Origin of the sequence: Marinobacterium litorale DSM 23545, from assembly GCF_000428985.1 — a bacterium.
GTDB classification, from domain to species: domain Bacteria; phylum Pseudomonadota; class Gammaproteobacteria; order Pseudomonadales; family Balneatricaceae; genus Marinobacterium_D; species Marinobacterium_D litorale.
Genome location: NZ_AUAZ01000003.1, coordinates 1 through 53,313, shown reverse-complemented (window position 1 = coordinate 53,313; position 53,313 = coordinate 1). Strand labels below are relative to the sequence as shown.

The window sequence follows — 53,313 nt, the reverse complement described above, 5'->3', positions numbered from 1 at the left end:
CTGGCTCTGGCTCTGGCTCTGGCTCTGGCTCTGGCTCTGGCTCTGGCTCTGGCTCTGGCTCTGGCTCTGGCTCTGGCTCTACAGAAGTTTCGTGAGCCGCCGTTTGATCGTCAACCCCCTCTTGATCCTTAAGAGGGCCCACGTTTGCTTCCGCTGGCGGTTCTGCCGGAGAGGCCTTTTTCTCATCATTGGCCTGAGTCTCTTCCTGTTCCCCAGCGCCATCATTCAGGTCAGAATCCGTTAGCAGCGATTCGATATACTCGAATACTACTTTCTTTTGATCAGCCATCAGCTTTCACCTGTCTACGCCGCTCCAGAAGACTACGCAAGAGCTTGGCATACGCATGCACGCCACGGCTGCCGGCATCCATCGACGAGGGAACCAACCCCTTCAGACTTGCGTTGCGGAATTTGGTGTCGACGGGAACTACGGCATTAGAAATTCGCTCCTCGTAACGATTATGCAGTTCACGAAGACTACTCACGGAGGCTTGCGTCCGGCGATCATAAAAGGTCGGAATGATCGTGTATTCCAGTTTATTCCTGCGCGCCCTGTTCACCATCTCGATGGTGCGCACCATGCGCTGCAAGCCTTTGAGTGCGAGAAATTCAGTTTGCACCGGAACCAGCAAATGGCTACAGGCGGCTAAAGCATTGACCATCAAAACGCCCAGAACCGGCGGGCTATCAATTAATACAAAATCATAGTCGCGCTTTTGCGTTGCCAGAGCTTTAGCCACCTGCAGCCCCATCCCCTCCTTACCCACTGCCCGCCGCTCAAGCGTTGCCAAGGCGGTGGATGCCGGAATAAGGTCTATCCCTTCCTGGGTCGTGTTGACGATCAGACTGCGCGTCAGCGATTCATCAATCTGTAACTGTTCAAAGAGGTCGTAAACGCTATGCTCCAGCTCATCCGGATCATATCGGAAATAACTGGTCAGCGATCCATGGGGGTCAAGATCGACCAATAAAACCTTGTAACCGATTTCGGCCAACAGACCGGCCAAAGTGACGACGGTTGTTGTTTTACCGACGCCCCCTTTTTGGTTAGCAACTGCCCACACCTGCATAGATAGCTATTCCTGTTCTTGTTCCGGTCTGGCTTGGCGAAACAGTATGCCGCCTTCGGTCTCGATCTGCTCAAGCACCGGAGGCCCGCTTTGACCCGACTCCGGCTCGGTCAGCATGGTATTAACCGCGTCTTCACTGACCCGGTCACTGCCGTAGGACGACACTGCCCGACGTACTTTTTCATCTCGGGACACCACGATCACAATACGACGATTCAAGCGCCGCCCTTCCGCTGTACGGTTGCTGTAGGCGGGCTGGTACTCGCCGTAACCAACGGCTGCCATCCGCCTGGGATCTACGCCATTCAATTCCAGCAGCCTCACTACAGCCGCCGCTCTGGCAGCCGAAAGCTCCCAGTTCGACGGGAACTGATCAGTCGCTATCGGTTCGTTATCGGTAAACCCCTCTACATGAATCGGGTTTTCCTTGTTCTGGAGCCGATGTGCAATCGCCGCGAGAATCCGGTCTGCAGCGATCGCAGGTATTGCGCCGCCACTCTCGAACAACAAACTCGAGCGCAACTCGATGGCAAACCAAAGGTCGTTACCCGATATTTCAATCTGCCCATCGTCTATCTGATCGATGAAATCGCTTTCCATCAACGCTCGCAAGGAAATCAGCTGCGAGGTTGCCTGCTCACTGGCAGGTTCAACCTTGACCGCTTCCGATTCCTTTAGGGATTCTCCTCCCTCCAGGACACCGCCGCCACCCTCCAACGCCGGCAGCCTGCCCTGCCCTCGCCCAGGCCCTGAAAACACTTCTGAAAGTGACTCTGCCATCGACTTATACTTCTCTTCATTAACCGAAGAGATGGCATACATCACCACAAACAGCGCGAACAGCAGCGTGAGAAAATCGGCCCAGGACAACACCCAACGATCAAGAGGGGGGCCTGACTCAGGAGGTCGACGCCTGGGCATAGCCAGCCTCCAGGTAACCATGCAGCCGTTGCCGAATCACTTCAGGGTTTTGTCCTTCGGCCACATAGACCAACCCATCCATCATCATCTCGTGATACTGCGAACGTTCTTCCACCAGCCGCTTGATCTTGTTGGCTGTCGGTATCAACAGAAGGTTCGCTACCCCGACGCCATAGATTGTGGAGACAAAAGCCGTCGCGATACCTTGGCCCAGCGTATCCGGAGAGCTTAAGTTTGCCATGACTTGGATCAGACCCAGCACGGTACCGATAATGCCCAATGTGGGCGCGTACCCGCCCAGACTCTCGATCACCTTTACCGCCCGCAGGTCTCGCTGTTCGCGCGCAATCAACTCGACTTCCAGCACAGACCGAATCATTTCCGGTGGTCTTCCGTCGGCCAACAACTGCAGCCCGCTGGCGACGAACAGATCATCCTGACGAGACGACTCCGCTTCGAGTGCAATCAACCCCTTTCGGCGAGCGAGCAAGCACCAGCTTCGGAGCTTTTCCATCCCATCCCGAAAATCCGGCTGTTCACTGCGGTAAGCCCAGCCAAACAGCCGCCAGGCACGGTTAAAGTCCTCTCGCGGTGCCTGAATAACAGAGGCCGCAAGCGTCCCTCCGACCACGATCAATGCCGCAGTCGGGTTGTAGAGCTCCTCCAGCTGGCCACCACCAATGTAGTTGCCGCCAATGATAGCCGCCAGGGCGAGCAAGATACCCAGAAAACCGAACATCAGCCCTGCCTTCGCTGCTGCGCCAAGAGGGGACCAATATCGTCCAGATCAAGCACTGCATCGGCGAGTCCGGCGTTTACTACCGCTTGGGGCATGCCATAAATCGTACAACTTTCACGATTCTGGGCCCAAATCGTTGCGCCTTCGCGCTTGAGCAAGCGAGCGCCATCACACCCATCGGCCCCCATGCCCGTGAGTATCAACGCGAGTACCTTTGAACCATAAGCCCGGGCCGCCGACGCATAGGTCACATCCACACTGGGCTTATAGGTGAGTTTCATATCCCCTTCAAGAATCCTGACACGGTCTGACTGACGTGGATCGATCATCATCTGAAGCCCGCCAGGTGCAAGCAATGCAAGGCCCGGCTTGAGCCGGTCACCATCTTCCGCCTCTTTCACCGATATCTTGCACTGCTGATTCAGCCGCTCCGCAAACACCTGGGTAAAGGTCTTGGGCATGTGCTGCACAAGAAGGATCGGGTATCGGAAATCCGCCGGTATCTGCGTCAATATGCGCTGCAACGCAGCCGGTCCTCCGGTAGACGTACCGATGACAACAATTCGACAATCTGGAAAACTGACTCGGGAGGGACTATCGGTTTTTACGTCTCGTTCTGCAGTAGCTCCCCGGGGACGCAATGCCGGCGAAGCCGGCGCCTCGGTCCTCGCACGAGCCGGTGTAACGGATTCAGAACGCCCCCGCGACACAGGCCGTCGCGTACTGTCCGACGCGGATGGGGCTCCGGTTGTACTCCTTGGCTGCGTCCGTTCGGGCCTTGAGGGCTCGTCAGGCCGAAACACCATCGTAGAGCCGGTCGCTGCCCGAGATTTCGGATATCGATGCTCAAAAACCGAACCTGAACGGAACCGACGTGAACTACCAAGCGCCAGAATCCGGTCGATGAGCTGACGCCGAATAGTCTGACTTTTGTCCATCCACGCTCGAATATCCTTGGACAGATAGTCAGCTGCACCCGCCTCAAGGGCTTCCAGCGTCACCCGAGCGCCTTCATGGGTCAGGGATGAAAGCATCAGGACATTAGTGGGGCACTCCCGCATGATTATCCGGACCGCATCGATGCCATTAAGCTGTGGCATTTCAACGTCCATAGTGATCACATCAGGTTTTAAAGCCCTAGCCTTTTCGACGGCTTCCTTGCCATTGACGGCACTTCCGACCACCTCGATACGCTTTTCGTCTCGTAATATCTCTTCGATACGATGGCGAAAAAAACCGGAATCATCAACGATCAATACCCGAATCGTCATTTACCGCTCCCGAACACCGGCAAACGCAGCCGCTCAGTTCTGCCCATAATGTTTAAGCAGGTTCGGAATATCGATAATAAGTGCGATACGACCATCACCGGTAATGGTGGCGCCAGAAAGACCCGGCGTACCGTGCAAAATAGTACCCAGCGGTTTGATAACCACCTCTTCCTGACCCACCAGTTGATCAACGACAAAGCCAACACGCGTTGTACCCACGGTAACTATGACCACATGCCCCTGCTCGGGAAGCGGAGCCGCCTCGTGACCATTGACCAGCCAGCGCTTTAGGTGGAATAGCGGCAACGCTTGCTCACGCACAATAATCGCCTGCTGCCCGTCCACAATATTCGTTTTGGTCAGATCCAGGTTAAATATCTCGTTCACGTTAACCAGCGGCAACGCAAACGCCTGTCCCTCGAGGATTACCATCAGTGTGGGCATAATAGCCAGCGTCAGCGGAACCTGAATCGCTATTCGTGTACCCTGGCCGATCACCGAGTCGATACTGAGTGTGCCGTTAAGCTGGGTAATTTTGGTCTTAACCACATCCATGCCCACACCGCGGCCAGAAACATCGGAGACCTCGGTTTTGGTGGAAAAGCCCGCCTGGAAAATCAGATTAAAGCACTCTTGATCCGTCAAACGGCGCGCCGATTCTGAATCCAGCATGCCGCGTTTGACGGCCAGGTTACGCAGCTTTTCGGGATCCATGCCCGCGCCGTCATCCTGAATGATCAGGAGAATATGATCCCCTTCCTGCTCGGCTGACAGCAGCACATGACCTTCGCGAGGCTTGCCGGCTTTTACACGTTCTTCAGGCGACTCGATACCATGATCAACCGAGTTTCTGACCAAGTGAATAAGCGGATCAGCCAAGGCCTCGACCAGGTTCTTATCAAGATCGGTTTCTTCGCCTCGCAGCTCGAGTTTCACCTCTTTTTTGAGGTTGCGCGACAGGTCACGGATCAGGCGTGGGAAACGACCAAACACCTTTTTAACCGGCTGCATCCGGGTTTTCATCACCGAAGACTGCAAGTCTGCGGTGACCATATCCAACGTCCCCAGCGCCTTGCCCATCTCTTCATCTTCATGGGTTACACCGAGCCGGACCAGGCGGTTACGGACCAAAACCAGCTCGCCAACCATGTTCATGATCTTGTCGAGCAGTCGGGTATCCACACGGACGTTGGTTTCCGGCGCAGCCTTTTGCCCACCCCCTGCACGGCCGCCGGGGGCGGCGGCAGCTGCTTTGGCTGGTTCTGGTGTTTGCTCAGCCACGGGAGCCGGCGCAGGCACAGGATCAGGCGCCTTTTTCACCGCGGTTGCCGGTTTGGGTGCTGCGGCTGGTTCAGCCGGCGAGGACGCAAACGCCCCCTTGCCTTCCGACTGAAGCTGATCGAGCAGATCCTCGAATTCGTCATCGGTAATGAGGTCACTACCACCCGTGCTTTCGCCGCCCTCGGGCGCGCTTGCGTGACTGGCTACAGCATCGTCTTTTTCATTGCCGGGCGCGCCCCCTGGACCATGCAGATCATCAAGCAACGCTTCAAACTCATCCTCGGTAATGAGGTCGTCATCAATCTTACCACCACCGTCACTTGCGGCCTCACTGGAGGCGCCCGCCAGATCGCCCATCAAGGATTCGAAATCATCATTGGGAGTATTTGGATTAGCTGGCAGCTCTTGCGCAGCAGGGGCCGGTTTGGGTGCCGCTTTGGGCGGCTCTGCCGGCTTCGGCGTTGGCGCAGGGCCCGCAGTCACGGCACCACCACGCCCTTCAGCAAAATCAGCCAGTCGCTGGAGCAATGCCGGGTCGGCGTGCTCGGGCTCAATTCCGTTACGAACGGAGTCAAACATGGAGTTGACTGCATCCAACGCCTGCAGCACGACATCCATCAAGTCAGAGGTGACTACCAACTCGCCGTTACGGAGCTGATCAAACAGGTTCTCAGCCTTGTGACAGCACTCGACCATCGCTTCAAGCTGAAGAAAGCCAGCCCCGCCTTTTACGGTATGGAAACCGCGAAAGATTGCATTGAGCAAATCTTTATCGTCAGGACGCTGTTCAAGATCGACGAGCTGCTCCGACAGCTGCTCAAGGATCTCTCCCGCTTCAACGAGAAAGTCTTCGAGAATTTCCTGATCGACATCGAAACTCATAGGGTGCTCCTAATCAAAACCCAAGGCTCGAAAGCAACTCATCCACATCATCCTGATCGCAGGCAACGTTCTTATCACCTTTAGGAATCTGGGGCCCTTCAGCCTGTACGTCTTCTTTTTTCTTAGTCTCTTTTTCACTGCCGCCGTCATCAAGCACGCTGGTCTCGATACCGCTGAGCCGCTCAACCTTGGACGCCATATCCATCAGCTTGACGAGCTGCCCTTCCACCTGCGTCAACAGGGTGATAACACGTCGAATCAGCTGACCGGTAATATCCTGAAACCCCTGCGAGACGAGAATATCTGTCAGCGCAGTACGCAGCTCTTCGATGGTTTTCTCGGATTCGTCCTTCAGCGTACACGTACGGTCATAGACACCGTTCAGAGCTTCGAACTCGCCTTCGAGCTGCCCCACCAACATCAGCAGATCGCGAAAGCGCTCACTCTGAGTATCCAGCCGATCCACCAATGTCAGCGAGTGATCGACACGATCCATTGTTTTATGGGCTGTTTCTTCGGTCAGATCGATCACATAGGAAAGCCTGTCCGATGCGTCGCTCATGGCCGCGCCTGAAGAGGCATCGCTGTCCGCTTTACCGCCATCAAGGTGGCCGCCCACATCAGTGGAAAAGGACTTAATTGCTTCATGCAAGCCACGCGTCAGATGACCGACTTCGTTGTAAAACACTTCGTGACGTGCCGTTTGCAACTGATTGATCAACTCGATCGCCCGAGGCAACTGCCCGGCTTCCAACGCGGCAACCAGCTCTTGGGCTTTCTGTTTCAGCAGCTCCTCCAATCCATCGAGGTCAACTGCGATATCCTGCTCTGCCATCAAGCGCTCCTCAGCTTTTTGCTTAGTCCTGCAGGCGCTCGAAGATCTTGTCGATCTTCTCTTTGAGAACCGCCGCCGTGAACGGTTTGACTACGTAGCCGTTCACGCCGGCCTGGGCGGCGGCAATGATCTGTTCGCGCTTGGCTTCGGCTGTCACCATCAATACGGGGATGTGAGCCAGGTTTGGATCAGCACGGACCTCTTTGATCAGATCAATACCGGTCATGCCTGGCATATTCCAGTCAGTGATCAGGAAATCGATGCGCCCCTGTTTGAGTATGGGCAGCGCCGTTTTGCCGTCATCTGCTTCATCCACGTTGGTGAACCCCAGATCACGCAGCAGGTTTTTGATGATGCGTCTCATCGTAGAAAAATCATCGACGACAAGAATCTTGATGTCTTTCTTCAAGACAGGTTCCCCCGGTTATTAACACTACTCATCAGCGCCCGAGAAGTCATAGACCTCTCATCGCCAATCCCGCAACCTGGATCGAAGCCGGGCTGCGGCCTGACTATGAATCTGGCTTACTCGCGACTCGGTCACTCCGAGCACTTGCCCAATCTCTTTGAGATTGAGCTCTTCATCGTAGTACAACGCCAGTACCAACTTTTCACGCTCAGGCAATCCTTCAATCGCCCCAGCCAACGCAACCCTGAAAGCGCTGCCCTGCAACGCCTCCCCGGGCTCCGGCTCCTCTCCAGCGAACTGCTCCCCCGGAGCATCATCGCCGGACTCCGTCAACTCATCAAGACTGAACAAGCGACTCTCTGCAGAATCCTGCAATAAGCCGTGATAAGTGTCCATGCTCACGCCCAGCTCGGCGGCCACTTCCGTATCAGTGGCATCCCGACCCGTACGTCCCTCAACCTGCGCAATCGCTTCACTGATACGTCGGCCGTTTCGGTGAACCGATCTGGGGGTCCAATCTCCTCGACGCACTTCATCGATGATGGCACCCCGAATCCTAATCCCGGCATAAGTTTCAAAGCTTGCGCCCTTGCCCGGGTCATATTTACCCAGAGCCTCCAGCAATCCAACCATGCCCGCCTGCACCAGGTCTTCCAGCACCACATTGGACGGTAAACGGGCCATGAGATGACGCGCAATCCGCTTTACCAATGGCGCATACTGCTCCACCAGTTCCTGACCTGACCTGAATTCCAGCTGGTTATACATGAAGGCTTCTGCGCGCCGTTTGCTTAAACCCCTTGAACCAGTCGCTCAACAAAAAACTCCAAGTGACCCCGCGACGTTGTCGAGACGGGCCACTCGTCAACCTTGTTGGCGAGCTGCCGGTATGCGAGTGCTGATTTACTTGTCGAAAACGCTTTTAAAACAGGCGTTTGCTTCTGTACAGCTTTGCGCACTGACTCATCATAAGGTATTGAGCCGAGGTATTGAAGCGTGACATCAAGGAACCGATCCGTCACCGTCAATAGTTTGCTGAACATATTGCGTCCTTCCGCTTCGGTGGCAACCATATTCGCCAACACTCGAAATCGACTCATACGATAATCGCGACTGAGCAATTTGATCAACGCGTACGCATCGGTAATGGAGGTCGGCTCATCACAAACGACCACCAGCACTTCCTGCGCCGCCCGAATAAAGCTGACCACGGAGTCCGAAATACCGGCCGCCGTATCCACGATAAGAACATCCAGATCATCAGCGATATCATTGAACGCATGAATCAGCTCAGCATGCTGATGAGCACTGAGAGCTGTCATTTCCTGGGTACCCGAGGACGCGGGCACAATCCAGAAGTTTTCACCCGCCTCTACTAAAACATCGCTGAGCGAGCAGCTCCCTTCCAGAACATCCGCAATATTCTTCTTCGGACGTAAGCCCAGCATCACATCGACGTTGGCCAACCCCAGATCCGCATCCATCAACACGGTGCGTCGCCCCATCTCGCCCAATGCCGCAGACAGATTTACCGACACGTTGGTTTTACCAACCCCGCCTTTACCACCTGTAACCGCAACGACCTTGACCGGGTGTGACTGCTTCATATTCATACTCTGCATCAGCCTGCCCGGAACAGGCGACCTTTATTTCCCTTACCGCCGGCCCGGTTGCGCTCGGTCTCTTTTTGCGCGGTAACCACCGCGCGGCTGACCAGGTCGTGGCGCCGGGCCAGACCAATATCATCTGGGATTTTCTGACCATCTGCCACATAGGCGACGGGTAACTGCTTTTCCACCGCCAGCGTCAATGCCTCACCCAAACTACCCGACTCATCCAGCTTGCTTAGCACACACCCATGAAGACCCAACCCCGAGTATGCCTGCCAGGCATTTTCAAGCAACTGACGCTGACTGGAGCAGGAAAGCACCAGCAATTTTTTGATCCGAACCGAGACACTTTCAAGCATCTCCAGCTGCAGCTGTCCGGCTGGGTCCTGCGCATTCATTCCGGCCGTATCGATCAATACCAAACGTTTACCGCGCAGCGACTGCAACACCTCTTCCAGGCTGTGGTTTTCATCGACAACACGGACCGGCACATCAAGAATTCGCCCAAAGGTCTTGAGCTGCTCGTGCGCTGCAATTCTAAAGCTATCAGTGGTCACCAACGCCAAACTTGAACTGCCGTGCTGCAACACATATCGCGCTGCCAACTTTCCGATCGTCGTTGTTTTGCCAACCCCGGTCGGACCTAGAAACGCCAGCATCCCACCCCGCTCGATCAGCTCCTCGCCAACCACTGGAATCGACTCGGCCAGCCGTGCCAGTGAGTTACGCCATGCCTTATCGATACTTAAGTCCGGCTCAATGGAAGCCAGCAGAGAGCGGGACAGCCTGCCACCTAAGCCAAGCCGTTCAAAGCGACGCTCGAGCTGCTCTTTGTTTCCCCCTGATACCTGATGATCAGACACGCCAAGATCACTCTCGACCTCTGCAGGAGCACGCCGTGCCACTGGCGCGCTTACCGACGCCGGTGGCGCGGCTGGCGCAGAAAGCTGCTGCTCGAGCATCGCCCTGAGCTGATGTATTTCATCCTGCATATTTCGGATCAAGAGATGATCGCCAGACGTTTCCAAAGCCTGGCTGCGAGACGGCTCAAGCTGTGGAGCCCGCACGGATTCTGATCGCCGACGTGGCGGCGGCGAAGGTATGTCGTCATCGAGCCCGGCGGCTGCACGCTCCCGCTGGCGCGCACGCAAAGATTCGAGAATTGACTCAAGCTCGTTATCGTCCTCGGCTTCCAGCTGACGATTCGCGCTACGTGTCACTTCGGACGATGCAACTCCCTCCTGCGCCTTCGCTATATCGAGGCGTGCGCGCTCCAGTTCAGCCGCAAGCATCTCATTCTGACGCTCTTTCTGGCCAGTCAGAATGCGCACCTGCTCGTCCCGACGCCGATCACGTTCGCGCTTCATCTCGCTTTGCGCGGCCTCATACTCCTCCTCCCGGGCAACAACGATCTCCACGCCGCCGGCAACACGGTGGTTGGAAACGATAACAGCGTCAGGCCCGATCTCTTCGCGAACCCGGCGCATCGCTTGACGCATGTCCGGTGCAAATATGCGCTTTACCTTCATAACAGTCCCTTATCGGCCGCCAGGTGGAAAACCGTTAGCCATTTTGCCCCCCAACCGTCGCTACTATGGTGACATTCTTGTTCTCAGGTATCTCCTGATAAGAGAGCACATGTATCTGCTGCTCCCCATATCGGACAAACTTCGCCAACAACGGACGAATGGGCGCCGACACCAGAAGTATAGAGGGTTGCCCTTTCATTTCCTGGTTTTGAGCCGCCTGCGACAGCGACTTCTGCAGCCGTTCCGCCATCCCCGGTTCAAGCACAAGCCCATCCTCACCCTGCTGACGCTGCTGCATGGAACTGAGTAACATCTGCTCCAGCTGCGGGTCGAGCGTAATCACCGGCATATCATCCCCGGAACCATTGACTGTCTGGACGATCAATCGAGCCAGCGACATGCGGACCGCCGCTGTCAGCGCCAGCGGATCCTGAGTCCGGTTGATCGCCTCAGCAAGCGATTCCATGATCGTGCGAAAATCTTTGAGCGGCACTTGCTCCATCAGCAGATTCTGCAGCACTTTTAACAGCACACTGATCGAAAGCTTCTTGGGCACCAGCTCTTCAACCAGCTTCGGCGATTTCTCGGTCAGCATATCAAGCAGTTGCTGGACCTCCTCGTGTCCCAACAACTCGTGAGCATGACTTTGCAGTACCTTGTTGATATGCGTAGCCACTACGGTGCTGGCATCAACCACGGTATACCCCAGCGTCTGCGCACGTTCCTTCTGCGACTTTTCAATCCAGATAGCATCGAGCCCGAATGCCGGATCTTTGACGGCAATACCCTCGACTTTACCGAAAACCTGCCCAGGATCAATCGCCAGCTCTCTGTCCGGATACACCTCCGCCTCACCAACGATAACGCCCATCATCGTAATCCGGTAGGCACCGGGCAATAGATCCAGATTATCCCTGATATGCACTGAGGGCACCAAAAAACCCAGTTCCTGGGACATTTTTTTACGCACACCTTTGATACGACTGAGCAATTGCCCGCCCTGCATCTTGTCGACCATCGGAATCAGGCGATAACCGACCTCCAGCCCCAGCATATCGACCGGCATCACATCATCCCAGCCAAGCTCTTTGGCCTCCTCCTGCGTGTCCTCCTGCGCCTGCTCAGGCAAAGCCTCAGATTCCTGCTGTTCCAGCGCTGACTGGCGGTCGCGATAATTGATATACCAGCCGATGCCAACAGCCACTGCAGCAAGGGAAAGGAACGCAAAATGCGGCATCCCCGGCACGACACCCATAATGGTGAGGATCGCCGCTGAAACATAAAGCGCCCTGGGAGACGCAAACATCTGACGAAACACCTGCTGCCCCATCGCCTCGGACGAGTTCGCCCGGGTGACCATGACCGCAGCAGCGGTAGAGAGCAACAGGGAGGGTATCTGCGCAACCAGACCATCACCGATGGTCAGCAGTGCATAGAACTGCACCGCCTGATCAAAGCTCAGTGAGTGCTGCAACATGCCGATGCCAAAGCCGCCAAACAGATTGATCACCAGAATCAGGATCCCGGCAACCGCATCCCCGCGCACAAACTTTGACGCACCGTCCATGGCACCGTAAAAGTCAGCTTCCTGCGTTACGTCGGCGCGCCGCTCCCTGGCCTCATCTTGGCTGATCAGACCGGCATTAAGGTCCGCATCAATCGCCATCTGCTTGCCGGGCATCGCGTCCAAGGTAAAGCGGGCACTCACCTCCGAAATTCGCCCCGCACCCTTGGTCACCACCACAAAGTTAATGATCAGCAAAATCATGAACACGATGACACCGACGATATAGTTGCCGCCGACCACCACATCGCCGAAGGCCTGGATAACCTTACCGGCCGCTCCCGTACCCTCATGACCATAGAGAAGCACCACACGTGTCGAAGCGACATTGAGCGCTAATCGCAGCAGTGTCGCTGCCAGCAATACCGTGGGAAACACCGCAAAGTCCAGCGGGCGCAGCGCGTAGATCGCAACCAGGAGTACGACGATGGAGAGTGCGATATTGAACGTAAAGAAAACGTCCAACAGGAAAGGCGGCATCGGCAGCGTCACCATCGCCAACACGACAAGCAGCAACAGAGGGATACCGAGATTCCCCTGCGTCAAACTGCGCGCATTATTGATTAAGACAGTGCGGTCCAAAGCGCCCCCAAAAAGTCAAAAAAATGACGAAACACCAAAAAAAATCAAACCGACCACGCGTATAGACGGTTCAGGTGCTTAAAATCATCATTTTTTTGACACTTATAGATCGATCAACGGTAGGTTATGCAAAATTGACACCAGTTATTCCGGATCCACTCTGAGTGAGTCCGGGATCTCGATCTCATCATCGCCAGGCGGCGCTGGCTCGTCGTCCTCCAGACGATCTTTGTAGCGGCGCAATTGATACACGTAGGCCAGAACCTGAGCGACTGATTTATAAAGCCCTACGGGCACCTCATCCCCCACCTCGGAGGCGTGATAGAGGGCCCGGGCCAATGCCGGCGACACAAGTATCGGCACATCATGCTCCTGCGCCAATTCGCGAATTTTCAGGGCGACAAAATCCACTCCCTTGGCGACGATATAGGGCGCATTCCCTCTCGCCTGGTCGTAGCGCACCGCCACGGAGTAATGCGTCGGGTTGGTAATCACCACATCAGCCTCCGGCACGTCCTGCATCATGCGCCGCTGAGACATCTCCCGCTGCAGCTGACGAATGCGCCCTTTAACCTCAGGCTTACCTTCGGTGTTTTTCATTTCATCCTTGACTTCCTGCAGCGTCATTTTCAGCTTCTTGGTATAGCTGTAGACCTGAAAAGGCACATCCACGACCGAGATCAGAATCATTGCCGCACTCATCAGCAAGAAAGACCAGGCCAGGATATCCACTGCATGGACCATCGCCAGTTCGATATTTTGTTTGGCCAATGAGGTCAGTTCCGGCCGATCCATCAACAGAACAACCACCGCGACGGTGCCAACCACCAAAAACTTGGCCAGCCCCTTGAAAAGCTCGGCCAGCGCATTCAGCGAAAACATCCGCTTGAGGCCGGACAGTGGGTTGATGCGACTCCCCTTAGGCTGCAGCGCCTGACCGCTGAAGTTCCAGCCACCAAGCGCTATCGGGCCGACCAAAGCCGCGATAACCAATAACAGGAACAATCCCCACAGACTGAGAAAGCTCTCAAAAAGCGACTGCACCAGATAGGCGACCATCTGAGAAGGATCGCTGATTGTCTGCTTATCGAGGTCAAAGTTGAAGATCATCATGGCGGCCATCTGCCGTGCCACCTGCTCGCCAAAGATATAGGCCGAAGCCGCAGCAGCCATCAAAAGAACGGTTGTAGTCAGCTCTTTTGATCGGGGAACGTCACCCTTTTCCCTGGCCTCACGGAGCCGCTTGGCCGTCGGCTCTTCCGACTTTTCCTGACCCGTTTCTTCAGCCACCGCGACCGGCCTCCCGAATCACGTTACCAATCAGCTCCAGCACCGCTTCGGCAAACCCGGCATACTGGCTGCCAAAGCCGGTCAGAGACGCCCAGACAATGAAGATACCCAGCACCATCGTGAACGGGAAACCAATGGCAAAAATATTCAGTTGGGGAGCCGCCTTGGTCATGATTCCAAATGCAAAGTTAACCACCAGAAGCGACGTGATCGCCGGCAAAGCCATCAGCATCCCCGCAGAAAAAAGCCAGCCACCGGCCAGCGCTATGCGGTAAAGGTTCGATAGCGGCAACGCATCACCGATCGGTAACACCTCAAAACTCATGGCAAGGATTTCAAAAATCACCAAATGACCGTCCATCGCCAAGAACAGCAACATCACCATCATCAGGTAAAACTGCCCCAGCACCACCACCGATGTACCGTTGGCCGGATCGGTCATCGATGCAAAGCCCAGACCCATCTGGTTGGCGATCAACTGCCCCCCTACCGCAAAAGTTTCCATCAGAATATGCAGGGTAAAGCCAATGACCGTACCGATGACAATTTGCTCCGCAATCAGCACCCATACCTGCCCTGACAGACCATCATACTCGGGAACCACGGGTAATACCGGGAATAGCACAGCAGTCATCGCCAAAGCGAGTCCCAGGCGGATACGCACCGGCACCAGCTGGGTGCCGATCATCGGCATTGTCATGAGTACCGACGCAATTCGAAACAGCGGCAGGAGCGCTTGCGCCACAAGCTGCTCCAGATCGGCCAGGCCAAACTCCACGGCCTAGCCTATTAGCCTGGGAATATTCATGAAGAGAAATTCAAACTGGTCCATCAACTTGATCACAATCCAAGGACCAAACGCCATCAAGGCAAGCAGAGTCACAATCAAACGGGGAAGAAAACTGAGGGTTTGCTCGTTAATCTGAGTCGCGGCCTGAAAAACAGAAACGATCAGACCAACAATCAAACCGGGAACAACGATAGCGGAAACGATCAGCACCACCGTCCAAATCGCACTTCCAAAAAGATCCAGAACCGCACCGGTGGTCATATTCCCCCCCTATACGCCGAAACTTGCGGCCAACGTCCCCATCACCATAGCCCATCCATCGACCAAGACGAATAACATGATTTTGAACGGCAGAGAAATAATAACCGGGGACAACATCATCATCCCCATCGCCATCAAAACACTGGCCACCACAAGATCGATAACCAGGAAAGGTATGAACAACATGAAGCCGATCTGAAAGGCAGTCTTCAACTCGCTGGTCACAAATGCCGGCACCAGGACAGTTAGCGGGATATCATCAGTCGATTCCACAGCCGGCGTATCAGAGATACGCATAAAAAGATCCAGGTCGTTTTCCCGGGTGTTGCCGATCATGAATTGGTGAAAAGGCGCACGCGCCGCCCGGAGCGCATCCATGGTGCTTAACTCTTCATTCAAGTAAGGCTGAACCGCCTGCTCATTCACTCGATCCAGAACAGGAGTCATGATGAATAGCGACAGAAACAGTGCAAGACCAATCAAAACTTGATTAGAGGGCGTCTGCTGAAGGCCCAGCGCCTGCCGGAGAATCGATAATACAATGATGATGCGCGTGAACGAACTCATCATCAAAACCACCGCCGGCAGAAATGTCAGCAGCGTCATCAGCGCAAGGATCTGAATGGTCACGCTGTAGTTGGTCGTGCCATCCTCGCCGGTCACCATCGTAACCGCCGGTACTCCTTGCTCAGCGCCCAGGACACTCGTGCTGAGCATTAAAAACAAGACAGCCAGCGACGCTCTCATGGCTTACCGCTCCGCTGCTTTACGACCTCGGCCAGACGTTTGGAGAACGCACCCTCCGGCGCTTTGCGGGGTTCGATAACCGGGGAATCAAAACGCTGCAAAAGCGTCACCTGCTGATGACTGACACCCAGCAAAAGCTGCTCTTCGCCCACCTGTATAAGCACGGCGCGTTCCCGCTGCCCCAGGGGTAAAACAGCCACTACCTGCATGCCCGACCGCTGGCCCGGTACGAGGTTGATACGACGGGCCAGCCAAGCCAGCACCAGAATCAGTGCAACGACAGCACCCAACCCCAGTACCATCTCCAGCACGGCCAACGAACTGACTGGCTCGGGCATACCGGTCGGTGCTCCCTGCTCTTTTTCCGCCGCGCGGGCAAGCGGTATGAATAAAGCGATCAGAAACGCTCCATACCGCATCACTTGAGCCGCCGAATCCGTTCCTGGGGGCTGATCACATCGGTCAGACGAATGCCATAGCGATCATTCACCACCACGACCTCGCCATGGGCGATGAGGGTACCATTAATTTTCACATCCAGCGGCTCACCCGCCACACGATCAAGCTCGATCACGGACCCTTGATTAAGCTGGAGCAGATTTCGAATCGGTATCTCCGTTCCACCAACCTCCATGGTCATCCGGACCGGGATATCCAGAATGACGTCAAGCTTCGGGTCGTTGACCGGGATCGACTCATCTTTCAGTTCATCCAGGTCGACAGGCTGGGCACCCTCATCACTGATCGCCTCGCCCTCACTGGCATCTCCGGTTTGCTCTTCCAGAGCTGCGGCCCACTCGTCAGCCAACGCCTGTTGATCTTGATCGTTATTTTCGTCACTCACGCTATAAATCTCCGCAGACGACGCTTACTCGGGCTGCTGTTGATGCTTATCCAGAATTTTGAGTGCCAGATTACCACGAGAGGTACCCAGCTGGCAGTTATAGATAGGCACACCGTGGGCATACATCACCAGCTTTTCCTGCATTTCCACCGGAATAATGTCGCCCGCCTCAAACTCCATAACATCTCGCAACGTCATTTCGCGCTCTGCAACCACGACATTGACATCCAGGGGGGCCAGCATCACATCCCGGTTCAACGCAGTACGCCAACGCTCATCCTGGTGGTCCTCGGTATTCTGATACCCTGACACCAATACCTCGCGCAACGGCTCCAGCATGGCATAGGGCAGGGTAACATGGAGCTCCCCGGTGCCCCCCTCCAGATCGACCTGAAAGGTACTGACCACAACCACCTCTGTGGGGTTGACGATATTTGCCATCGCCGGGTTAACCTCGGAACCAACGTGCTCGAACTTAATATCAAGGACCGGTTTCCAGGCTTCTTCCAAGTCCACAAACAGCTGCATCAGCGTCTTGTAAACCAAACGCGTCTCTGTAGGCGTGAACTCACGCCCTTCGATTTTGGCATGCCGACCATCACCACCGAAAAACTGGTCAACCAGTTTGAAAACCAGTTTGGCATCCATGATGAACAGGCCGGTCCCGCGCAATGGGTTCACTTTTACCAGCGTCATACTGGTCGGCACGTAAAGCGTATGGATATAGTCCCCATACTTCATAACCTGTATACCACTAACGGTCACGTCAGCCGTTCTGCGCAACAGGTTAAACAGGCTGATACGGGTATGACGGGCAAAACGCTCATTGATCATTTCGAGCGTTGGCATCCGGCCACGGACAATACGCTCATGGCTCGCTAAATCATAACTGCGGACCCCGTCTTCATCTTCCGGGGCCTCCTCGTCAGCCGTTTCTACGTCACCATCATCGACGCCATGCAAAAGGGCATCAATCTCGTCCTGTGACAGCAGATCTTTGACTGACATCGCTTCCGCTCCGCCTACTGCATTACTAAGTTGGTAAAGAGAATCGTTTCAATGCCTGGACGACCAATCTTGTCCTGCATGATCGACTGAACCGTTTGGGTGGCCTGCTCACGCATAGCCCGCTTGCCCTCAATTGTCATCAGCGTTTCAAACTTCTGAGTCGAGAACAGTGTGTTAAGTCGCGCCACGACCAGCGGCATATGCAATTCAAGCGCATCAACCACTTCCTGATCCCGGCTCTTGGCCTCGACATAGGCCTGCATGTAATGGCGAGCCTCATCATCAGACTGCAGCGTAACGACAAACATCGGCTTGCCTTCCAGTGTCCGAATCTTGGTATAGATTGCATCCTTACGCGCAGGCTCAGCCGATGCCGTCTCCTCTGGCGACGGATCTCCACCCAACAGGAAAAATGCCGCAGCTCCACCACCCCCGAGCACAATCAAGAGCGCCAGCACGATAATAATGATCAGCTTTTTCTTCGACTTCCCGCCGCCCTGCTCGGCCGAGTCCTTTTCAGCTTCTTCAGCCATAATCCCCTCGTAGAACCTTCTTAGCACACGGCACAATTGACCGCCCGCTCAAATCAGGGGACTAATATAACACACTGTTTTTAGTGCTGAAGCCTCAGGCGTAATAGTCTACCAAGCCGACCGGTACAGACTGCGCAGTGGCCGGGACGTCTGCAGCGCCTTCATCGCCCGCGTACTGCCCACCTCGACCACCGCCCCGCCGATCAGGAGAGTCGTCATTGCGTTCCCGGGTAGACTGGTCGGATACCGTCGACTGGTTCAAATCCAACCCTTGCTCCGAAAACATTTCCCGCAGCCGGGGCATCTGCTGCTCGAGTGCATCCCGCACAGCCGCATTCGGCGAGGTAAAGGTCACACTAACCTGATCACCGTGACCAATATGAACCCGGATCTGCATTGCACCCAACTCCGGAGGATCAAGCTGTATCTCGGCCGAACGCGGGCCGTACTGGGCCATCATGACCGCACGCTGCCCCATTGCCCGCCCCCAGGCCGGGTCTTGGAGACGCTGGGCCATCGCTAAAGTACCAGCCGCCACCTCAGCCCTTTGGCTAAGGGCAGGAGCCGAATTGGACGCCTGTTGCTGAGCTGTGAGGCTGGCAGTGCTTTCATTTATCTGCCGAGCCTCGCCACCAAGACTAGGTACCGTGCGGCCAGGCTGAGCAGCGGAAGTAGACGGTTCGCCATCATTCGCCACTGATGCGGGCACTCCCGGCGTCGAGGGACCTTGAGGATCAACTGAGGGGCGCGTCCCGACTTGCTGAGAGGCACCAACATTTGCCTGACGATGACTACCGCCCGAATCAGACTGGTTTGTATTCACCGGCGCTCTAGCAAGCTGATCTAAATTGTTTACAACCGTATCCCTAGCGGTCAAAGAACGCTCTGACGATATGCCCATAGCAGCGCCATCTTTAGATACCTGCACGGCAGACACGCTAGTTGGCCGCTCATCCTTTTGGGTAGAAGAGGAGGATTGATGATTCACATCAGGCCTTCCCTGTAGCACCACAGATTCCTGCTGCTCATTTTGCGCTGACTCCACCTCCGCTACCGGGTTTGCTGTCGATCTCTCCTCAGGCTTCAGTGCTGCAGTATCTGGCTCACGCCTCTCGACCCTGGTAGATTGCTCATCTCCACCTCCCGCTCGAACAACACGAGATGCGTCTTCAAAACTGACACTACCGACCTCGGAGGATCGCCTAGCCAAATCAGGCGTCTCAGACTTAGCCTCAACAGATGAAGATGCCGCCGACCTAGCCTCCGGTTCTGCCTTAGCTCCTCTCGGAGACTCGCCAAGAAGAACCTCGGACTGTGCCCGATCAGCAGACACCCTACTGTCGTTATTGTCCTTACTCTGACCTCGCGACTGAGTCGCCAGCTCCTCAGTAACATGTTTCGCCGAATTGCCCGAAACGTCAGGACGAGCATATTTAGCCTCAGATTCTGTCATTGGTGCCAATACGCCCTCATTCCGAGAAGCATCGACGAACCGCTCGGCTTGCGCAGCCGCAGCTGGACGGGATACGGTTTCAACCGCATTACTCTGACCCTGAATCTTTTGGGCTAATTTATCCTCACGAGCGCTTACCGAAGAAGCAGATACGACTTCTGCGGGTTGCACACCCATCCGACCTTCAACTCTCAGCGAGACCGGCACCGAGCCACTTTCTTGAGTCTGCACTGCTCTGTCCGCAGAACCTAACCCGTTACCAGTTTGACGGGCATTATTTGGCGTACGCTCAGCGTTTCCCGTCGGCTGCTCTGTAAATCTACCTGATGAAGTTTGACGTGTATTGTTTGTAGTACGTTCAGCATTTGCCGACAGCGGATCAGTAGACATACCTGATGAAGTTTGACGCGTGTAGATTGTAGTACGTCCAGCGTTCACCGACGGCTGATCATTATATCTACCGGATGGGGTTTGAGGCGTATTGCTTGGCGTAATCTTAGCGTTGCCCGTCGGCTGCTCAGCAGATTTACCGGATGAAGCTTGACGCGTATTGTTTGGCGCATGTACAGCGTTTACCGCCGGCCGCTCAGGAGACATACCTGATGAAGTTTGGCGGCCGTTGTTTAGCCTATGTTCAGCACCTGCCAACGACTGATCAGTAGATACACCGGTTGAAGTTTGACGGGTATCACTTGGCGTAAGCTCAGCGTTTCCCGTCGGCTGCTCAGCAGATTTACCTGATGCCCCCCCTAAAGAAGCTTGCTTTTGCGCGGAAGCAGACATATGTTCGGACTCAATTACCTGAACCTTACCACTACTCAGGACAGTCCTCTCCGGGGCACGGTTTGACTGGCGACGACTCTCTGTGACATCACTAGCGACAGAACCGCTTGCAACAGGCTTCTGCTGAGTGAACCGATTACTAGCCTGAGGCACAGCATCAGTGCGCTGTGCGCTCGCTTGCCCACCTACCGCAGAGACTGTTGCCCTGAACTGACTTTGCCCGAAGGCACCACCGTCACCAACACGCGCTGAAAGGTTAGCATCCGCCGCTTTAGAAGAAGCTGAAGCCTCAGACTTCCGGCCCACTCGATTGGGAACCGGCCTTGTAACCTGGATATCGGCTTTTTCCCCGCGCTGATCGGCCTTTCCCGCTCCATCACTGCCCATGAGCGGGCGCTCCAACCCACCATTGGAAGCAGGGCCCGCCCCAGCAGAACCACTGTCCCCCCCCCCTCTTTGACTTCGAGCAAGAGGTTCATCCACCTCAGCTGAGCTCAAACCTTTCGGAGCCCGCACCTGAGCCTGAGCTATATCAGCCTGCTGCTCCGAGCTACCACGCGAATGCTCAGCGGTCCTGCTAGGCTGACTGGCAATTAGCGCCGCAACCTGCCGACCATCTATCTCCGCGGCAGTTGCACGCCCCTCTCGAGGCACTTCTCGCTCGTGCTCATCCTCTATCGAATCACCCGAGGAAGCGACTGCTCTATCCTCAGCTAGCACCAATTTTTCAGGAGACTTACTCTCGATTGCGCCATTATCTGCACCGCCCTCTTTGCCCGTATGCGTTGTGCCTGCCCTATCAATAACACCCGCCCCCTCTGCACTGGCACCAGCTACAGAGCCCACTCCCTTAGACGAAACATCGTTCGATCCACGGGTCTGATTACCTGTAGCGGGCGACACTTTAGACACAGCCAGACTATCAACATGCTGCACAGTAGGCTGAGTGTTGTATTCGGAGTTATTGACAATATAGGGATGGGGTTCACTAACAGCTACTGGTCGCTGCCCTTGCGCCGTTGACTGCTGTTCGGGTGATGGATTGGTGGTTGGTACCCGATCTCTCGCCTGCGCGGTTTCAGCTTCCGCCGGGCTCTGACCTTGAACTCGATGCGCGTTGCCATTTCCCCACTCTTCCCGAGTTTCGCGCACGCGGGCATCCGCTGATCCCACAGCATCTTCCCCCTCTGCACCAGCGCCGGACGACCTACCTGTTTCAATTCCGCTTCCTGCCCGCGGCGAAGCTTCTGCCTCAGAGGCCGTCGAGCTCTGCCCCGCCGTTCCCGGCAAAACTTTTCCTTCTCGTCCCTCAGGCGGCAAGTTCTGTCCTCTAGACCCACTGGACTGCCCAGCAGAATCGGACATCTGCTGCATCCACTGCCCAAAGCTTATCCCCTGCCCACCGGAAGGCGCATTCAAAGCTACTGCGGCACCTCCAGAGGCTTTTGGTGCGGGCCCGGAAATGGCTGCGAGCGATAGATTTACAGTTGGAGCCGGCATATGGCTGTCCTCGAAACAACACAGGTTCTGCATCAAGGAAGCAAGAAAAAGGCCAGATTAAACCATGAGATTAGATAAAAGTCGGACGGGTATGTTGGGCACGCTCATCGAGCAGCTGTTGGTCACGCTTATCCTCAAAACGAGCAAGCTCTTCAATGGCTTTATCGAGTAGCTTCTGCATCGCTTTCTGATGAGCCAAAGCCTGACGCCAGTACTGTTCTACCTGCTCAAGCTGAGCGCGGCTTTGCACCAGAGCCTCCTGTTGCTGTTGCTGAGCCCCATTCAGGCGGCCGATAAATGCCTGATGCGTTTGGACCTGTCCGGCACTCAGCCCGCCTTGGCCGGCCTGCGTAAACTGCTGCTGATATTCAAGTTGGTAAGTTTTAAGCTGCTGCAGACCCGTCTCGGCCTGACGAACACGCTGCTGCGTTTCGGCCAGCAGCCGCTCAGCCTCTTTTCGCTTGCGTTCCGCGAGCTTAACCAACAGCTCAAAGCGCTGAATTTTCTTTCTCGCCGACACTTAGGGCTGTCTCCTGAGCTGCCCGGCGGGCTGCCCCTGCCCCGCTTGCTGTTTATTGTCCGGCGGCGCTTGCATAATCATCGCCAGCTCCTGAATTGAGCGTTTCATAGGCATCGGTTCATTCATACCCTGTTGCAGATAGGCACGCAGTGCAGGCATCAAATCGATCGCGCGGTCAGTTTCCGGGTCAGAACCGCGCGCGTAAGCGCCAACCGCTATCAAGTCTTCGTTTTGCCGGTATCGAGCCCAGCTACGCTTCAACTGCAGGGCAAATTGAAGATGCGTTTGATCAACAATCTGTGGCATCGCTCGACTGATAGACGCTTCAATATCAATGGCCGGATAGTGCCCCTGCTCCGCGAGATCTCGGGAAAGCACTACGTGCCCATCCAGGATCGCACGCGCAGAGTCAGCAACGGGATCCTGCTGATCATCACCTTCAGTTAAAACAGTATAGAAGGCTGTTATCGACCCTCCACCCGTTTCGCCATTACCCGCACGCTCAACCAACTTGGGCAGCTTGGCAAAAACCGAAGGTGGATAGCCTTTGGTGGCAGGTGGCTCACCGACAGCCAGTGCGATTTCACGCTGAGCCTGCGCATATCGCGTCAGCGAGTCCATCAGAAGCAGCACATTTTTCCCCTGAGCCCTAAAATATTCGGCGATGCGAGTGGATAGCTGGGCGGCGCGCAAGCGCATTAATGGGGAATCATCCGCAGGTGAGGCGACAACAACGGAACGCGCCATCCCCTCCGGACCGAGGCTGTGCTCGATAAACTCTCTGACCTCCCGGCCACGCTCACCGATCAAGCCAACAACGGTAATCTCCGCCTCGGTAAAACGCGTCATCATACCCAGCAGCACCGACTTACCCACGCCACTCCCTGCAAAGAGCCCTAATCGCTGCCCTCGACCAACAGCGAGCAGGCCATTGATAGCACGCACCCCCACATCCAGCGTCTGCTCAATCGGATGACGGTTTAAGGGATTGATTACCTCGCCAGCGAGAGAAACCATCTGCTCCGCTTGCAACGGCCCCTTGCCATCGAGCGGGCGGCCAATACCATCGATCACACGGCCTAGCAGGTTCATACCAACAGGTACCAAACTTGCCCCTACTCGAGGTGTAACGCGTGCCCCCGGACTGAGTCCTTCGACGCTGTGCAATGGCATCAGATAGATGCGGCCACCAGCAAACCCGACCACCTCAGCCTCAGCCTGCTGCCCCGGCGCCACCTCCACCAGGCAGTAGTCGCCCAAGGCAACCCTGAGACCGACAGCTTCCAGTGTCAGACCGATCAAACGGGTCACCTGCCCCTCAGTGACCGGCCTGGGCGCAGCATAGGGAACATGCGCGTAACGACCAAGCCGTTTAGTCAGCGCGCTCATCGCCCTCGATCTCCTGATCATCACTGCCAGGCTGCAGCAAAGACAACAACTGGTCCGCGACTTGAGCGAAGCGTGTTTTAACACTTGCATCAACTCGACAGCTGCCCGCCTGAACAATGCAGCCGCCGGCCGCCAAACTGTGATCTGGAACAAGGTCCCAGCCCTGCTCTTCAGCGGCTTCCTCTAGAAGCTCACAATCATCCGGATTGAGCTTCAATACCGGGGTTTCGCTGGAAGGAGGTACACAGGCCAGCGCATCGGCCACTGCACGATGCAGTAGCTCAGGACGCGTTGACAGCTCCGCCTGAACCACGGACCTGGACAATTCTATGACCATAGAGACAACCAGGCGCTCCAGCTCTTCACTCTGATGGTCGAGAGGTGCCTTTAGCTCTTCGAGGATCGCTACCAGCCGTTCAATATGACCATTAACCACATCAGCACCCGAAGCGAGCCCATCCTCCTGTCCTTTGGCAACACCCTCTTTATAACCGGCCTCGTAGCCCTCCTTTTTCCCCAGCTCAATACCCTCTTGACGGGCCTCTTCGTAAATCGCCTCCCATTGAGCCAGCGTCAATTTTTCGGCGTATACTTCTTCCTCGACAACCTGCACCTCTTCAACAGGTTCGGGCTCCCGTTTTTTCTGGGCCAGCGCAACCAGTTGCTCGCGCTCCTCATCGCTCATATCGGGCAGTCGCCAGGGATTCACCTCACGCACATCCCGCGCCCGAATACGTACCGGAGTCTTGGATTCAGGCTTCATAGACTTAAATCATATCCTCGCCGCCGCCGCCAAGGACAATCTCGCCTTCATCAGCCAGACGTCTGGCAACCGACAGAATCTCTTTCTGAGCACCCTCAACTTCGCTAACCCGAACCGGCCCTTTAGCCTCCAGATCATCGCGCAGCAACTCAGCGGCCCGCTTGGACATATTCTTGAAGATTTTTTCCTGCAACGCCGTATCTGCGCCCTTAAGCGCAACCACCAGAACATCGGTGGAGATCTCACGCAGAATAACCTGGATACTGCGGTCATCCACATCCAGCAGGTTATCGAAGACAAACATCAGATCCTGGATCTCTTGCGCCAGATTTTCGTCGGTATCCTTGATGGCATCCATCAACTCTGCCTCGATGGTGCTCTCCAGATAGTTCATGATATCGGCGGTCTGGCGCACGCCTCCAAGGGTGGTCGTCTGACTGGTACGCGTGCCGGTAAACTGGGTCTCAAGCATATCATTGAGCTCTTGCAGCGCCTGGGGCTGGATACGATCCAATGCCGCGATTCGCATCACCAATTCGATACGCACTTTGTCATCGAAGAAGCTCAGCACGCTGGCCGCCTGATCCGGATCGAGATAGGCGACAACCACCGCTTGAATCTGGGGGTGCTCATAACGGAGGATTTCCGCCACCTGACGCGGCTCCATCCAGCGCAACGTATCCAGCCCTGACGTATTGGTCGTCATCAGGATACGATCGATCAGGGTTTTTGCCTTCTCTTCGCCCAATGCTTGATTAAGCATCGCCTTGATATAGCGGTCGTTGTTGATACCGATGCCGGTTTGATCGCCCACGACACCCAAAAAATCGGTCACCACCGACTCGACACGGGACTGAGGCACATTATCGAGTTTGGTCATCGCCTCCCCGATACGCTGGACCTCTTTGGGCCCCAGGTGCTTGAGCACCTCAGCGGCATCGGACTCCCCCAGGCTGATTAGCAGGATTGCAGCTTTTTCAATATCGGAGAGCTCACTCACGGTCCACTACCCACTGCCGAACCGCCTGCGCGACTTTAGCGGGGTCTTCCGCGACCATACTGCGAATGGCGTTGAGCTGGTATTCGAAGCTCTCATTGGGTGTCGCCATCATGCTACTATCAATACTCCCGAAAGTGACTTTATCGTCTGCGACATCACCACCCTCCAGCCCTTCAAGCTCTGCAGAGACATCACCGGCCGGCCCCAGCTCACTCTCATCCCTTCCAGACCCGGCATTGGCCAAGTTTTTCATTATAGGACGCAGCACACCCAACACCAGGACCAAAACAAAGAGGCCAGCCATCAACTGTTTACCCAGGTCCCACAACCACTCCTGCTGCCAGAAGGGCACCTCTTCCTCCTGAACCTGCTCCGGCGGCACGAAGGGGGAGTTCACCACTGTAACACTGTCACCGCGTACCGCCGAATAACCCACCGCGTTCTGCACCAGTATCTGCAAGCGCTCCAGTTCACTTTGCGACCACTCTGCTCGCGCCTGGCTACCATCCTGAGGATTGATGCTGACCAAGTCATCCACCACCACGGCAACGCTCAGACGCTTAACACGGCCCTGCTGGTGCTTGGTATAGCTGATTGATCGATCCAGCTCATAGTTACGCACCGCCTGCTCGCGACTGGAGCCACTTACACCGGTTCCCGCACCGGCACCGTTTGCACCTCCCGCCTGCACCTGTTCCGGCACCGCGGTCGGGCCCGGCGGCTGATTGGACAAAGCACCCGGGACACCTCCGACCCCTTCAGCCCCTGCTGCACGAGTCTCCTCCATGGTTTTCTCGCTTCGCAGAGCTGGCAGATCCGGGTTGTACATCTCATCAGCCTGTTCAATCTGGGTAAAGTCGATCTCGGCTGAAACCTCAGCGCGGAAATTACCCAATCCAACCACCGGCTGCAGAATACTGTTAACGCGATTGAGCAGCGTATCCTCCACACTACGCGTGTACTCCAACTGCTTGGCGGCCAGAACCACATCGGTATCCGAATCACGCGTATTCAACAAACGCCCTTTCTGGTCAACAACCGTCACGTCTTTGACATCGAGCTCAGGAATGCTGGAAGCGACCAGATTGGCGATCGCAGCCACCTGATTGCGCTCCAGCGTGCGGCCTGAGAACAGCTCAACAAAGACGGAGGCTCGCGGCTTGCGAGGATCACGGATAAATACTGACTCCTTGGGAATTGCCAAGTGAACACGCGCGGTGCGCACGGCGACCATACTCGCCACCGTGCGAGCCAGCTCACCTTCCAGCCCCCGGCGATACAGCGCGGTTTCCATGAACTGACTGGTTCCAAGCCCCTGATCCTGCTGTAACAGTTCAAAACCCACGGTTTTATCGTTCGTAAAACCCTCGGCTGCCAGTCTCAAGCGCGCTTGATGCACCTGCTCCTGCGGCACGAGAATCGCGCGCCCGGCGGTATCGAACTCGTACGGAATCTGAAGCTGATCGAGCTGCTCAATCACCTCATTGGCATCGGCAAAGCTCAGATTAGAAAACAGCACCCGGTAATCCGGCTCCTGTGACCACAGCACGACCGCGAAGCCGATGGCGATACTGGCGGCTAAGCCCACCATCAGACCGAGTTGCCTCAGAATTCCCAGGCTGTTGAAGCCTGACATCCAACCGCCCCGGGTGCCGATTTGTCCTGCCGAATTTTCCATGCAGCCTCAAGCCAATAGATAAACGGACGATTAAATCGCCATATTCATTATATCTTCGTAGGATTTCACAAGCCGATTACGCACTTCGGTCATCGCCTGGAAAGACACTGACGCTTTCTGCGCTTGGATCATGACCTGTGGCAGATCCACGCTGGGATCTCCCAACTCGTAGGCAGTCGCCAATTTTTTGGCTTCCGCCTGATGACCATTAACCGTGTCGATGGCGCGCTTGAACAGATCCCCGAAGTCGTTCTCCTCAACACGCCGGGTCTTTTGGACGTCCTGAGCGATCGGCTCTGGCATTTCGATCTGGCGCGCACCCTGCTGGGCCTGAGCCTTCAGTTCACGCATCTGCGCCAAAACGCCATTAATATCCGCTCTATCGATCATGACATCCCCCAACCAGCACGGCAATATTTTGACATTATAAACGTCGACAAATTGCCATCAACCATCCACCGGCTAAAAATGCCAATTTACCGTCGTTTTACCGGCGTAAAACACCAGCCTTTGATAAACAAGCAAAAAGCGGGCCATTGGCCCGCTGGATATTTGACACGGAAAGAGATGCTTCAGTGTGTGTTATTGGGTGTCAGTCCGTGCTTCAGTCGGATATACATCAGCGCTACCGTAATCGCGTCCCCTAGCGCTGTATGACGCTGGATAATCGGAATATCCAGCCGACTGGCAATCGTATCAAACCGGAGATCCACTTCGCCGCCCACATGCTTCCACTTGATAATACTGTGATAGACGTGAGAAAGCTCAATCGCCTTGTTGGGCAGTCCGAACCCAAGCATGGGGCGCAAGAATTTATCGATGACACGGATATCGTAATTGACGTAGTAACCCAAAATAGGCCGATTCCCGATGAACTGCAGCAACTGCTCGAAAGCATCCTCCAGCTCAAGCCCGTTACTCAGATCCTGAACGCGCAGTTTATGGACTTTAATGGATTCCTCAGACAAGCTCGCAGGCGGCTTGAGATGCAGCTCAAGGCGATCACTGGTCATCACCTTTTTACCCTTGATGCGCACAGCACCGATCGACAGGATTTCCGCTTTGCTGACATCCAGACTGGTGGTTTCACAGTCCAGCGAGATAACCTCATCTCCTTTATAGGGTTCGAAAAGCTCAGCCCAGGGACCTTCCTTGTGGTGCCGCCGATCCTGCATACGGCGGATCGTTCTTGGAATTATCATTATCGGTTAGCCTCCGAGATGAAAGCGACTCGCCAAATGCTTTTTAAACCACTTGACGATCTGCAGCGCATCCCTCAACAGGTCTCGCTCCATTTTGTTGAGCAGTGCGAGTTCAATCACATTCGGTGTAGGATCGAATCCATCTTCACTGGATTCCACTCGGCGCATCTGCTGACGTAGCCGGAGCTGAATAAATAGCGAAAGCGCTTCCGCCAGGTCCTGCCCCTCCTTATCACGGAGCTGACCCGCTTCGACCAGCGCCTGGATACGCTGAAAGGTATTTGTCGCCAGGACCCTATGCTCCAGCGCCATGGTGCGAATACCGTGAACAACGGGAAAAATCCCGCCTTTCTTGATGTCGAGCTCGCCTTTGTCTTTGATATTGCCGAAAAATGTCAACGGCGTATCAAACTCAACCGACGCACGTGCGAAATGAGAGAAAAAGACATCGTTGTTCCGAAGATGACGTAGAAACCAATTACGCGCGACCTTAAACAGCGCCTGATTCCCCGCTACCGGTTTAGCGTCTACCGCAATAGCCAGATTCATCTGCGCATTGCCTTCGCAGGTTTCTGCCCAGTCACTCAGGCGCTGGGTCCAGTCTCCCACAGAGTTCACCCACTCGGGATTCGACACCATGATATTGCCCGGACAGGGTGGAAAACCGAACGAGATCAACTGTTCGGTGAATTGATTCATGGTTTCCTGCATCCCAGGCCATGACAAACCATCCCGAAAAATCAGCGCATTATCCTGGTCGGTCTTCATTATCTGCTCACCGCGCCCTTCAGAGCCCATTACGATCAGACAAACATGGGGCTGCATATCAGGCGGAATCACCAGATCAAACAGCTTGGCGATAATCCGCCCATTCATAGCTGCCAGAAGATCCATGGTGAATCGAATTTTGACGCCGGTCGATATCAGCGCCTTAATCAGAGAATTCAGCCCTTGAGCCGCTTCCCTCAAATCATCGATGGAAGAAGCGCGCTCAATGCGCAAACCGATGACATGGGAGTGACTGGAGAAGTAACTAAGCACATCGGTCAGCTCAACAACACCTACCAGTTCCTGCTTCTGCATCACAACAACGCGCTCGATCTGCTGCTGCGTCATCGTTACCAGTGCGTTGAACAGGTAATCCTCTGGGTCGGCCGTCACCAATCGATAGGAGGCAATTTCGGAGACATCGGTCTCTAAATCCAACCCCTTGAGCACAACGGCATCAAGCAGGTCAGTGCCGGTCACCATACCGTAGCGTCCGCCCTTGCGGGCAAGCACACAATCCGCTTTAAGTTCTCGCATTTTGCGCGTCGCATCACGGATACTGGTACCAGCCTCTACAATCAGAGGATCCCGTACCGTCGCACTGGTGATCTTGGCCAACATGAACTCAGCCATGTCCTGGCCTTTGCCGTGCTGCGCGACAATTTCACTTTTGGCCGCCAGGTTCTGCTGAAAATAGTCCGCAAATAGAGCGTTACTCTGTATCAACTCGACCAGAATTCGAGTCGGCATGATGTGACAGATGGTTTCTTCTTCTGCCACAAAGTCGTGAATAGCTGTTCCCCGCAGGGCTGACCAACCACCAAAGTAATCTTCGTTTTCGTAATGAACGAAGACCTGTTGCTGTTTGTCCTCGCCCACATCAATTTCACTGACCCGCCCCTTAAGGATAATGTAAACCCCTTCAGGCGCTTCGCCGGCGGTGATGATTTTTTCACCCGCCTGGTAATACCCCAGATCCAGGTTTGACGCCACCAGAGCCTGTTCCTGCTGGTCCAGCAAACTAAACGGGATATTGTCCATCTTGAACGAATCAGTCATCGCCTCTCCTCGCGGGCGTACTTCCCCGCCTTCCCTGCCCGAAAAAGGCGCGCCTCTTGCGGGTTATTATTGTTATATATAAATCAGCACTGAAAAATCTAACAAACCGCTCCCTGCTTGAATGCCCCGACTTTAGTCGAGCGCCCGGCCTCATGCGCCTTTACAAGCCTCGGTAAGCAACCGGTCATTAGCCGGGAGCTGCTTCAAACTACCCGCCATGGGTTGCCCCTCTTCATTCAGACGCACCATCTCCCGCTTTGCGCAATTAAGCAGATAGGGATCATGACGCACCTGATCAACATGAGCTTTCTCAAATCGATAAAGTGTAAACTGCGCCACCGGATCACCGGCGATCTCCTTCACCGCGACACTGTTGGTATCGAGTACAGTAAACCCGGAAGTCATCGGAAAGAGATAGGTCCACGGCCGCCACAGCATCGCAGGCGCGTTTTCAGCGACCACAACAGCCCCCTGCGGCAGTTTAGAGGATTTAAATTCAAACCAGGTGTATTCAATGTAGATTGAGTAGGCGAGCATCCCAGCCCCGGCAAAGACGGGAATTATCCACTTGGGGAGTTTTTTTCGACTTAGGGAGCGCAGAATCAGCGCAATACCAGCGGCGCCAAGGCCGGCAAAAAGGGTGGCTACCAGGTTCCAGATCATAGTTACTTCCCAAAAAAGTCGGGCTTCCATATGGAAGCCCGATTTGGATCATCCGTGACAGGAGTTACCCCCTGCCTGTGCGGATATTATCACTTAGTGGTCTACAGCACCGCCAGCACCTTTCGGGTAGCGAACGCTTTCCACCAGCTCCTGGATCTCAACCGGCGGCTCTTCAGTCGCATTGGAGACAACGAATGCAGTCACGAAGTTGATGATCGCACCGATGGCACCGAAGGACAGCGGAGAGATACCCAGAATCCAGTTATCAACGTTGTCCGGCAGGTTGGCCGTACCCGGGATGAAGAACCAACCCTTGTACATGAAGATGTACACCAGGGTGACAACCAGACCCGCGAGCATACCGGCAACGGCGCCCTTGTTGTTGATACGCTTGGAGAAGATACCCATCATCAGAACCGGGAAGATGGAAGCCGCAGCGATACCGAAGGCAAGCGCCACAACCTGGGCCGCAAAGCCCGGCGGGTTCATCCCCAGATAGGTCGCAATGACGATGGCCACGGTCATGGAGGCACGCGCCGCCATCAACTCGCCTTTCTCACTGATTTCCGGATTGATCGCATTCTTGATCAAGTCATGACTGACCGCTGACGAGATCGCCAACAACAGACCTGCTGCGGTCGACAGTGCTGCCGCCAGACCACCCGCTGCGATCAGACCGATAACCCAACCCGGCAGCTGTGCGATTTCAGGGTTCGCCAGTACGAGGATGTCGCGGTTATAGGTCAGCTCGTTACCCTGCCAGCCCCGATCAGACATATCCGCCTTATCGTTGTAGAACTGGATACGACCGTCGTTGTTCTTGTCTTCAATGGTGATCAGCTGAGTCTCTTCCCAGGTCTTCATCCACTCAGGACGCTCATCGATCTGGATAGAGGGAGCATCAGTTCCGTTCGGGTACACGGTATCGATCAGGTTCATACGCGCCATGGAAGCAACAGCCGGAGCTGTCAGATACAGCAGCGCGATGAAGATCAGAGCCCAACCGGCAGACCAGCGCGCATCAGCCACCTTCGGTACGGTGAAGAAGCGGATGATAACGTGCGGCAGACCCGCAGTACCGATCATCAGAGTCAGCGTGAACAGAACCATGTTCAGTTTATTCGGCACGTCAGCCGTGTAGGCCGCGAAGCCCAACTCCTGAACAACCTGATCCAGCTTAGCCAGCAGCGGCATACCGGATGCAGTGTGATCGCTAAACAGACCCAGCGGCGGAATCGGGTTACCGGTCAGCTCCAGAGAGATGAAGATAGCCGGAATGGTGTAAGCCACGATCAGTACGCAGTACTGAGCCACCTGAGTGTAGGTGATACCTTTCATACCGCCGAGTACGGCGTAGAAGAATACAACCACAGACGCGATGATCAGACCGGTATCCTTGTCCACTTCCAGGAAGCGGGAGAAGGCGATACCAGCACCGGCCATCTGACCGATAACATAGGTAACAGATGCAACGATCAGACAGGCAACCGCCACCAGACGCGCTGTTCTGCTGTAGAAACGATCACCGATAAAGTCAGGCACCGTGAACTTACCGAACTTACGCAGATAAGGCGCAAGCAGCATCGCCAGCAGTACATAACCGCCGGTCCAGCCCATCAGGAAGGTCGAGTTAGCATAACCACCGGCAGCGATCAGACCTGCCATGGAGATGAACGACGCCGCCGACATCCAGTCAGCTGCCGTCGCCATACCGTTGGCAACCGGATGAACACCACCGCCTGCCACGTAGAACTCTTTAGTGGACCCGGCGCGAGCCCAGATCGCGATGCCGAAGTAGAGTGCGAAGGACGCACCTACGAACAGCAGGTTAATATAAAACTGATCCATCGTTTATTACTCCTCCAGACCCATCTCTTTATCGAGCTTGTTCATGCGCCACGCGTAGTGGAAGATGATGCCGATAAACGTGAGGATTGAGCCCTGCTGTGCAAACCAGAAGCTGATATCGGTACCGCCGACACTGATACCAGAGAGGAGAGGACGGAACAGGATTCCACAGCCGTAGGACACGAATGCCCAGACAGCCAGACTTCCTAGGATCAGACGAAGGTTCGTCGTCCAGTATTGAGCAGCTTTAGATTTATCGTCTGCCATGGTGATCTCCGTTTTCTTGTTATTGGAGCCGAGAGTTGTTCCACAGTGATATTGCAGAAATAAAGCGAGAAATAGCATCCCGACTTTAGTCTGATTCATACTGTGTTCGGGCAAGACAGCAACGCGCAAGCGCCCGTATCCCGCCGAGTCAGCTCCACAATAGTGGTGCAGACCCTGGAAATACAACCTAGACCAAGGTCTTACAGGATTTTCATTCAGGCAGGACAGCCTGACGAACGCCTGCCACCTGCCGATGAACGCCAAGTCAGGTTACACTCACCAGATGAAGTTTCTTTGAATACGGGAAGGCGACTCTATGCTCTCCGGCTGGACGATAATCACCATCTCTCTGGGCTATCTTTGCCTGCTGTTCGCTCTCGCTTACTACGGCGATAAAAGCAGTGCAGGTAAGAAGTGGGCCAGCAACCCGGTTGTCTATTCGCTGTCGCTGGCGGTTTACTGCTCATCGTGGACCTTTTACGGTTCGGTGGGGCGTGCTGCTTCAACAGGCTGGGAGTTTATGGCCACCTATCTCGGGCCGGTACTTGTCTTTCTCTTTGCCTGGCGGGTGATTGAAAAGATTATCCTGATCAGCAAGCAGCAGAATATCACCTCGATATCGGACTTTATCTCGTCACGCTACGGCAAAAGCCAGAGCCTGGCCGTACTGGTCACGGTCATTGCTGTACTCGGCACCATCCCCTACATCGCGCTCCAGCTAAAAGCCGTTGCAATCAGCTACAACGCATTAGCCCCCGGGGCCACCGAGGCGCTGAGCAAGGGCAGCGACACGGCGTTATTTGTGGCGCTTGCCATGGCTGTCTTTGGCATCCTTTTTGGCACACGCCACATCGATGCCACCGAGCATCATGAGGGGTTGGTACTGGCAGTCGCTTTTGAATCGATCGTCAAGCTGACTGCCTTTTTCGCCGTCGGCTTGTTCGTTACGTTCGAACTGTTTGGTGGCGTGGAGGGACTGATCGCAAACGTCCACTCCCAGCTTCGCTTCAATACCAATTTTGCCAGCCCGCTGAGCGGCAGTTTTTTGACAGAGGTCGTTCTGGCTTGCGGTGCCGCTATCTGTCTGCCTCGTCAATTTCATGTCACCATCGTGGAGAACTCGCGACCGGACAACATGAAAACGGCGCGCTGGTTGTTCCCTCTCTATCTGATCCTACTGTCAATTTTCGTTCTGCCAATCGCAACCGGCGGCCTGCTCTTCCTCGATCAGACCCGTGTTGACGCAGACACCTATGTCTTGATGCTCCCTCTGGAGGCCGGCCGTGAATACCTCACCACGTTCGCCTTTATTGGCGGCCTGTCCGCGGCCACCAGCATGGTTATTGTCGCCAGCATCACCCTGGCGACAATGGTCTGTAACGACATCGTTATACCGGTACTGCTCAGAATCCCCCGGTTACGCCTGTCGGAGTCGGGCGACCTGGGCTCGTTACTGCTGCGCGTACGCCGGATAACCATCTTCACACTCCTGCTTCTTGGGTATTTCTATTATCGAATTCTGGGCGAGCAGGGTTCACTGGCATCATTCGGCCTGCTTGCTTTTGTCGCAGCCATACAATTCCTGCCAGCCATAATCGGCGGGATCTACTGGAAGCGCGGTAACCGGCACGGTGTACTGGCCGGGTTAGTGGCGGGTTTTACGATCTGGGTATTCACGCTGGTTGTACCCTCCATGCAAACCGCCCACCTGATACCAACCTACCTGCTTCCAGGCTGGACGACGCCAAGCTGGCTCAACCCGACCGCGCTGTTTGGCTTTGAGTTACTGGACCCGTTGACTCACGGCGTAGTTTGGAGTCTGACCCTTAATATCGGCCTATATATCCTGATTTCCAGCCTCACCAATCAACGCCTGGTTGACCGCATCCAGGCCAGTGCTTTCACCACGGTGCATGCCAAAGGATTCTCCGAGCCCGGCCGCCTGATCAGCCAGGTCACGGTGGGCGACCTGCAGATACTTGCGGAACGTTTTCTCGGCATCAGCCGCACACAACATGCCTTTACCGATTACGCGTTTCAACGGGGCGAAGAGCCCGCTCTACCTGCGGCGAAAGCCACGCCGGACCTGATTCAGCATACCGAACGACTGCTGGCCGGCGCGATTGGTGCGTCCTCGGCACGCATCGTCATGGACTCCACCCTCAGGGGAAAGGAGATGGAGATTGGCGATGTGGTCGCCATCGTTGATGAAGCGTCCCAGGCCCTGCGTTTCAACCGCTCGCTGTTGCAGTCCACTATCGAGAATATCGGTCTGGGAATCAGCGTTGTGGATCAACGGATGCGGCTTGTGGCCTGGAACCAGCGTTATGTGGATATGTTCGGTTACCCGGAAGGGCTGGTATGTGTGGGCCGCCCTATCGAAGAGATCTTCCGCTATAACGCGGTCCGCGGTGAATATGGCCTGAGCAGCGGCGGGGTCGATGAACAGGTCGAAGAGCGTCTGCGCCTGATCAGCTCGGGTGAACCCCATGCGTTTGAGCGTTACCGTCCGGACGGCACGGTACTGGAAGTTCGCGGCAACCCGATGCCCAATGGTGGTTACGTCAACACCTATATGGACATCACTCAACATAAACGGACCGAAGAAGCGCTTAGGGAGAGCGAGCAGAACATACGTATCTACACCGATAACGTGCCGGTGCTGATCGCTTATCTCGACCCGGAACGCAACTTCCTTTTTGTGAACAAAGCGTACGCCGATGCTTTCGGCATCGATCGGCGCACCATCGCAGGCACCCCGTCACACAAAATACTGCCCAAAGAGGAGCATGAGCAGCGCCAGCACTACATTCGTAAAGTGCTGGCGGGCGAGCGCCAGCGGTTCGAAACACAGATGCCCAGCCGTAACGGCGAGCCCCGCTACGCCGAGGTCACCTACATCCCGCACATTGGTGAATATGGCGACATCCTCGGTTACTTCACGCTATACCAGGACATTACCGAGCGGCGCAAAGCCGAGATCGCACTTCAGGAAACCAATGAGAACCTGGAGCAACGTGTTCGTGAGCGTACCCACGCCCTGTCGGTGGTCAACAAGGAGCTGCGCAAAGAGAACACCATCCGCGCCCTGATGGAAGATGAGCTGCGCCAGGCGAAATCCGATGCAGAAGCTGCCAACATCGGCAAAACACGCTTTCTGGCTGCGGCCAGCCACGATCTCCTGCAGCCCCTCAATGCCGCCCGCTTGTTCACATCGGCGCTGGCCCAGCAATCACACGAACCAGAAACAACTCAATTGGTCGAGAATCTGGACAACGCGCTACGTGCCGGCGAGGAATTGATTACGGCCATACTGGACATCTCCAAGCTGGACGCCGGTGCGTTTGAACCCAACCTGAGCCATTTCGCGCTTGATGCCATGTTCCAGCACTTGACCGCCGAGTTTACCGCGGTGGCCCGGGAAAAAGGGCTGGCGTTCCATCACGTCAACTGCAAACAGGTGATCTACTCCGACCAGGCGTTGCTGCGACGCATCCTGCAGAACTTTCTTTCCAACGCCATTCGCTACACAGCCAAGGGCAAAGTGTTGCTGGGCGCCCGGCGTCGAGACAACCGTCTGCGGCTGGAAGTCTGGGATACCGGTGTCGGCATACCCGAAAGCAAACTGAGCGAAGTATTTGAAGAGTTCAGACGCATCGATAACCCTAAGCACAGCGAGGTAAAAGGCCTGGGTCTTGGCCTGGCGATCACCGAACGCATCGCGCGTATGCTGGGACACAAGCTGAACGTGCGCTCCTGGCCGAGCAAAGGTACGGTATTCTCGATCGAGGTTCCCCTGGGTGATGCATCACTTGCTCAGAAACCAAAACCGGAGCAGCGCGGCTGGATTCGCAGCAAAGGACTCAACGGCATTCGCGTTCTGGTGATCGACAACGAACCGAAGATTATCGAAGGCATGTCGGCACTGCTCAAAGGCTGGTCGTGTGAAGTTATGACCGCCCTGTCCAGCGCAGAAGCACAGGATAAGGTTAACACTGAGTGCTGGGAGCCAGACATCATCTTGGCCGACTATCACCTGGGTGAAACAGAAACCGGACTGATGGCCCTGAACGAGCTCTCCACCCTATGGCGTAAACCGGTGCCTGCCGTGGTGATTACGGCAGACCGCACCGACGAAGTGAAACAGGAAATACAGGCGTCGGGTGCCCATTTGCTGACCAAGCCGGTAAAGCCCGCTGCATTGCGGGCACTGATCAATAAGCTGATCGCGACAGCGAGAAGCTAGAGGGCGAGAAGCTAGAGAGAGGTAGCCCGGCAGAAGCCGTAAGGCGGAAGAGCCTCGGGAATCACATATCGGTTTTGGGAGGCTCAACACCCAAACGCTGAGCAGCTATAACCGCCTGTGTGCGGCTATGGACGCCGAGCTTGCGTAGAATGGCGGTGACATGGGCCTTGATCGTCGCCTCGGACACGCTCAGCTCGTAGGCGATCTGCTTATTCAGCAAACCTTCCGTGAGCATGGTTAAAACGCGAAACTGCTGAGGGGTCAATGACGCCAATGCTGCGGCGAACTGCTGATCCTCTTCGGTGACAATATCATCCAGGTTTTCGGAGATTTCCTGGGGAAGCCACTCCTCCCCCTGAAGAACAGCCGTGATCGCTTCGGAGATAATCTCAAGCGGTGCGGATTTGGGAATAAAGCCGGAGGCACCGTAATCAAGCGCGCGTTTCATTACCTGAGGCTCTTCACTGCCGGATACGACTACCACGGGAATGCCCGGGTGTTGGCCACGCAGGAAAACCAGGCCAGAGAAGCCCTGAGCGCCCGGCATGTGGATATCAAGCAATACCAGATCAGCATCACCATGGGAGTCCACACACTCCTGCACGGCGGCGAGCGTATCGGCCTCAAGAATGGTTACGCCGGGAACTGCCTGAGACACCGCTTGCTTGAGAGCGGCACGAAACAAAGGATGGTCATCGGCAATAATAATCTTCTGGGCCAGCTGCATGCGAAATATCCCCCCTGCCTGCGATCCATGTTGGACTTTGACTGATTCCAGTGCCGAATCATAACAGTATTCAAACAAAAACGCCCTGCCGGGATTAACCCGACAGGGCGTTTTATTGACTTCCGCAAGGCCTTAAGCCCGGCGGCACAAACGGCCCGTTAGCCTTTGCGGTTCAGGCGGTGTTCGATCAAGTCATCAACCACACTGGGGTCGGCCAGCGTGGAGGTATCACCCAGCGCACCGAAATCATCTTCGGCGATCTTACGCAGGATGCGGCGCATGATCTTGCCGGAGCGGGTCTTCGGCATGCCCGGTGCGAACTGGATCAGGTCCGGGGAGGCGATCGGACCAATCTCGGAACGAACCCAGTTGCGCAGCTCCTTCATCAACTCCTCGGTGGGCTCGAAACCGGACTGCAGCGTGACGTAAACGTAGATACCCTGACCCTTCAGGTCGTGCGGATACCCGACCACCGCAGCTTCCGCTACCGCTTCGTGCGCTACCAGCGCAGACTCAACCTCTGCGGTGCCCATACGGTGACCGGACACGTTGATGACATCATCGACACGGCCAGTGATCCAGTAATAACCATCTTCATCACGGCGGGCACCATCACCGGTGGTGTAGTAGCCCTTGAAAGTGGTGAAGTAAGTGTTAGTGAAGCGCTCATGATCACCCCAGATCGAGCGGCTCTGGCCCGGCCAGGAATCCTTGATCACCAGGTTACCCTGAGCGGCGCCTTCGATCTCCTTACCATCACTGTCGACCAGCGCCGGCTGTACACCGAAGAACGGACGGCTGGCAGAACCCGGCTTGGCGTCAGTGGCACCGGGCAGCGGAACGATCATGATGCCGCCGGTTTCGGTCTGCCACCATGTATCGACGATGGGGCAGTTACCCTTACCGACAACACGGTGGTACCACTCCCAGGCTTCCGGGTTGATCGGTTCACCCACGGAACCGAGCAGTTTGAGGGTAGAGAGGTCGGAATCGCCCAGCACATCTTCACCCTGCTGCATCAGCGCACGGATCGCCGTGGGTGCCGTGTAGAACTGGTTAACTTTGTGCTTCTCAATAACGCGGCCGAAACGGCTGTTATCCGGGTAGCTCGGCACACCTTCAAACATCAGCGTGGTGGCACCATTAGCCAGCGGGCCGTATACGATGTAGCTATGACCGGTTACCCAGCCCACGTCCGCGGTACACCAGTAGATATCACCGTCGTGATAGTCGAACACGTACTCATGGGTCATGGACGCGTAGACCATATAACCGCCGGTGGTATGCTTGAGCCCTTTGGGCGCGCCGGTAGAGCCGGAGGTGTAGAGAATGAACAGCGGTGCTTCCGCCTCCATCTCCTCAGCCGGGCAGTCGGCAGAAGCCTTGGCCATCGCCTCTTCGTACCAGACGTCGCGGCTCTCATCCCACTCCACATCCTTGTCGACGCGCTTAACGACAACAACTTTGCCACAGGCTTTCTTGGCGCCTTCATGGGTCAGCGCTTTGTCCACGTTCGCTTTCAGCGGAACCGCCTTACCACCGCGGAGCGAGTAGTTGGAGGTCACGACGAGTTTGGAATTCGCGCCCTCGATACGTGCAGCCAGTGCTTCCGGCGAAAAGCCGCCAAACACGATGGAGTGAACGGCACCAATACGCGCACAGGCGAGCATGGCAACAGCCGCTTCCGGAATCATTGGCAGATAGAGGGTAACCACATCGCCTTTCTCAACACCCTGAGCCTTGAGCACATTAGCGAAACGGCAAACACGCTCATGCAGGTCGCGGTAGGTGATTTTTTCATCTTCGCTGGGATCATCGCCTTCCCAGATAATGGCGACCTGATCACCACGGGTTTCCAGATGACGGTCCAGACAGTTATAGGAGGCGTTCAGCAGCCCATCTTCAAACCACTTGATGGAGACATTGTGCGGATCGAACGTCGTATTCTTGACTTTGGTATATGGCTTGAACCAGTCCAGTCGCTTTCCGTGTTCTCCCCAGAACGCTTCCGGATCGTTGACCGACTGTTCGTACATCGCCTGATACTTTTCGCTGTCGATGTGCGCCTTAGCCGCGAACGCCGGATCTACCGGGTAGACTTTCTCTTCACTCATTGGGATGCCCCTAGCCTTGGTAAATTGTTTTTATAAAAGTTAGCGAAAAAACGGCCTCTTTTCTTATTTTGGCGTCCGGCCGCCTGAATATCTCAATCTGCGTAGAGTTATACAGAAGCGGTGCTCCGTCACTGAATTAGACATTGGTCTATCGGCTATTCGACTAAAGCACTGTAGCCTGCGGGGTGTGTAACCACTCACACACGCTACAGGTGTTCACCACCCGCTTCAGCTCCAATTCAGAGTATAGTCACGAATATTGAAGGTTTTTATGCAATGATCAGAACTCGATACCCTCTTCGCGCATTCGCGCCAGCTTGTATCGCAGGGTTCGAGGACTGATTCCCAGCTTTTCGGCGGCGTCCTTGCGACTCCCCCCACAAGCGTTAAGCGCATCCAGAATCAGCTGGTACTCCCGTTGCCGCAGATCCTGCCCCAGAACCCCGGGAGTCTCCTCCGGCTCAGACTCCGGGACACGCTCCGCCGGCTCGGGTGTGGATAATGTGTGCAGCGGTATCGCGCCCCCGGCCAGATGCAGATCCTGCAAATCGATCAGGCTACCCGGCTGTAAAATCAGCGCGCGCTGAATCGCATTATCCAGCTCGCGAACATTGCCGGGCCAGTCATGTTCTCTCAGTGCCGCCTCCGCTGTGGCGGAAAAACGTGCAGCACTGCGTTTCATTTTTTGGCTGTGCCTGGCCAGGATTCGGCGCGCCAACGGCACGATATCGTCACGCCGCTCTCGCAGAGGCTGCCACTGCAGCGGGAATACATTTAAGCGGTAGTAAAGATCCTCACGGAAGCTCCCCTGCGCCACATACTCTTCCAGCTTGCGGTTACTGGTCGCCAGCACCCTAACATCCAGTGAAATGGTTTTGCGTCCACCAATACGCTCCACTTCCTGCTCCTGAAGTACCCGCAATAGCTTGGCCTGAAGGCCCAGGTCCATTTCGCTGATTTCATCGAGTAACAGGGTACCGCCATTTGCCTGCTCGAACTTCCCGGGCGCGCTGGCATACGCACCTGTAAAGGCGCCTTTTTCATGACCAAACAGCGTAGCCTCCAGCATATTCTCAGGAATCGCGGCACAGTTAATCGCAACAAAAGGCGCACCGGCGCGCGCTGAATGGTCGTGAATATAGCGTGCCAACACCTCTTTGCCGGTGCCAGACTCACCGGTTATCAGGACGGTCGAATCGGTCTGAGCAACACGTTGCGCCAGCTGTAACAGCTGACGACTGCCGGCTGACTCCGCCACCGGCTCATCCCGCCCGGCCAGTGCTTTGCCGCCTGCTCCCACGTGTGAGCGTACCAAGTCCACCAGCTGATCGGGCTCGAAGGGTTTCATCAGGTAGTCCGCGGCTCCGGAGCGGATCGCTTCCACTGCCTTCTCCACCTGTCCAAAAGCCGTAATAAGCGCCACCGGCACCGCCGGATAGTTCTGGCGCAGATGAGCCAGCAACGCGTGCCCATCCATGCCCGGCATGTTGACGTCACTGATGACCATATCGGCCCCCTGATCACGCATCACAACCACTGCCTCTTCACCATTGGCCGCCTGGAGGTGATCGATACCGGAGAGTTCCAGCGTATCGACCAGCGCTTCGCGCAACTCTTGGTCATCCTCCACGATCAAGACACGTACACTCATGATTCCCGTCCATCCGTTGTTTGGTCTGCAGCGTTGTGTGACTCTGCTCTCAGAGAAGGTAGCAAAAAGGTGGCACAGGTTCCCTGCCCCTTGATTGAGCGCAGCTGAAACTCCCCATGATGTGCTCGGGCAATCACCTGGGCTATCGCCAGCCCCAGCCCCGTACCATGGGATTTAGTGGTGTAAAATGGCTCCAGCGCCTGGACCACCTGTTCTTCACTCATACCCGGCCCCTGATCGATCACGTCGATGCGCAGGAAGCTCCCCTCGGCGACCAGCCTGAGTGTTAATTCAGCGCCCTCGCCACAGGCCTGGAGCGCATTGGTGATCAAACTCAGTATGGCACCTGTCAGCGCCTCTACATTGCACTGAATGATTAGATCGGGCGCTTCATTGATCAACTGGCAGTCGGCATCTGCCTGAGCCAGGGGCGTATCGAGCAGGTCATCGATCCTCGTCTCAAGCTCACGCGCACTCACACGATCTTCCAGCTTGGTTTCACCGCGAGCAAAAATCAGCATATCGCGCACCTGTTGCTCCAGGTGCGTCAGGCGAGACTTAACCTTGGAGGCAAACCGGATCCGCTGCTCCTCGGTCAGGTCCGCACTCATCAAGTGGCTGGCATAAAGCAGCGCCGTGGAAAGCGGCGTTCTGACCTGATGAGCCAGCGATGCCATCATCCGCCCCATTTCAGACAGCCGCTGATAGTGATGAAGCTTGGACTGAAGCAGCCGGGTATCCGTTTGATCGGAGAGAAAGACTAACTGCCCGGGCTCCCCTTCCAGGGCGCGTGTCGCCAGGCTAATGCGTTTACCGTTTTTCAGGGACACCTCATGACCATCATCAGGCCGGGGGGCGAAACAGGCGTTGATCACATCCACCCAACGCTGCAGGCCCAGTTCAGTGCCCAGCAACACCTGAGCGGCAGGGTTATGTTCGGTAATGATACCGCGGTTATCGATCACCAGAACCCCACTGGGCATCTGGTCGATCAAGCGCCTCAGCCGCTGAGCTGCCACGCCCTCCTGCTCGAGCTTTTCGACCTGCGCAGCCAGCCGGTCTCGCTCTTCCCGCAACGCGGCCAGTTCTGTTTTGCTCATTGCCGGGAAATTCCATACTTGCGCATTTTCTCCACCAGCGTGGTACGCCGCACCCCCAACTCATCGGCTGCACGGGCAACCACGTAATCGCATCGATCCAACGCCTGGTTGATCAGCGACTGCTCAAGTTCTTCAAGATAGGGTTTAAGCTTTATGCCCTCCTCCGGAAGCTGGACCCCGCCCGGCGTGAACGGCTGAACCTGCTGGGACAGAGGATGATCAGAGATCGGGTCGGTCCTGGTGGGCCCCTGAGACGCGTAACGCTCGGGATCTGGCTCTGCAACATGGCGAAACTTGGCTGGGAGCTCCGACACGCCCACCACCGCATCCGGATAGATAATCGCCAACCGCTCCATCAGATTGGAGAGTTCGCGAACGTTGCCATCCCAGGGGTGTTTCAGCAACGACTCCAGCGCAGAGGGATGAAACCGAAAACTACCAATGCCCTCCTCCTTAAGCCGGGACTGCAAAGCATTTACGAGCAGCGGTAAGTCATCCAGACGCTCGCGCAAAGCGGGCATTTCGATGGGGAAAACGTTTAAGCGGTAGTAAAGGTCTTCCCGGAAGTCGCCGGCCGCAATCATCGACTCAAGATCCTTATGGGTCGCAGCGATGATACGCACATCGGCTTCAAGTGTTTTGGTGCCCCCCACCCGTTCGAACTGGCGCTCCTGCAGCACGCGGAGTAACTTGACCTGCATGGGCAAAGGCATATCGCCTATTTCATCCAGAAACAGCGTGCCGCCCTGAGCCAGCTCAAAGCGCCCTGCGCGGCTGGAAATTGCGCCGGTGAAGGCCCCTTTCTCGTGGCCAAACAGTTCACTTTCCAACAACTCTCCCGGGATCGCACCGCAATTAACCGGTACAAAAGGCCCCTCAGCCCTCAGCGACTGCTCATGCAGGCAGCGCGCGACGACCTCTTTACCGGTGCCAGATTCGCCGGTGATCATCACGCTGATATCACGTTGCGCCACTTGCGCGATCAGCCGTTTAACCTCCTGAATCGGGGGGCTTTGCCCAACCAGCATATCCAGCTCAGGAACGGGATCGCCTCCCTGCTGCGACACAAACAGCGAACAGCGATGCAGAATATCCAGCATCTCAGTGTAGCGGTAGGGCTCCGACAACGGCCCAAACAGCCCCGGCGTTTGATCACTCTCGCCGGCCAATTCCGATTGGCGGCTGACAAGTACCTTGGGCATCACCTGGCCTGGCAGATCAAGCTCCGCCACCAGCTTGCTCAGAGAGATCGGAAGGCTACTTTCACCAAGAAAAATAACGCCGACACCGGCTAACGGAAAACGCTTGCCTTCCTGCAGCCAGGTCACAAAGTCAAAAACATGACACTGGAGCTCCAGAAACTCGCAGATCCCTTGCAGATGAGCGCGTCGCTCCAGGGCATCATCGATGATCAGTATAGTAGAACCGCTATGGTGCATCGGTTAATCCGGGTTGCGTCAGTATTCTGACAAGGTACTCAACCTCAGACGAATGTCAAGGAATTGACAGGCTCAATCGCGGCTAACAGCAATCAAACTGGCAGGATCAAAGCTATGAGCGCCTCCACCGGCATTACTGCCGGGCAATACGCTATTGAAAATATGCGGTTTAATCTTACCGACCACGTGCATTTCACAGGGTTTGCAATCGAACTTCAGCGTCAGGACTTCATCGCCATGGACCAGCTGCATATCACTGACCTTGGTTCTCACACCCGTCACACCCTTAGCCTGCTTGGGACACAGGTTGAACGAAAAACGCAGGCAGTGCTTGGTGATCATCACCGGTACATCTCCGGTTTCCTGATGGGCCTCAAATGCCGCTTCAATCAGCTGCACACCAAAGCGTTTGTAAAAGGCGCGCGCCTTTTCGTTATAGACGTTATCGAGGAACGACAGCTGAGTATCGGGATACACAGGGGCGGGATCACTGACCGCTTTACGCATCCCTCTCGGGTGTGCTTTTAGTCGAGCCTCTGACAGCTGTTCGATCATCTCCCTGCGCAGGGCTTTGAGTTGTGAGCCCGGAATAAACCGAGCGTCTCCAGTCATGCTGAAATTTTCCACGTGATAGATGGTATTGCCCAACTTGGCAAAGCTGTCGCGCAGTTGCTGCTGCGCTTTTTCGACGTTTTTTGCTGCATCGAACGGACCTTCCAGCTCGGCAGAAATCTCTATACCTTCCTCACTGACGACCGATGCACTGAGGCTTTCTGCGCTGCACTCCAGCTGCCAGTTTACCAGTACCTTGCGCTCTGCCGAGGTCTTGGTGAGTGCCTGCTGCCAGTCATGGTCCAGGTTGCGATTAAGCTTAAGCGGCGGGCGAACCTTAGCCAGCTCTGCCGGCATCTCATTGGGCACAACGCGGTACTGCCAGTAATGCACACCGTCATCTTCACCGGAGGGAAAATCACACAGCGGGTAAACATTGTTAACCCGAAAACCGACAACCTCGCGTTTCACCAGCACATTGAGGCCGTCGCCGTTGTTAAGCTCTGTGGTGGTCTGAACCGTAAGGTCTTTTTTACCCACACCGATCAGCTCACCGACAGGCAACCCCACGAACTTGGGAGAGTCGAAGGCACCGATATCGATTTTGCGGTCTGACACGAAATAATCGGTACTGCCGCGATGGAAGGTCTGATCCGGGTCCGGCTGAAAAAAGTGTTCAGTCACACCGCTGGATGCTCTTTCAAGATCGGTACGTTCCGCCAGAATCTCGTCCAGCAGTTTGCGGTAATGCGCCGTGATGTTTTTAACGTACGCGACGTCCTTGTAACGTCCTTCGATTTTAAACGACCGCACACCGGCATCGACCAGTGCACGCAGATTATCGGTCTGGTTGTTGTCCTTCATCGAAAGCAGGTGCTTGTCATAGGCCACCACCTGCCCTTTGTCGTCTTTCAGGGTATAGGGCAAACGACACGCCTGGGAACAATCACCCCGATTGGCGCTGCGGCCGGTCTGGGCATGGGAAATATTACACTGCCCCGAAAACGCCACACAGAGGGCGCCATGAATAAAAAACTCGACAGCGGCATCAACGCTGTTGCTGATCTCCCGAATCTGCTGCAAATTCAGCTCGCGAGCCAACACGATCTGCGAGAAACCGGCCTGTGACAGAAACTCCGCCTTCTCCTGCCGGCGAATATCACACTGGGTACTGGCGTGGATCTCAATCGGCGGGATATCCATCTCCATGATGCCCATATCCTGCACAATCAAGGCATCCACGCCGATGTTGTATAACTGGTGAATCAGCGCCCGCGCAGGCTCCAGCTCGTCATCGTGGAGAATGGTATTGAGCGTAACAAACACCTTGGCGTGATATTGATGAGCAAACCCCACCAAAGCGGCAATATCCTCAACGGAGTTAGCCGCATTGTGGCGGGCGCCAAAGCCAGGGCCCCCAATGTACACAGCATCGGCACCGTGAAGGATTGCTTCTCTGGCGATACCGGCATCACGGGCGGGGCTTAGGAGTTCGAGCTGGTTTTTCTTGAGCATGGGGTTCACCGGCAACCGCCATAACGGCCGGTTACATCTTCGTTTGGGTAACAGGATGCGGGAATTCTAACCGCTCTTGTGGAGAAACCCTAACCGGGTGCTCGATGAACCATATGCAGGATCGTAGTTATCTCCAAACAAAAACCAAAAAACCTCAAGAGCTCTCACATCCGGCCGATATCAAAAAGTAGGAATTTATTCGCAGTCGTTAGCAGCCCGCTCAAACGGGCTCGGACAGATGGATGGGCCACACATGGCGCTTATCATTAACAGTAATATCAGCTCGCTGAACGCCCAACGTCAGTTGGCCAGTAATGCTGAGTCGTTAAATACCGCTATGGAGCGTCTGACCTCTGGCCGACGCATAAACAATGCTGCGGATGATGCGGCGGGGCTCGCGATCGCTAACCGGATGACGTCTCAAGTCCGGGGCCTCAATCAAGCGGTTCGCAATGCCAATGATGGTATCTCCCTGATTCAAACAGCGGAAGGGGCGCTGGTCGAGTCCACCAATATTCTTCAACGCATCCGTGAGCTCTCTATCCAATCCGCCAACGGCACTTATTCCGACGGCAACCGCTCCACCCTCAATGCCGAAGTACAGCAACTGGTGAAAGAGTTAGACCGAATCTCCGAAACCACCACCTTTAACGGCCTGAAACTACTCAGCGGTGAAACAGACAAACTTGACCTGCAGGTGGGCGCGTCGGCAAACGAGCTAATAGGACTGGAACTGCAATCCACCCACTCCAGCGAACTTGGCCTGAGGGGCTTAAGCGGAGATCTGGTAAGCAGCGCGATCACCCTGAATAGTAATGGCGAGATCGCAAACTCCATACTGCCCAGTGACCTCAAGATCAACGGACAGAGTATTGAACGCATAGCCAGTGGCGACAGCGTCCAAACGCTTATCGATAAAATCACCAACTCCATATCCGGGGTTACCGCCGAGGCCTATGTTGAGCTGGAAGCTAGCGCCGGAGGCAGCGGCATATTAAGTGGCGGCGATAGCGTGGATATCACCTACCGCTTCGCAACCGGCGAGCAGGTATCTATCAGTGTCAACAACACAAACTCTCTGCAAGAACTCGCCGATGCCATCGTAGAGAAATCCGGGGGCAACCTGGCGGCCGATATCACTGACGATGGCCGCTTGATGCTCTCAGGCACAGGCTTAGCGACCCTATCCGTTACCGATAGTTCCGGCGCAACCGGTATTACCGCCGGCACCGGCGCAGGTAGCTCGATCCATCAAAATATTATTGATCGCCTGTCCCAGGACTGGATCAGAGAAGCAGAGACGCTGATCACCGATTACTTTGGGCTAACTGCGGGAAACGACACGCCGATAGATCTAATATTCGCGGAAACTGACGGGACGCTGACTGGCGACCTTTCAGATTTCGTGGGAAACCTAGACGATCTTCGTTCAGATGGAGCCAGCGGTCGGATAGCAGCCGTTTGGAGCGGCTCAGGTGATTTAAAGCTGGTTGTTGATATGGCGGACTTCGTGAGCCTGGAAGGCTCTGACCCTTATTACAATGACCGCATCATAGCTCATGAAATGGTACACGCTGTAATGGCAGCGAAGATTCCTGCACTCGTCAACACCGCCCTGCCCGGCTTCTTTACTGAGGGCGTTTCAGAACTCTTACACGGTGCAGACAGCCGTGTACTGGGAGATATCTCCGCGAATATTCCTCCTGCAGGGACGCTAGCCGACGGCATTGCTGCCTTTGCAGACCCCGGCGTTCTGAAAATGACGAGCGGCTCACCCTCTGATAGCCTCGGTTATTCGGCAGGCTATGTTGCCTTGAAAATGATGGAGGATGGATTAGCCAGCGCCGGAGGTCAAAGCATTAGCGACATTTTTGATGATTTAGAAGTGGGTTTCAACCTCGACGCAGCATTGGTTAACTCCGGAGTAAACTGGGGAACCGGTACAGGCCTGACCGCATTTGAAACATTCTACTACGCAAACGTTGAAGACTATCTGACTGAAGCCGTGACCGGAAGCGCCACCTATTCAGGCCTTGGGACAGTCTCCATGAACCTGCAAAGCGGCGACACCGATACCGGTAGTATCGCAGGTGCCGACTACGTCGGGGGCTCTATACTCACCGCCACCTCGGTACTGCCTAACACAGCCACGGGCGGACCCATTAATTTCGATCTTCAGCTACCCGATGGGTATAGCACGGGCACCATCAGTGCCAGCGCACAACTGGTGCTCTCCTCAGACAGAGGAGAAACCATTACCGTTGAGCGTGGTTTAACCGGCACCCTGGCTGATCTTGCCTTTCTGGGTTTTCGTGAAAGCCCGGACCCCGGTGTCATCAACGGTGTGGGTCTTACCGAGCCCAACACGGCCTGGGAGAAGGGCCAAATAGAAATCAACGGGGTCGAAGTGGATGTAACGGATACCGACACCTTCTACGGTAAAATAGATGCTATCAACGCCATCTCCGATGAAACCGGCGTGGTCGCCAGCCTCTACTCATCCGGCACACTCAAGCTGGGCGGATTTGATTACGATACCTGGTCCAACAACAGCTGGGGGGATTTTGCACTCAACGGTGTTGTGATGACCGGGATTGGTAATGATGCCAGCATTCAGGAACTGGCAGAGACGTTTAACAGCTTTACCGGAGATACAGGAATAAGCGCTCGCATCCACGGAAACGATATTATTCTGGAAGGAAATGCGCCTATTACCTTTTCGGACGTACCCGATTTAGGGCCTACCGCCGCGCTGGCTTTTGGACACCCCAGCGGTGGCGGCGCCAAGTTTATCTCTTCGGCGACAGAAGCGGCTAACGGCGAAGCAACCGATGTCCAGGACGGGACCAGTGCCAAAGCCGGAATTTCTCTACGCAGCCTTGATGGTTCAGCCATCTCTCTGGAGCTGGGGAATACACCGGTCGGCACAACCGGCTGGCTGGAAGTCAACAGCGCCCAAGGCGGGATCAGTGGAAGCACCTTGAGTGGGCTGGATATCAGTACAGTCGCAGGTGCCCAAAAAGCGATAAGCTCGGTGGATAACGCCATGGAGCAGATCGATCAGTTCCGCTCTCAGCTCGGTGCGGTAAACAACCGCCTTGATTTTACTATCAACAACCTCTCCAGCATTTCCGAGAACATCTCCGCGGCGCGCTCTCGCGTTGAGGATGCGGATTTTGCAAAAGAGTCTGCGACGCTGTCACGGGCTCAGGTGTTACAACAGGCCGGAACCGCCATGCTGGCGCAGGCCAATGCCATGCCACAGCAAGTACTGTCACTGCTTCGTTAACGGATTACCAGCTTTTCACTTCCTGAATAGAAGGCGGGATTTCACGAAGATCCCGCCTTATTTTTATAGCCTTGGCTAAAGGGTTGCGAGCTTAAGCGTGAAGTGGAGGGAATCGCAGGCGAATAAGTCCCGGGATTCGCTTCGCTGCTGCCAGGCTATGGAATGGTGATACTGCGGTGGGGTGCCGGGCTACGGGGTGTTGATCATATGGCGGGAATAGGTAGCCCGGCAGGAGCCGAAGGCAGATGCCGGGAAATACCTGAAAGCGTTTAATTATTCTACAAACGAAGACTTGTGATGCTCTTCCGGCGGGATACCCGCCCACCCCTGGAAGATTTCCGACGCCAGCTCGGCAACCTCAGCCACTTTCTCTCCACTGTTTTCACGGTTCGCCTGCATCAGCGTACGGATCATATAGTCGTAGAGCGCATCCAGGTTTTCAGCAATCTCACCACCCTGCTCAAAGTTCAATGTACCCTTGAGGTTAACAATAATCTCGGTGGTTTTGTTGATCTGCTGTGTACGTAACTGGATGTCGTTGCGCTCAATCGCACCCTTAGCCTTGGCCAACGCCTCCAGCGCGCCCTTGAACATCATTGAAACCAGCTCGTGGGGCGTTGCATTCTCCACTGCTACATTCAAATCCACATTTTTGTACTGCTTGAGCGCGTTAATATTCATATCTATTCCACCAATTACGCGGACCGACTCCGCGAGAGGGTTAGTGAGTATTCATTAGCCGTTTTGGGCTGTCCAGGGTAAACGATCAAGAATACCGTCCAGTGAATCACCGGTTGCATTCAGACTGGAAACCACCTGCTCCATCGCGAGGAACTGAGCGGTAAGACGCTCTTCATAAATCGCAATTTTACGATCCAATTCTTCCCGGTCATCCTGAATACCGTCAAGTTGATTGTCGATATTATCTTCCCGGCTGGCGATAACACCATCGCTGGCCAGGAACCGATCAATCAGCCGGGTAAGCTCACCACCCATACCGCGCGAGAAATTGATCTGAAAAGCACCTTCAGCAGCCGCACCGGGTCTTATTGAGAGGTTAAGCCCGTAGGCGTCGCTTTCCAGATCCGGCAGCAATACTTCACCCGCCCCAAAACCGGCCTGGCCATTAATGGTACCGACCACATCCTTACCGACAGTGCCGCTCAATGCATCGGTTACGCCTAGATTGGCCATATCCGCACCCACGTTTGAGAAGCTCACTTTCGATGAACTACCATATTCGCGGGAGATGAAGCTGAATGTACCTGTATCGCTATCGTAACTTACATCCACGGCAGAGTTCACCGCTTTTAACTTAGCATCACCATTGATCAGCGACTGAAGCTCTGCGCGCACCTCATCCGCAGAGTTGTAGGTACCGCTCAGCGTAATGGTGTCGGACTTCGTCCCGTTTACACTGATTTGAAAACTGTAGTCACCAGCGCTGGTATCCAGCGGTGTATCAAACAGAGTGCCTACAATGGCATTACCCGTTACAAAACCTTTCGATGGGTCTTGAGTAATCTCTACGTTGTAGTTACCGGCTTTAGTCCCGGTAATACGTGTTCCTGTACCTACATCAACGTAGTTGTTGCCGCTGCTGGTATTTTGAGCAAAGAGATTGGCAACCTCTTCAAAGTTTTGGCTGATCGCCGCACTGAACTCATCCTCTTCAATGGAGAGTGTGCCATCCAATTCGGTGCGTATGCCCACATTGGTCAATGCGGTAAAACCGGATTCTACGCCCGGCACCTGTGTACCAACCATATTACGGAGCTGACGAATAAGCGCCTTGGCGGTGCCATCCGTTGCCAAATCGCCCCGAACGGTATTGTTGTTCTCATCCTTGGAGTAACCGGTCAGGTTTTTGGTGGTTTCGTAAAGGCTGTTATATGCCTCGACAAAATCACGAATGGCCTGCTCCGCGACTGCGGTATCAGCATCCACCGAGAAGTTCAGCTTCTCGCCTTCCGCTGCTTTATTGAGCGTAAAGTTGAAACCGGTGATCACATCGTCGATTTCATTGGTTTGGCGGCGTACCTCAAGACCATTGACCTTAAGACGCGCATCACTGGCCTGCTGGGTTTCGGTAACAGAGGCAAAGCTGCCGCTATTAAACTCAAAGCCTGACAGAGAAGGGTCATTACCGGTAATCTGAAGTGCGTTGTCCTCGCCCGAGGGGGCAGTCAGCATCAACTGATACTGATCATCCACCTTCATAACGCTGGCCTGGATGCCAGAGTCAGTATCATTGATCTTGTCAGCAATCGTCTTGAGTGAATCCGATGCCTCGATGGTAATATTCAATGCAGCTTTACCGTCATTGACGGCAAAGCCTGTGGGATCACTACCGGTGTAGGTCCAGGCACCGAACTGGATATTCAGCTCGCCACTAGCCCCAAGCGCGGCCTTTTGGTCACTGTTACTGCCCATCACCAAGGTTTGCGCACTGGCCACATCCAATACTTCTATCTGATAGCTGCCAGTCTGTGCGCCCGCATCCAAGGAGTTGGGGGTAATAATATCCGTTTCCGGGAAAGCCACAGAACGCGCATTAAAGGTATCTGCATTTGCCAGGGGCGAGAGCACCCCTTGAAACTCTGAAAGTGCGCTTTTAAGGGTACCGTAGGCGGAGATCTGGGCTTCCAGCTTGTCCTGCCGACGATCCAGACGGCTTTCCTGGGGTGCACGCTCAGCCTCAACCAGGCTGGAAACCAAGCTGGTAGTGTCGACGCCGGAACCACCACCAAGTGAAGAGATTATATTGGACATGGGCTTGGCCTCACGATAATGCCGCCCTGTTTGAGAATGGGGTCAGGGACCGGTTTCTACTGAATCTATACGCCTAAGTCTAGCAGAAACCGACCCGCGGCCGTCAGGCCTGCTGGTCAAAGATCAGGCCGACCATCCCTTCCAGGTACTCGGCGAATTTCAAAGTTTCCTCTGAGGGTATTTGGCGAACCACTTCATCGGTACTGGTATCCAGCACCTTGACCACAACCTGGTCCGTCGAGTCATCGACAGAGAAATTAAGAGAACGTTGGCCGTTCTGCATCAATTCGTTCATTTTCTCGACAGCAGCCTGCAGTTTCTCTACCGAAAGCTCCGTCTGCTCAGCGTTTTTTTGAGCGTTGGCTTGAGCCGCTTGAGCCACTTCCTGAGCCTGCACATCAGGCAACTGGCGGGAAGATGAACCTTGCATTGGGGTTTGCGGAGGCAAACCAGAGGTTTCGATACTCATAACCTTACCTCGGATTCAGGAAGACCGCCCCCCCTGGGAGCGGTCTTGTTATCAGGGTATCAGCCTGAATCTTACTGCAGCAGTGACAGTACCTGCTGCGGTGCGGCATTAGCCTGGGCCAGCATTGCAGTACCGGCCTGCTGCAGAACCTGAGAGCGGGACAGCGCTGCAGATTCCTTCGCAAAGTCCGCATCCTCTACTCGAGACCGTGCAGCAGACACGTTCTCGGAGATGCTGGACAGGTTGTTGATGGTGAAGTCCAGACGGTTGTTCACCGCACCGAGATCACCTCGGGTTGAGTTGATGGTATCCAGTGCGTTGTCGATCGCGCCAATGGCCTTCTGAGCACCCGATACTGTCGAAATATCGATGCTTGCTAT

The 53,313-nt window shown here is 55.2% G+C and carries 43 protein-coding genes; 2 read left to right on the top strand and 41 right to left on the bottom strand.

From position 1 onward, the window contains the following. Positions 1-281: 281 nt before the first annotated feature. The 31 genes from G403_RS0103250 to G403_RS0103090 form a co-directional block, all read right to left on the bottom strand. On the bottom strand, positions 282-1,070 hold the full coding sequence (locus G403_RS0103250; protein ID WP_027852714.1) for a ParA family protein: 789 nt from the start codon (positions 1,068-1,070) through the stop codon (positions 282-284). Between the two features lie 6 nt (positions 1,071-1,076). Further along, on the bottom strand, positions 1,077-1,991 hold the full coding sequence (locus tag G403_RS0103245; protein WP_027852713.1) for an OmpA family protein: 915 nt from the start codon (positions 1,989-1,991) through the stop codon (positions 1,077-1,079). Next, positions 1,969-2,730: a flagellar motor protein gene (locus tag G403_RS0103240; protein WP_027852712.1), complete on the bottom strand. Its 762-nt coding sequence runs from the start codon at positions 2,728-2,730 to the stop codon at positions 1,969-1,971. The genes G403_RS0103245 and G403_RS0103240 overlap by 23 nt, the downstream gene beginning before the upstream one ends. Next, positions 2,730-4,001 carry a protein-glutamate methylesterase/protein-glutamine glutaminase gene (locus tag G403_RS0103235; RefSeq protein ID WP_027852711.1) on the bottom strand — a complete coding sequence of 424 codons (1,272 nt, stop codon included), beginning with the start codon at positions 3,999-4,001 and terminating at the stop codon, positions 2,730-2,732. The genes G403_RS0103240 and G403_RS0103235 overlap by 1 nt, the downstream gene beginning before the upstream one ends. Before the next feature lie 33 nt (positions 4,002-4,034). Continuing rightward, positions 4,035-6,164: a chemotaxis protein CheA gene (locus tag G403_RS0103230; protein WP_027852710.1), complete on the bottom strand. Its 2,130-nt coding sequence runs from the start codon at positions 6,162-6,164 to the stop codon at positions 4,035-4,037. Between the two features lie 13 nt (positions 6,165-6,177). Then, positions 6,178-6,999 (bottom strand): protein phosphatase CheZ, encoded by an 822-nt coding sequence (locus tag G403_RS0103225; RefSeq protein WP_036232430.1) that lies wholly within the window; start codon positions 6,997-6,999, stop codon positions 6,178-6,180. 22 nt (positions 7,000-7,021) lie between these two features. Next, complete coding sequence (cheY, locus tag G403_RS0103220) at positions 7,022-7,408, bottom strand: chemotaxis response regulator CheY (protein ID WP_027852708.1); 387 nt, start codon at positions 7,406-7,408, stop codon at positions 7,022-7,024. 57 nt (positions 7,409-7,465) lie between these two features. Then, on the bottom strand, positions 7,466-8,176 hold the full coding sequence (locus tag G403_RS0103215; protein WP_027852707.1) for an RNA polymerase sigma factor FliA: 711 nt from the start codon (positions 8,174-8,176) through the stop codon (positions 7,466-7,468). A 23-nt stretch (positions 8,177-8,199) separates the two neighbouring features. Beyond that, positions 8,200-9,015 carry a MinD/ParA family protein gene (locus G403_RS0103210; protein WP_027852706.1) on the bottom strand — a complete coding sequence of 272 codons (816 nt, stop codon included), beginning with the start codon at positions 9,013-9,015 and terminating at the stop codon, positions 8,200-8,202. A gap of 14 nt (positions 9,016-9,029) precedes the next feature. Then, entirely contained in the window at positions 9,030-10,547 is a 1,518-nt protein-coding gene (flhF, locus tag G403_RS0103205) for a flagellar biosynthesis GTPase FlhF (protein ID WP_027852705.1), read from the bottom strand. 34 nt (positions 10,548-10,581) lie between these two features. Continuing rightward, a complete protein-coding gene (flhA, locus tag G403_RS0103200; RefSeq protein ID WP_027852704.1) occupies positions 10,582-12,693 on the bottom strand; it encodes a flagellar biosynthesis protein FlhA in 2,112 nt (703 codons plus the stop codon). 144 nt (positions 12,694-12,837) lie between these two features. Then, on the bottom strand, positions 12,838-13,983 hold the full coding sequence (gene flhB / locus G403_RS0103195; protein ID WP_027852703.1) for a flagellar biosynthesis protein FlhB: 1,146 nt from the start codon (positions 13,981-13,983) through the stop codon (positions 12,838-12,840). Continuing rightward, complete coding sequence (fliR, locus tag G403_RS0103190; RefSeq protein WP_051298484.1) at positions 13,976-14,761, bottom strand: flagellar biosynthetic protein FliR; 786 nt, start codon at positions 14,759-14,761, stop codon at positions 13,976-13,978. The genes flhB and fliR overlap by 8 nt, the downstream gene beginning before the upstream one ends. 3 nt (positions 14,762-14,764) lie before the next feature. Continuing rightward, positions 14,765-15,034, bottom strand: a complete 270-nt coding sequence (gene fliQ, locus G403_RS0103185) for a flagellar biosynthesis protein FliQ (RefSeq protein ID WP_027852701.1) — start codon at positions 15,032-15,034, stop codon at positions 14,765-14,767. A 9-nt stretch (positions 15,035-15,043) separates the two neighbouring features. Then, positions 15,044-15,781, bottom strand: a complete 738-nt coding sequence (fliP, locus tag G403_RS0103180; RefSeq protein ID WP_027852700.1) for a flagellar type III secretion system pore protein FliP — start codon at positions 15,779-15,781, stop codon at positions 15,044-15,046. Beyond that, a complete protein-coding gene (gene fliO, locus G403_RS0103175) occupies positions 15,778-16,119 on the bottom strand; it encodes a flagellar biosynthetic protein FliO (RefSeq protein ID WP_027852699.1) in 342 nt (113 codons plus the stop codon). The genes fliP and fliO overlap by 4 nt, the downstream gene beginning before the upstream one ends. A gap of 80 nt (positions 16,120-16,199) precedes the next feature. After that, complete coding sequence (gene fliN / locus G403_RS0103170; protein ID WP_027852698.1) at positions 16,200-16,625, bottom strand: flagellar motor switch protein FliN; 426 nt, start codon at positions 16,623-16,625, stop codon at positions 16,200-16,202. 24 nt (positions 16,626-16,649) lie between these two features. Continuing rightward, entirely contained in the window at positions 16,650-17,633 is a 984-nt protein-coding gene (fliM, locus tag G403_RS0103165; RefSeq protein ID WP_027852697.1) for a flagellar motor switch protein FliM, read from the bottom strand. A gap of 14 nt (positions 17,634-17,647) precedes the next feature. Beyond that, complete coding sequence (locus G403_RS0103160; protein ID WP_027852696.1) at positions 17,648-18,166, bottom strand: flagellar basal body-associated FliL family protein; 519 nt, start codon at positions 18,164-18,166, stop codon at positions 17,648-17,650. 94 nt (positions 18,167-18,260) lie between these two features. Then, positions 18,261-18,683, bottom strand: coding sequence for a flagellar hook-length control protein FliK (locus G403_RS25435; RefSeq protein WP_169719879.1), 423 nt, complete (start codon positions 18,681-18,683; stop codon positions 18,261-18,263). Between the two features lie 3,289 nt (positions 18,684-21,972). Further along, positions 21,973-22,422 carry a flagellar export protein FliJ gene (fliJ, locus tag G403_RS0103140; protein ID WP_027852692.1) on the bottom strand — a complete coding sequence of 150 codons (450 nt, stop codon included), beginning with the start codon at positions 22,420-22,422 and terminating at the stop codon, positions 21,973-21,975. Then, positions 22,423-23,811, bottom strand: coding sequence for a flagellar protein export ATPase FliI (fliI, locus tag G403_RS0103135; RefSeq protein ID WP_027852691.1), 1,389 nt, complete (start codon positions 23,809-23,811; stop codon positions 22,423-22,425). Then, on the bottom strand, positions 23,795-24,574 hold the full coding sequence (locus G403_RS0103130) for a flagellar assembly protein FliH (RefSeq protein WP_027852690.1): 780 nt from the start codon (positions 24,572-24,574) through the stop codon (positions 23,795-23,797). Before G403_RS0103130 ends, fliI begins: the two co-directional genes overlap by 17 nt. Positions 24,575-24,578: 4 nt before the next feature. Beyond that, positions 24,579-25,574, bottom strand: a complete 996-nt coding sequence (fliG, locus tag G403_RS0103125) for a flagellar motor switch protein FliG (protein WP_027852689.1) — start codon at positions 25,572-25,574, stop codon at positions 24,579-24,581. Next, positions 25,567-27,252, bottom strand: a complete 1,686-nt coding sequence (fliF, locus tag G403_RS0103120) for a flagellar basal-body MS-ring/collar protein FliF (protein WP_027852688.1) — start codon at positions 27,250-27,252, stop codon at positions 25,567-25,569. Before fliF ends, fliG begins: the two co-directional genes overlap by 8 nt. 30 nt (positions 27,253-27,282) lie before the next feature. Continuing rightward, a complete protein-coding gene (gene fliE / locus G403_RS0103115) occupies positions 27,283-27,642 on the bottom strand; it encodes a flagellar hook-basal body complex protein FliE (protein WP_027852687.1) in 360 nt (119 codons plus the stop codon). A 182-nt stretch (positions 27,643-27,824) separates the two neighbouring features. Further along, positions 27,825-28,454 carry a 3'-5' exonuclease gene (locus G403_RS0103110; protein ID WP_027852686.1) on the bottom strand — a complete coding sequence of 210 codons (630 nt, stop codon included), beginning with the start codon at positions 28,452-28,454 and terminating at the stop codon, positions 27,825-27,827. 6 nt (positions 28,455-28,460) lie between these two features. Then, complete coding sequence (locus G403_RS0103105; protein WP_027852685.1) at positions 28,461-30,281, bottom strand: DUF294 nucleotidyltransferase-like domain-containing protein; 1,821 nt, start codon at positions 30,279-30,281, stop codon at positions 28,461-28,463. Positions 30,282-30,431: 150 nt separating this feature from the next. Continuing rightward, entirely contained in the window at positions 30,432-30,944 is a 513-nt protein-coding gene (locus tag G403_RS0103100) for a hypothetical protein (RefSeq protein ID WP_027852684.1), read from the bottom strand. A 93-nt stretch (positions 30,945-31,037) separates the two neighbouring features. After that, positions 31,038-32,792 (bottom strand): sodium:solute symporter family protein, encoded by a 1,755-nt coding sequence (locus G403_RS0103095; protein WP_027852683.1) that lies wholly within the window; start codon positions 32,790-32,792, stop codon positions 31,038-31,040. Positions 32,793-32,798: 6 nt separating this feature from the next. Next, entirely contained in the window at positions 32,799-33,059 is a 261-nt protein-coding gene (locus G403_RS0103090; protein WP_027852682.1) for a DUF4212 domain-containing protein, read from the bottom strand. A 316-nt stretch (positions 33,060-33,375) separates the two neighbouring features. Between G403_RS0103090 and G403_RS0103085 the strand changes: the two genes are divergently transcribed. After that, positions 33,376-37,305, top strand: a complete 3,930-nt coding sequence (locus G403_RS0103085) for a hybrid sensor histidine kinase/response regulator (protein ID WP_027852681.1) — start codon at positions 33,376-33,378, stop codon at positions 37,303-37,305. 61 nt (positions 37,306-37,366) lie between these two features. On the opposite strand, the gene G403_RS0103080 is transcribed toward G403_RS0103085, so the two are convergent. The 6 genes from G403_RS0103080 to G403_RS22045 all read right to left on the bottom strand — a co-directional run bounded on the left by G403_RS0103080 (position 37,367) and on the right by G403_RS22045 (position 46,403). After that, positions 37,367-38,032, bottom strand: coding sequence for a LuxR C-terminal-related transcriptional regulator (locus G403_RS0103080; RefSeq protein WP_027852680.1), 666 nt, complete (start codon positions 38,030-38,032; stop codon positions 37,367-37,369). Positions 38,033-38,190: 158 nt separating this feature from the next. Then, the gene (gene acs, locus G403_RS0103075) at positions 38,191-40,146 is read right to left on the bottom strand and encodes an acetate--CoA ligase (protein WP_027852679.1); all 1,956 of its coding nucleotides are present in this window, start codon (positions 40,144-40,146) and stop codon (positions 38,191-38,193) included. A gap of 280 nt (positions 40,147-40,426) precedes the next feature. Then, the gene (locus G403_RS0103070; RefSeq protein WP_027852678.1) at positions 40,427-41,797 is read right to left on the bottom strand and encodes a sigma-54-dependent transcriptional regulator; all 1,371 of its coding nucleotides are present in this window, start codon (positions 41,795-41,797) and stop codon (positions 40,427-40,429) included. Next, complete coding sequence (locus G403_RS22050) at positions 41,794-42,897, bottom strand: sensor histidine kinase (RefSeq protein WP_051298479.1); 1,104 nt, start codon at positions 42,895-42,897, stop codon at positions 41,794-41,796. The genes G403_RS0103070 and G403_RS22050 overlap by 4 nt, the downstream gene beginning before the upstream one ends. After that, entirely contained in the window at positions 42,894-44,336 is a 1,443-nt protein-coding gene (locus G403_RS0103060) for a sigma-54 dependent transcriptional regulator (protein ID WP_027852677.1), read from the bottom strand. Before G403_RS0103060 ends, G403_RS22050 begins: the two co-directional genes overlap by 4 nt. Before the next feature lie 72 nt (positions 44,337-44,408). Then, on the bottom strand, positions 44,409-46,403 hold the full coding sequence (locus tag G403_RS22045; RefSeq protein ID WP_051298477.1) for a peptidase U32 family protein: 1,995 nt from the start codon (positions 46,401-46,403) through the stop codon (positions 44,409-44,411). Positions 46,404-46,656: 253 nt separating this feature from the next. Between G403_RS22045 and G403_RS25610 the strand changes: the two genes are divergently transcribed. After that, on the top strand, positions 46,657-49,692 hold the full coding sequence (locus tag G403_RS25610; protein ID WP_051298475.1) for a flagellin N-terminal helical domain-containing protein: 3,036 nt from the start codon (positions 46,657-46,659) through the stop codon (positions 49,690-49,692). Between the two features lie 273 nt (positions 49,693-49,965). Here the strand turns inward: G403_RS25610 and fliS are convergent, their stop codons facing one another. The 4 genes from fliS to G403_RS22030 all read right to left on the bottom strand — a co-directional run. Next, a complete protein-coding gene (fliS, locus tag G403_RS0103045; RefSeq protein ID WP_036232427.1) occupies positions 49,966-50,373 on the bottom strand; it encodes a flagellar export chaperone FliS in 408 nt (135 codons plus the stop codon). A 54-nt stretch (positions 50,374-50,427) separates the two neighbouring features. After that, positions 50,428-52,464, bottom strand: a complete 2,037-nt coding sequence (gene fliD, locus G403_RS0103040) for a flagellar filament capping protein FliD (RefSeq protein WP_027852675.1) — start codon at positions 52,462-52,464, stop codon at positions 50,428-50,430. A gap of 103 nt (positions 52,465-52,567) precedes the next feature. Then, on the bottom strand, positions 52,568-52,894 hold the full coding sequence (locus tag G403_RS0103035) for a flagellar protein FlaG (protein WP_036232479.1): 327 nt from the start codon (positions 52,892-52,894) through the stop codon (positions 52,568-52,570). Positions 52,895-53,004: 110 nt separating this feature from the next. Then, positions 53,005-53,313 (bottom strand): flagellin (locus tag G403_RS22030; protein WP_036232425.1); only part of this gene is annotated, 309 nt, incomplete at its 5' end.

Excerpts from the sequence above, each read along its gene's own strand:
- G403_RS0103250 (WP_027852714.1), bottom strand. The coding sequence starts at position 1,070 with ATGCAGGTGTGGGCAGTTGCTAACCAAAAAGGGGGCGTCGGTAAAACA.
- G403_RS0103245 (WP_027852713.1), bottom strand. The coding sequence starts at position 1,991 with ATGCCCAGGCGTCGACCTCCTGAGTCAGGCCCCCCTCTTGATCGTTGG.
- G403_RS0103240 (WP_027852712.1), bottom strand. The coding sequence starts at position 2,730 with ATGTTCGGTTTTCTGGGTATCTTGCTCGCCCTGGCGGCTATCATTGGC.
- G403_RS0103235 (WP_027852711.1), bottom strand. The coding sequence starts at position 4,001 with ATGACGATTCGGGTATTGATCGTTGATGATTCCGGTTTTTTTCGCCAT.
- G403_RS0103230 (WP_027852710.1), bottom strand. The coding sequence starts at position 6,164 with ATGAGTTTCGATGTCGATCAGGAAATTCTCGAAGACTTTCTCGTTGAA.
- G403_RS0103225 (WP_036232430.1), bottom strand. The coding sequence starts at position 6,999 with ATGGCAGAGCAGGATATCGCAGTTGACCTCGATGGATTGGAGGAGCTG.
- G403_RS0103215 (WP_027852707.1), bottom strand. The coding sequence starts at position 8,176 with ATGTATAACCAGCTGGAATTCAGGTCAGGTCAGGAACTGGTGGAGCAG.
- G403_RS0103210 (WP_027852706.1), bottom strand. The coding sequence starts at position 9,015 with ATGAAGCAGTCACACCCGGTCAAGGTCGTTGCGGTTACAGGTGGTAAA.
- flhF (WP_027852705.1), bottom strand. The coding sequence starts at position 10,547 with ATGAAGGTAAAGCGCATATTTGCACCGGACATGCGTCAAGCGATGCGC.
- fliQ (WP_027852701.1), bottom strand. The coding sequence starts at position 15,034 with ATGACCACCGGTGCGGTTCTGGATCTTTTTGGAAGTGCGATTTGGACG.
- fliP (WP_027852700.1), bottom strand. The coding sequence starts at position 15,781 with ATGAGAGCGTCGCTGGCTGTCTTGTTTTTAATGCTCAGCACGAGTGTC.
- fliO (WP_027852699.1), bottom strand. The coding sequence starts at position 16,119 with ATGCCCGAGCCAGTCAGTTCGTTGGCCGTGCTGGAGATGGTACTGGGG.
- fliM (WP_027852697.1), bottom strand. The coding sequence starts at position 17,633 with ATGTCAGTCAAAGATCTGCTGTCACAGGACGAGATTGATGCCCTTTTG.
- G403_RS0103160 (WP_027852696.1), bottom strand. The coding sequence starts at position 18,166 with ATGGCTGAAGAAGCTGAAAAGGACTCGGCCGAGCAGGGCGGCGGGAAG.
- G403_RS25435 (WP_169719879.1), bottom strand. The coding sequence starts at position 18,683 with ATGGCCCAGCGTCTCCAAGACCCGGCCTGGGGGCGGGCAATGGGGCAG.
- fliI (WP_027852691.1), bottom strand. The coding sequence starts at position 23,811 with ATGAGCGCGCTGACTAAACGGCTTGGTCGTTACGCGCATGTTCCCTAT.
- G403_RS0103130 (WP_027852690.1), bottom strand. The coding sequence starts at position 24,574 with ATGAAGCCTGAATCCAAGACTCCGGTACGTATTCGGGCGCGGGATGTG.
- fliF (WP_027852688.1), bottom strand. The coding sequence starts at position 27,252 with ATGGAAAATTCGGCAGGACAAATCGGCACCCGGGGCGGTTGGATGTCA.
- fliE (WP_027852687.1), bottom strand. The coding sequence starts at position 27,642 with ATGATCGATAGAGCGGATATTAATGGCGTTTTGGCGCAGATGCGTGAA.
- G403_RS0103110 (WP_027852686.1), bottom strand. The coding sequence starts at position 28,454 with ATGATAATTCCAAGAACGATCCGCCGTATGCAGGATCGGCGGCACCAC.
- G403_RS0103105 (WP_027852685.1), bottom strand. The coding sequence starts at position 30,281 with ATGACTGATTCGTTCAAGATGGACAATATCCCGTTTAGTTTGCTGGAC.
- G403_RS0103100 (WP_027852684.1), bottom strand. The coding sequence starts at position 30,944 with ATGATCTGGAACCTGGTAGCCACCCTTTTTGCCGGCCTTGGCGCCGCT.
- G403_RS0103095 (WP_027852683.1), bottom strand. The coding sequence starts at position 32,792 with ATGGATCAGTTTTATATTAACCTGCTGTTCGTAGGTGCGTCCTTCGCA.
- G403_RS0103090 (WP_027852682.1), bottom strand. The coding sequence starts at position 33,059 with ATGGCAGACGATAAATCTAAAGCTGCTCAATACTGGACGACGAACCTT.
- G403_RS0103085 (WP_027852681.1), top strand. The coding sequence starts at position 33,376 with ATGCTCTCCGGCTGGACGATAATCACCATCTCTCTGGGCTATCTTTGC.
- G403_RS0103080 (WP_027852680.1), bottom strand. The coding sequence starts at position 38,032 with ATGCAGCTGGCCCAGAAGATTATTATTGCCGATGACCATCCTTTGTTT.
- acs (WP_027852679.1), bottom strand. The coding sequence starts at position 40,146 with ATGAGTGAAGAGAAAGTCTACCCGGTAGATCCGGCGTTCGCGGCTAAG.
- G403_RS0103070 (WP_027852678.1), bottom strand. The coding sequence starts at position 41,797 with ATGAGTGTACGTGTCTTGATCGTGGAGGATGACCAAGAGTTGCGCGAA.
- G403_RS22050 (WP_051298479.1), bottom strand. The coding sequence starts at position 42,897 with ATGAGCAAAACAGAACTGGCCGCGTTGCGGGAAGAGCGAGACCGGCTG.
- G403_RS0103060 (WP_027852677.1), bottom strand. The coding sequence starts at position 44,336 with ATGCACCATAGCGGTTCTACTATACTGATCATCGATGATGCCCTGGAG.
- G403_RS22045 (WP_051298477.1), bottom strand. The coding sequence starts at position 46,403 with ATGCTCAAGAAAAACCAGCTCGAACTCCTAAGCCCCGCCCGTGATGCC.
- G403_RS25610 (WP_051298475.1), top strand. The coding sequence starts at position 46,657 with ATGGCGCTTATCATTAACAGTAATATCAGCTCGCTGAACGCCCAACGT.
- fliS (WP_036232427.1), bottom strand. The coding sequence starts at position 50,373 with ATGAATATTAACGCGCTCAAGCAGTACAAAAATGTGGATTTGAATGTA.
- fliD (WP_027852675.1), bottom strand. The coding sequence starts at position 52,464 with ATGTCCAATATAATCTCTTCACTTGGTGGTGGTTCCGGCGTCGACACT.
- G403_RS0103035 (WP_036232479.1), bottom strand. The coding sequence starts at position 52,894 with ATGCAAGGTTCATCTTCCCGCCAGTTGCCTGATGTGCAGGCTCAGGAA.